Origin of the sequence: Sulfitobacter litoralis (assembly GCF_900103185.1) — a bacterium.
In the GTDB taxonomy this organism is placed as follows: domain Bacteria; phylum Pseudomonadota; class Alphaproteobacteria; order Rhodobacterales; family Rhodobacteraceae; genus Sulfitobacter; species Sulfitobacter litoralis.
The window spans coordinates 113,690-170,696 of the sequence record NZ_FNJD01000003.1 but is presented as its reverse complement, the minus strand read 5'-3'; the positions used below and the strand labels follow the sequence as shown (position 1 = coordinate 170,696).

54 protein-coding genes (2 of these 54 cut by a window edge) are annotated in these 57,007 nt (G+C 58.8%); 25 read left to right on the top strand and 29 right to left on the bottom strand.

Annotation, left to right across the window (positions count from 1 at the left end; genetic code table 11):
• The 8 genes in view from BLQ98_RS04220 to pcaF are tightly spaced (at most 53 nt apart) and all read right to left on the bottom strand, a layout consistent with a single transcriptional unit that may run on beyond the window.
• Positions 1-688 carry the 5' portion of a PaaX family transcriptional regulator C-terminal domain-containing protein gene (locus tag BLQ98_RS04220; RefSeq protein ID WP_093732094.1) on the bottom strand. It extends 83 nt beyond the left edge of the window, so 688 of the gene's 771 nt are visible here — the first part of the coding sequence; its start codon is at positions 686-688; the stop codon falls past the left edge of the window.
• Positions 678-2,702 carry a phenylacetic acid degradation bifunctional protein PaaZ gene (gene paaZ / locus BLQ98_RS04215; RefSeq protein WP_093732093.1) on the bottom strand — a complete coding sequence of 675 codons (2,025 nt, stop codon included), beginning with the start codon at positions 2,700-2,702 and terminating at the stop codon, positions 678-680. The genes BLQ98_RS04220 and paaZ overlap by 11 nt, the downstream gene beginning before the upstream one ends.
• A 10-nt stretch (positions 2,703-2,712) precedes the next feature.
• On the bottom strand, positions 2,713-3,777 hold the full coding sequence (locus BLQ98_RS04210) for a 2Fe-2S iron-sulfur cluster-binding protein (protein ID WP_093732092.1): 1,065 nt from the start codon (positions 3,775-3,777) through the stop codon (positions 2,713-2,715).
• Positions 3,778-3,780: 3 nt separating this feature from the next.
• Positions 3,781-4,248, bottom strand: a complete 468-nt coding sequence (paaD, locus tag BLQ98_RS04205; protein WP_093732091.1) for a 1,2-phenylacetyl-CoA epoxidase subunit PaaD — start codon at positions 4,246-4,248, stop codon at positions 3,781-3,783.
• On the bottom strand, positions 4,242-4,964 hold the full coding sequence (paaC, locus tag BLQ98_RS04200) for a 1,2-phenylacetyl-CoA epoxidase subunit PaaC (RefSeq protein WP_093732090.1): 723 nt from the start codon (positions 4,962-4,964) through the stop codon (positions 4,242-4,244). Before paaC ends, paaD begins: the two co-directional genes overlap by 7 nt.
• Positions 4,965-5,017: 53 nt before the next feature.
• On the bottom strand, positions 5,018-5,311 hold the full coding sequence (gene paaB, locus BLQ98_RS04195) for a 1,2-phenylacetyl-CoA epoxidase subunit PaaB (RefSeq protein ID WP_093732089.1): 294 nt from the start codon (positions 5,309-5,311) through the stop codon (positions 5,018-5,020).
• A gap of 5 nt (positions 5,312-5,316) precedes the next feature.
• Complete coding sequence (paaA, locus tag BLQ98_RS04190) at positions 5,317-6,309, bottom strand: 1,2-phenylacetyl-CoA epoxidase subunit PaaA (RefSeq protein ID WP_093732088.1); 993 nt, start codon at positions 6,307-6,309, stop codon at positions 5,317-5,319.
• A gap of 30 nt (positions 6,310-6,339) precedes the next feature.
• Positions 6,340-7,542, bottom strand: a complete 1,203-nt coding sequence (gene pcaF, locus BLQ98_RS04185) for a 3-oxoadipyl-CoA thiolase (RefSeq protein ID WP_093732087.1) — start codon at positions 7,540-7,542, stop codon at positions 6,340-6,342.
• A 239-nt stretch (positions 7,543-7,781) separates the two neighbouring features.
• On the opposite strand from pcaF, the gene serB reads away from it, so the two are divergent.
• Positions 7,782-8,657 carry a phosphoserine phosphatase SerB gene (gene serB, locus BLQ98_RS04180; protein WP_093732086.1) on the top strand — a complete coding sequence of 292 codons (876 nt, stop codon included), beginning with the start codon at positions 7,782-7,784 and terminating at the stop codon, positions 8,655-8,657.
• A 62-nt stretch (positions 8,658-8,719) separates the two neighbouring features.
• Here serB and BLQ98_RS04175 read toward each other — a convergent pair whose 3' ends face one another.
• Entirely contained in the window at positions 8,720-9,700 is a 981-nt protein-coding gene (locus BLQ98_RS04175) for an asparaginase (RefSeq protein ID WP_093732085.1), read from the bottom strand.
• Between the two features lie 178 nt (positions 9,701-9,878).
• On the opposite strand from BLQ98_RS04175, the gene BLQ98_RS04170 reads away from it, so the two are divergent.
• The 3 genes from BLQ98_RS04170 to BLQ98_RS04160 all read left to right on the top strand — a co-directional run bounded on the left by BLQ98_RS04170 (position 9,879) and on the right by BLQ98_RS04160 (position 12,178).
• Positions 9,879-10,409 (top strand): invasion associated locus B family protein, encoded by a 531-nt coding sequence (locus BLQ98_RS04170; RefSeq protein ID WP_093732084.1) that lies wholly within the window; start codon positions 9,879-9,881, stop codon positions 10,407-10,409.
• Between the two features lie 192 nt (positions 10,410-10,601).
• Positions 10,602-11,777: a dual-specificity RNA methyltransferase RlmN gene (gene rlmN / locus BLQ98_RS04165; protein ID WP_074636544.1), complete on the top strand. Its 1,176-nt coding sequence runs from the start codon at positions 10,602-10,604 to the stop codon at positions 11,775-11,777.
• A gap of 188 nt (positions 11,778-11,965) precedes the next feature.
• Entirely contained in the window at positions 11,966-12,178 is a 213-nt protein-coding gene (locus tag BLQ98_RS04160; protein ID WP_093732083.1) for a hypothetical protein, read from the top strand.
• Positions 12,179-12,192: 14 nt separating this feature from the next.
• On the opposite strand, the gene BLQ98_RS04155 is transcribed toward BLQ98_RS04160, so the two are convergent.
• Positions 12,193-13,044, bottom strand: a complete 852-nt coding sequence (locus BLQ98_RS04155; protein ID WP_093732082.1) for an LOG family protein — start codon at positions 13,042-13,044, stop codon at positions 12,193-12,195.
• Between the two features lie 152 nt (positions 13,045-13,196).
• On the opposite strand from BLQ98_RS04155, the gene dapD reads away from it, so the two are divergent.
• From dapD to BLQ98_RS04115, 8 genes are all read left to right on the top strand, one after another.
• The gene (gene dapD / locus BLQ98_RS04150) at positions 13,197-14,024 is read left to right on the top strand and encodes a 2,3,4,5-tetrahydropyridine-2,6-dicarboxylate N-succinyltransferase (protein WP_005850539.1); all 828 of its coding nucleotides are present in this window, start codon (positions 13,197-13,199) and stop codon (positions 14,022-14,024) included.
• A gap of 61 nt (positions 14,025-14,085) precedes the next feature.
• Positions 14,086-14,340 (top strand): GlsB/YeaQ/YmgE family stress response membrane protein, encoded by a 255-nt coding sequence (locus BLQ98_RS04145; RefSeq protein ID WP_005850538.1) that lies wholly within the window; start codon positions 14,086-14,088, stop codon positions 14,338-14,340.
• 61 nt (positions 14,341-14,401) lie between these two features.
• Complete coding sequence (locus tag BLQ98_RS04140; RefSeq protein ID WP_093732081.1) at positions 14,402-14,740, top strand: DUF8846 family protein; 339 nt, start codon at positions 14,402-14,404, stop codon at positions 14,738-14,740.
• Between the two features lie 84 nt (positions 14,741-14,824).
• The gene (gene dapE / locus BLQ98_RS04135; protein ID WP_093732080.1) at positions 14,825-15,970 is read left to right on the top strand and encodes a succinyl-diaminopimelate desuccinylase; all 1,146 of its coding nucleotides are present in this window, start codon (positions 14,825-14,827) and stop codon (positions 15,968-15,970) included.
• Positions 15,967-16,389, top strand: coding sequence for a GNAT family N-acetyltransferase (locus BLQ98_RS04130; protein ID WP_093732079.1), 423 nt, complete (start codon positions 15,967-15,969; stop codon positions 16,387-16,389). Before dapE ends, BLQ98_RS04130 begins: the two co-directional genes overlap by 4 nt.
• The gene (locus BLQ98_RS04125; RefSeq protein ID WP_093732078.1) at positions 16,386-16,988 is read left to right on the top strand and encodes a TIGR04282 family arsenosugar biosynthesis glycosyltransferase; all 603 of its coding nucleotides are present in this window, start codon (positions 16,386-16,388) and stop codon (positions 16,986-16,988) included. Before BLQ98_RS04130 ends, BLQ98_RS04125 begins: the two co-directional genes overlap by 4 nt.
• A 3-nt stretch (positions 16,989-16,991) precedes the next feature.
• Positions 16,992-19,271, top strand: coding sequence for a ribonuclease R (rnr, locus tag BLQ98_RS04120; RefSeq protein ID WP_093732077.1), 2,280 nt, complete (start codon positions 16,992-16,994; stop codon positions 19,269-19,271).
• A gap of 81 nt (positions 19,272-19,352) precedes the next feature.
• Positions 19,353-20,609 carry a lytic murein transglycosylase gene (locus BLQ98_RS04115; RefSeq protein WP_093732076.1) on the top strand — a complete coding sequence of 419 codons (1,257 nt, stop codon included), beginning with the start codon at positions 19,353-19,355 and terminating at the stop codon, positions 20,607-20,609.
• 79 nt (positions 20,610-20,688) lie between these two features.
• On the opposite strand, the gene BLQ98_RS04110 is transcribed toward BLQ98_RS04115, so the two are convergent.
• The 6 genes from BLQ98_RS04110 to BLQ98_RS04085 form a co-directional block, all read right to left on the bottom strand.
• Positions 20,689-21,867: an ABC transporter permease gene (locus tag BLQ98_RS04110; RefSeq protein WP_093732075.1), complete on the bottom strand. Its 1,179-nt coding sequence runs from the start codon at positions 21,865-21,867 to the stop codon at positions 20,689-20,691.
• Positions 21,868-21,871: 4 nt separating this feature from the next.
• Positions 21,872-23,539: an ABC transporter permease gene (locus tag BLQ98_RS04105; RefSeq protein WP_093732074.1), complete on the bottom strand. Its 1,668-nt coding sequence runs from the start codon at positions 23,537-23,539 to the stop codon at positions 21,872-21,874.
• Between the two features lie 102 nt (positions 23,540-23,641).
• Entirely contained in the window at positions 23,642-24,757 is a 1,116-nt protein-coding gene (locus tag BLQ98_RS04100; RefSeq protein ID WP_093732073.1) for an extracellular solute-binding protein, read from the bottom strand.
• Between the two features lie 111 nt (positions 24,758-24,868).
• On the bottom strand, positions 24,869-25,969 hold the full coding sequence (locus BLQ98_RS04095; protein ID WP_005850522.1) for an ABC transporter ATP-binding protein: 1,101 nt from the start codon (positions 25,967-25,969) through the stop codon (positions 24,869-24,871).
• A gap of 360 nt (positions 25,970-26,329) precedes the next feature.
• Entirely contained in the window at positions 26,330-27,760 is a 1,431-nt protein-coding gene (locus BLQ98_RS04090) for an aspartate aminotransferase family protein (RefSeq protein ID WP_093732072.1), read from the bottom strand.
• A 118-nt stretch (positions 27,761-27,878) separates the two neighbouring features.
• Positions 27,879-28,559, bottom strand: a complete 681-nt coding sequence (locus tag BLQ98_RS04085; RefSeq protein ID WP_093732071.1) for a GntR family transcriptional regulator — start codon at positions 28,557-28,559, stop codon at positions 27,879-27,881.
• Between the two features lie 146 nt (positions 28,560-28,705).
• On the opposite strand from BLQ98_RS04085, the gene BLQ98_RS04080 reads away from it, so the two are divergent.
• From BLQ98_RS04080 to BLQ98_RS04055, 6 genes are all read left to right on the top strand, one after another.
• Positions 28,706-29,791, top strand: a complete 1,086-nt coding sequence (locus BLQ98_RS04080; protein ID WP_093732070.1) for a polyamine ABC transporter substrate-binding protein — start codon at positions 28,706-28,708, stop codon at positions 29,789-29,791.
• A 91-nt stretch (positions 29,792-29,882) separates the two neighbouring features.
• The gene (locus BLQ98_RS04075; protein ID WP_093732069.1) at positions 29,883-31,010 is read left to right on the top strand and encodes an ABC transporter ATP-binding protein; all 1,128 of its coding nucleotides are present in this window, start codon (positions 29,883-29,885) and stop codon (positions 31,008-31,010) included.
• The gene (locus BLQ98_RS04070) at positions 31,007-31,888 is read left to right on the top strand and encodes an ABC transporter permease subunit (RefSeq protein WP_093732068.1); all 882 of its coding nucleotides are present in this window, start codon (positions 31,007-31,009) and stop codon (positions 31,886-31,888) included. Before BLQ98_RS04075 ends, BLQ98_RS04070 begins: the two co-directional genes overlap by 4 nt.
• Positions 31,885-32,706: an ABC transporter permease gene (locus BLQ98_RS04065; RefSeq protein WP_093732067.1), complete on the top strand. Its 822-nt coding sequence runs from the start codon at positions 31,885-31,887 to the stop codon at positions 32,704-32,706. Before BLQ98_RS04070 ends, BLQ98_RS04065 begins: the two co-directional genes overlap by 4 nt.
• A gap of 12 nt (positions 32,707-32,718) precedes the next feature.
• Positions 32,719-34,047, top strand: coding sequence for an NAD(P)/FAD-dependent oxidoreductase (locus tag BLQ98_RS04060; protein WP_093732066.1), 1,329 nt, complete (start codon positions 32,719-32,721; stop codon positions 34,045-34,047).
• A 60-nt stretch (positions 34,048-34,107) separates the two neighbouring features.
• On the top strand, positions 34,108-35,427 hold the full coding sequence (locus BLQ98_RS04055) for a UDP-glucose dehydrogenase family protein (protein ID WP_093732065.1): 1,320 nt from the start codon (positions 34,108-34,110) through the stop codon (positions 35,425-35,427).
• Positions 35,428-35,473: 46 nt separating this feature from the next.
• Here BLQ98_RS04055 and trhO read toward each other — a convergent pair whose 3' ends face one another.
• A complete protein-coding gene (trhO, locus tag BLQ98_RS04050; RefSeq protein WP_093732064.1) occupies positions 35,474-36,373 on the bottom strand; it encodes an oxygen-dependent tRNA uridine(34) hydroxylase TrhO in 900 nt (299 codons plus the stop codon).
• Between the two features lie 103 nt (positions 36,374-36,476).
• Between trhO and pncA the strand changes: the two genes are divergently transcribed.
• Entirely contained in the window at positions 36,477-37,073 is a 597-nt protein-coding gene (pncA, locus tag BLQ98_RS04045) for a bifunctional nicotinamidase/pyrazinamidase (protein WP_093732063.1), read from the top strand.
• On the opposite strand, the gene BLQ98_RS04040 is transcribed toward pncA, so the two are convergent.
• Entirely contained in the window at positions 37,060-37,719 is a 660-nt protein-coding gene (locus BLQ98_RS04040; RefSeq protein ID WP_093732062.1) for a MarC family protein, read from the bottom strand. The genes pncA and BLQ98_RS04040 overlap by 14 nt on opposite strands.
• 126 nt (positions 37,720-37,845) lie before the next feature.
• Between BLQ98_RS04040 and pncB the strand changes: the two genes are divergently transcribed.
• The gene (gene pncB, locus BLQ98_RS04035; protein ID WP_093732061.1) at positions 37,846-39,138 is read left to right on the top strand and encodes a nicotinate phosphoribosyltransferase; all 1,293 of its coding nucleotides are present in this window, start codon (positions 37,846-37,848) and stop codon (positions 39,136-39,138) included.
• A gap of 85 nt (positions 39,139-39,223) precedes the next feature.
• Here the strand turns inward: pncB and BLQ98_RS04030 are convergent, their stop codons facing one another.
• The 6 genes from BLQ98_RS04030 to BLQ98_RS04005 all read right to left on the bottom strand — a co-directional run bounded on the left by BLQ98_RS04030 (position 39,224) and on the right by BLQ98_RS04005 (position 44,602).
• Positions 39,224-39,757, bottom strand: coding sequence for a nicotinate phosphoribosyltransferase (locus tag BLQ98_RS04030; RefSeq protein ID WP_093732060.1), 534 nt, complete (start codon positions 39,755-39,757; stop codon positions 39,224-39,226).
• 197 nt (positions 39,758-39,954) lie between these two features.
• Positions 39,955-40,377, bottom strand: coding sequence for an alternative ribosome rescue aminoacyl-tRNA hydrolase ArfB (gene arfB, locus BLQ98_RS04025; RefSeq protein ID WP_093732059.1), 423 nt, complete (start codon positions 40,375-40,377; stop codon positions 39,955-39,957).
• 331 nt (positions 40,378-40,708) lie between these two features.
• Positions 40,709-41,329, bottom strand: coding sequence for a queuosine precursor transporter (locus tag BLQ98_RS04020; RefSeq protein ID WP_093732058.1), 621 nt, complete (start codon positions 41,327-41,329; stop codon positions 40,709-40,711).
• 92 nt (positions 41,330-41,421) lie between these two features.
• Positions 41,422-42,288, bottom strand: a complete 867-nt coding sequence (locus BLQ98_RS04015) for an esterase-like activity of phytase family protein (protein WP_093732057.1) — start codon at positions 42,286-42,288, stop codon at positions 41,422-41,424.
• A 2-nt stretch (positions 42,289-42,290) separates the two neighbouring features.
• The gene (gene mepA, locus BLQ98_RS04010) at positions 42,291-43,232 is read right to left on the bottom strand and encodes a penicillin-insensitive murein endopeptidase (RefSeq protein ID WP_093732056.1); all 942 of its coding nucleotides are present in this window, start codon (positions 43,230-43,232) and stop codon (positions 42,291-42,293) included.
• Entirely contained in the window at positions 43,229-44,602 is a 1,374-nt protein-coding gene (locus BLQ98_RS04005; RefSeq protein ID WP_093732055.1) for an MFS transporter, read from the bottom strand. Before BLQ98_RS04005 ends, mepA begins: the two co-directional genes overlap by 4 nt.
• A 195-nt stretch (positions 44,603-44,797) precedes the next feature.
• On the opposite strand from BLQ98_RS04005, the gene BLQ98_RS04000 reads away from it, so the two are divergent.
• From BLQ98_RS04000 to yaaA, 4 genes are all read left to right on the top strand, one after another.
• Positions 44,798-45,130 (top strand): BLUF domain-containing protein, encoded by a 333-nt coding sequence (locus BLQ98_RS04000; RefSeq protein WP_093732054.1) that lies wholly within the window; start codon positions 44,798-44,800, stop codon positions 45,128-45,130.
• A 104-nt stretch (positions 45,131-45,234) separates the two neighbouring features.
• Entirely contained in the window at positions 45,235-45,522 is a 288-nt protein-coding gene (locus BLQ98_RS03995) for a YggT family protein (protein WP_093732053.1), read from the top strand.
• 109 nt (positions 45,523-45,631) lie between these two features.
• Entirely contained in the window at positions 45,632-47,677 is a 2,046-nt protein-coding gene (gene recQ / locus BLQ98_RS03990) for a DNA helicase RecQ (protein WP_093732052.1), read from the top strand.
• Positions 47,678-47,706: 29 nt separating this feature from the next.
• A complete protein-coding gene (gene yaaA, locus BLQ98_RS03985) occupies positions 47,707-48,486 on the top strand; it encodes a peroxide stress protein YaaA (protein ID WP_093732051.1) in 780 nt (259 codons plus the stop codon).
• On the opposite strand, the gene BLQ98_RS03980 is transcribed toward yaaA, so the two are convergent.
• On the bottom strand, positions 48,471-50,309 hold the full coding sequence (locus tag BLQ98_RS03980) for a response regulator (protein ID WP_244148367.1): 1,839 nt from the start codon (positions 50,307-50,309) through the stop codon (positions 48,471-48,473). The two genes, yaaA and BLQ98_RS03980, sit on opposite strands and share 16 nt — an antisense overlap.
• A 39-nt stretch (positions 50,310-50,348) precedes the next feature.
• On the opposite strand from BLQ98_RS03980, the gene BLQ98_RS18425 reads away from it, so the two are divergent.
• Positions 50,349-50,606: a hypothetical protein gene (locus BLQ98_RS18425; RefSeq protein WP_244148366.1), complete on the top strand. Its 258-nt coding sequence runs from the start codon at positions 50,349-50,351 to the stop codon at positions 50,604-50,606.
• A gap of 114 nt (positions 50,607-50,720) precedes the next feature.
• Here the strand turns inward: BLQ98_RS18425 and BLQ98_RS03975 are convergent, their stop codons facing one another.
• The 4 genes in view from BLQ98_RS03975 to BLQ98_RS03960 are tightly spaced (each overlapping or abutting the next) and all read right to left on the bottom strand, a layout consistent with a single transcriptional unit that may run on beyond the window.
• Entirely contained in the window at positions 50,721-52,763 is a 2,043-nt protein-coding gene (locus tag BLQ98_RS03975; RefSeq protein ID WP_093732049.1) for a hypothetical protein, read from the bottom strand.
• Positions 52,760-55,522, bottom strand: a complete 2,763-nt coding sequence (locus BLQ98_RS03970) for a DUF4159 domain-containing protein (RefSeq protein WP_093732048.1) — start codon at positions 55,520-55,522, stop codon at positions 52,760-52,762. Before BLQ98_RS03970 ends, BLQ98_RS03975 begins: the two co-directional genes overlap by 4 nt.
• Entirely contained in the window at positions 55,519-56,403 is an 885-nt protein-coding gene (locus BLQ98_RS03965; protein WP_093732047.1) for a DUF58 domain-containing protein, read from the bottom strand. The genes BLQ98_RS03970 and BLQ98_RS03965 overlap by 4 nt, the downstream gene beginning before the upstream one ends.
• Positions 56,400-57,007 carry the 3' portion of an AAA family ATPase gene (locus BLQ98_RS03960; RefSeq protein WP_093732046.1) on the bottom strand. 400 nt of this gene lie beyond the right edge of the window, so only the last 608 of its 1,008 coding nucleotides appear in the window; the start codon falls outside the window, past its right edge; the stop codon is at positions 56,400-56,402. Before BLQ98_RS03960 ends, BLQ98_RS03965 begins: the two co-directional genes overlap by 4 nt.

Here is a 57,007-nt window from a genome sequence, read left to right as displayed (position 1 = left end):
CCCAATCGTCGCGGATTAAGGGGCGGGGCAACGCCGGATGTTTGAGAGCAAGACGGCGCCAATTATGCACAATCAGGCAGCGTAGGGTCGCAATTTGCAGCGGGGTCAACGTCTCGGCTGCACAGAGGTCGCGCGCCACCCTGTGCAGCGCGTCTGACAGTTGCGTATAGCTTTCGGCCAGCGATGCGGGCTCTAGCTGGCGTTTCATCCAGTCGGGCGCGTCTTGCCCGGGCAGGGCGGCGGCCCCTATTGGCACAGGCAGGGACGCATTGCCGACATACAGGCGCGGCATCAGGGCGGTGAACCCCGCCTTCTCATGTGCATCACTATCGGCATCGTCGGTCACGATCATCTGCCAGCGGTCCGGCAGCTCGGCAGGTGTCGCATAAATCCTGCCACTTGCCGCCTGACTTTGCGCGCGGCCTGCGGGCGTCAGGCTGTGGTGGCTGATCCGCCCGTGCTTTTCTGACGCGATCCATTTGTCTTTGCGCAAGCGGTGCAAGGCGACCCTAGCTGCTTCGGGGCGGACATCCATTGCCGTCATGATCGCCGACAACACCGGCCCGCCAATAATCTGCCCCTCTTGTCTGGCCATGTCGCCAAAGAGGCTGATCATCAGGGACCAGACGCGCTGCCCGCCAAGGTCTTTCAGAGGGGCGATCGCAAGGTCAAAGTCGTCAATAGGCATTCATCGTCAGCAATTCATATTCGGCCACGGCGGCATCATCCTGATTGGTCAGGGTCACGTGCCAGCGTACTTCACCGTAGTCATCATTGCGAGGCGTCTTTGCCTTGACGCTTAGGCGCACCTTGATGCTGTCGCCGGCCTGCACCGGTGCCATAAAGCGCAGGTTGTCCAGCCCGGTATTCGCCAGCACAGGACCGGGGTCAGGCTGCACGAACAGCCCTGCGGCAAAGCTGAGCAGCAGGTACCCATGAGCAACGCGTCCGGGAAAGAACGGGTTTGCCTTGGCCGCGGCGTCGTCCATATGGGCATAGAACGTATCGCCGGTGAAATGCGCAAAGGTTTCGATGTCTTCCAGCGACACGACACGGCTGGCCGAATTGAACGTCTCGCCCAGATCAAGCGCACCAAACTGGCGGGTGAACGGATGGCCACGGTCCGAAATCTCGGTCGCGCCGGGGGTCCATTGCTTGCTGATGGCGGTCAGAATGTCGGGGCTGCCCTGAATGGCGGTACGTTGCATGTAATGCATGACGCCGCGCACGCCGCCAAGCTCCTCGCCGCCGCCCGCACGTCCGGGCCCGCCGTGCACCATATGGGGCAGGGGGGCACCATGACCCGTCGCCTCGGCCATAGAGTCGCGGTTGTTGAAATAGAGCCGCCCGTGAAACGCGCCTGCTCCCATCACCATGTCGCGTGCGGTCTCGCCGTCGCGGGTGATGATGGATGCGACCAGCGACCCTTTGCCTTTGTTCAGCAGCGCGATGGCATGATCGGTGTCGCGGTAAGGCATGATGGTGGACACAGGGCCAAAAGCCTCGGTGTCCTGCACATGCGTGGCGGCATCGGGATCGGCACAGTGGAACAGCATCGGCGGGACAAAGGCACCTTTCTGCGCATCCGCACCCTCGACCGCAAAAGCATCGGGGTCGCCAAAGACACGCTCTGCCTCTGATCCGATCAGGGCGGCCTTTTCCAGCACGTCGCGGCGTTGCGAGTGCGAGACAAGCGCGCCCATCTTTGTACCCTCAAGGCGCGGATCGCCGATGGTGACTTGGGCCAGCCGGTCCGACAGCGCGGCGATGAGCGCATCCACATGGAGCTGCGGTACCATGATCCGGCGGATGGCGGTGCATTTCTGCCCCGCCTTGGCCGTCATCTCGCGCTGGACCTCTTTCACAAACAGATCAAATTCGGGCGTGCCGGGGCCCGCATCAGACCCTAACACAGAGGCATTGAGGCTATCTTGTTCAGAGGCGAACCGGACAGAGCGTTCGACCAACACAGGGTTGCTGCGCAGTTTCAAGGCCGTTTCGGCTGATCCGGTAAAGCTGACCACATCCTGACAATCGAGGTGGTCCAGCATATCGCCCAAGCCCCCCGTCACCAACTGGATTGCGCCGTCTGGCAGAATACCGGACTGGATCACCAGGCGGAAACAGGCCTCGGTCACCTGACAGGTGGCGGTGGCGGGTTTGACGATGGCGGGCACCCCGGCAAGCAGCGTCGGGGCGAGCTTTTCCAACATGCCCCAAACGGGGAAGTTGAAGGCGTTGATATGCACCGCGACGCCCTGCAGCGGTGTGCAGATGTGACGGCCCATGAACTGACCGGTGCGGCCCAACTGTTCCACGGGACCGTCCAGATAGATCTGGTCATCCGGCATCTCGCGACGGCCCTTGGCGGCGTAGACCTGCATCGTGCCGATCCCGCCATCCACGTCGATCAGGTGATCGGCCTGCGTGCCGCCTGTGTCGAACGACAGCTCGTATAGGCTCTGTTTATGGTCATTGAGGTAGAGCGCGACGGCCTTGAGCATCTTGGCGCGGTCATGAAACGTCAGCCTGCGCAGGGCAGGGCCGCCGATGTCACGGGCATAGGCCAGCATCGTCTGAACCTGCAGCGCGTCATTGCCTGCTTGGGCGATGATCTCGCCGGTGATCGCGCTTGCGATGCTACGTGCACCGGCACCGGGGTTGATCCATTGTCCGGCGGCAAAGCTTTGGATATCGCGCATGTCAGGCCCCTTAGTGATGGTCGTAGTCAATGAAAAGCGTGTCGCTCAGCGGATAGCTTTGGCAGCTCAGCCGGTAACCACGTTCGACCTCGTAATCTTCCAGCGCGTGGTTCGACAGCATCTCGACCTCACCTTCGGTGACCTTGCACATGCAGGTCGAGCAGACCCCCGCCTTGCAGGCAAAGGGCGCATCAAGGTTATTTTCCAGCGCGGCATCCAGCACCGACTGCCCCTTGGCCATGGTAAAGCTGTGCTGCGCGCCGTCGATTTTGACGGTCACCTGTGTTTGCGCCTGACCTTCGCTGCGCTTGGCCATTTCTTGTTTTGCCAGACGGCCCTGTTGGCTTTCGCTGAAGAGCTCAAACTTGATCTGATCAGGCTCTAACCCGTGGGTTTTTAGGGCGTCCGCGATGGCTAGCATCATCGGCTCCGGCCCGCAGATGAAGGCCATGTCCATGTCCGACACATCGATCCAAGTCTTGAACAGTTCGGCGCATTTATTCTGGTCTACGCGGCCGGTGAACAGGTCGATGTCCTGCCCGCTTTCCAGCATGTGAATGACGCTCAACCGGCCCATATAGCGGTTCTTAAGATCCTCCAGCTCTTCGCGGAACATGATCGTGTTCACGGCGCGGTTGGCATAGACCAGCGTAAAGGTTGATTTGGGCTCGCGTTTCAGAACGGTCTTGAGGATCGACAGCACCGGCGTGATCCCCGACCCGCCGGCAAATCCAAGGTAATTCTTCGCACGATCAGGCTCTAATCCGGCTGAAAACGTGCCTTGGGGAGGCATTGCGTGCAGCGTATCCCCGACCTGTAACATCTCGTTCGCAAAGCTAGAGAACGCGCCGCCATCAACCCGCTTGATCCCCACTTGCAGCACACCGTCGTCCAGACCGGCGCAAATGGAATAGTTGCGTCGCAGCTCGGTCCCGTTGAAATCCTGTTTGAAGGTCAGATACTGCCCCTGCTTGAAGGCGAATGCCTCTGGGTCTTCGGGTTGCAGGGTCAACACCACGGCGTCGCGGATCGTGCGGTGAATATCAGTTACTAATAACGGGAGAAATTGGCTCATAGGTCAGATACACTTAAAATAATCGAAGGGTTCCAGACAGTCGGTGCAGCGCCATTGCGCCTTGCAGGGGGTTGATCCGAACTGGCTAATTTTTTCCAGCTGTGTGGATTTGCAGCGGGGGCAGCGTTCGGGGCCACCTGCGGGTTGGGGCGGGGCAATGCCGTAGCTTTCCAGCTTGGCGCGGCCCGCGTCGGTCATCCAGTCAGAGGTCCAAGCCGGCGAAAGTTGCCGCTTTAGAGCCAGTTTTTCGATCCCGTGCCCGCGCAATGCCGTTTCGATATCAAGGTTAATGATCGTCGTTGCAGGGCAGCCGGAGTAGGTCGGCGTTACCGTGACCTCAAGCGTGTCATCCTGCCATTGCACATCACGGATGATCCCCAGATCAGTAAGCGAGATTACTGGAATCTCGGGGTCCGGCACGGCGTGGAGCCAGCCCCAAACAGTCTCTAACGAAGGCTTTTCGACTACCATGTCGCATCCGGATAGGCGCGTTGCAGCCACTGCATTTGCGTCAGCATATGCCCCAGATGTTCCGAATGGCGTTTACCCGATTTGCCGCCGCGATGGCCGAAATCATCTTGGGGCTTTGTCAGTGTGGCTGCGGTGAAGACATCATTCACCAAAGTATCATAGGCGGGGCGCAGAGACGCAGGATCAGGTGCGATGCCTGCTGCGACCATAGCCTCGTCCACGGCATCTGCGACGAACATTTCCCCGACATAGGGCCACAACAGGTCCAGCGCATTTTGCATTCTGCGGTGGCTTTCATCGGTCCCGTCGCCAAGGCCGATCACCGTGTCTGTCGCGCGCTCCAGATGGTAGGTCGCCTCTTTGCTCGACTTTTCCGCGATGGCGGCGATCTGTGCATCGCTGCTTTCCATCAGGGCGGTCAGCTGCGACAGGTGCCATGCGTCAAACAGGAACTGGCGCATGATCGTCTGACCGAAATCGCCGTTGGGTTGTTCGACCAACAACAGATTGCGGAAATCCCAAACGTCACGGTGAAAGGCCAGCCGATCCGCATCGCGACCCGCGTCTTCAACCTTGCCTGCCAGATCCAGCCACAGCGTGGTCTGGCCGATCAGGTCCAGGGCGGTATTCGCCAGCGCGATGTCTTCTTCTAGCACGGGGGCGTGGCCGCACCATTCCGAAACGCGGTGTCCGAGGACAAGGGTATTGTCCCCCATCCGGCAGAGAAATTCGAACAATTCGCCTTTGTTAGGCTCTGTTTGGGATGTGCTCACATCGCCCCCACTTCGTCTGGAATATCAAAGAAGGTGGGGTGGCGATAGACTTTGTCGTTGGCGGGCTCGTACAGCGGGCCTTTTTCCTCGGGGGAGGAGGCGGCGATCTGGGTCGCTTCGACGACCCAGATGCTCACGCCTTCGTTGCGACGGGTGTAAACATCACGAGCGTTCTTGATCGCCATTTCGGCATCTGCCGCGTGTAGCGAGCCGACATGCCGGTGGCTGAGCCCGTGCTGGCCGCGAATGAAAATCTCGAACAGGGGCCATTCATGTGTTGTGCTGCTCATCTTGCTTACTCCGCTGCCAGTTTCGCGGCGCGTTTCTTCGCCGCATGTGCCATCAGGCCGTCGCGTACCCATGCGCCGTCGTCCCACGCTTTGTTGTGCGCCGCGAGCCGTTCGGTATTGCAGGGACCGTTGCCCTTGAGCACGTCAAAGAATTCGTCCCAATCGGGCTGGGTAAAGTCATAATGCCCGCGCTCCTCGTTCCACTTCAGGTCGGGGTCGGGGACGGTCAGGCCCAGATATTCGGCCTGCGGGACACATTCATCGACGAACTTCTGACGCAGTTCGTCGTTGGAGTTCATCTTGATCTTCCAGGCCATCGATTGCGCCGAATGGACGGAATTTTCGTCCGACGGGCCGAACATCATCAACGCAGGTCCCCAGAACCTGTTTAACGCGTCCTGCGCCATCTTGCGCTGCGCGTCTGTGCCCTTCGCCATCTTCATCATGATGTCGTAGCCTTGGCGCTGGTGAAAGGATTCCTCCTTGCAGATACGCACCATCGCGCGGGCATAGGGGCCGTAGGATGTGCGTTGCAGGGGCACCTGGTTCATGATCGCGGCCCCATCCACGAGCCAGCCGACAGCCCCCATATCGGCCCATGTTAGGGTCGGATAATTGAAGATAGAGCTGTATTTCATCTTGCCCGACAGCAGGTCGCGGGTCAGCTGGTCACGGCTGACCCCCAGTGTTTCGGCGGCACAATAGAGATACAGACCGTGGCCTGCCTCGTCTTGCACCTTGGCGAGCAGGATCGCCTTACGTTCCAGCGTCGGGGCGCGGGTGATCCAGTTGCCTTCTGGCAACTGGCCCACGATTTCCGAATGCGCGTGCTGGCCGATTTGCCGGATCAGGTTCTTGCGATACCCGTCCGGCATCCAGTCTTTCGGCTCGATCTTACCGCCCGCATTTATCCGTTCCTGAAAGGCGCGTTCCTGCGGATCCATCTCTTCCAGAGATTTGACACCTTGGCCGGTGGATTTGATCATCTGTGCATACATTGTTCAGATCCTTTCAGGGGGATAATTGCGTTAAGCGCGTTCTAGGATGATGGCGACGCCTTGGCCGACGCCGACACACATGGTGCACAGCGCATAGCGGCCGCCTGTGCGTTTCAATTGCAGGGCTGCGGTCATGACCAGACGCGCGCCGGACATCCCCAGCGGGTGCCCGATGGCAATCGCGCCGCCGTTGGCGTTCACATGGGGGGCGTTATCGGCCACACCCAAAGCCCGCAATGTGGCGATCCCTTGCGAAGCGAATGCTTCGTTCAGTTCAATCACGTCCATTTGGTCGATGGTCAGGCCGGCGCGGGCCAGAACTTTCTGACTGGCAGGAACAGGGCCGATCCCCATGACGCGCGGTTCAACACCGGCGGCAGAGATCCCAACGACGCGCGCAATCGGGGTCAGCCCGTGCTGCGACGCTGCCGCTTCGGAGGCCATCAGCATCGCCGCCGCGCCGTCGTTCACGCCAGAGGCATTGCCCGCAGTGACGGTCAGGTCGGGGCCGTTGATCGGGCGCAGTTTGGTCAGCGCTTCGATCGTGGTGCCGGGCCGCGGGTGTTCGTCGCGGTCAAAGACAATCGGGTCGCCCTTGCGCTGCGGGATCGATACGGGGGTGATTTCATCGGCAAACACGCCCGCCTTGTCCGCTGCTTCCCAACGGTCCTGGCTGCGCTTGGCAAAAGCGTCCTGGTCGGCGCGGCTGATGTCATAATCCGTTGCCACGTTGTCGCCGGTTTCGGGCATGGATTCGACGCCGTATTGCGCCTTCATCTTAGGGTTCACAAAGCGCCAGCCGATGGTGGTGTCATAGACGGCGTTGTTGCGCGAAAATGCAGTTTCCGCCTTGGGCATCACGAAAGGCGCGCGGGTCATGCTTTCGACACCGCCAGCGATCGCCAGATCCATGTCGCCTGCCTTGATCGCGCGGGCAGCAGCACCGACGGCATCCATACCGGAGGCACAAAGGCGGTTGATCGTTGCACCAGGCACATCGACCGGCAAACCCGCCAGCAGTGCTGCCATACGTGCCACGTTGCGGTTGTCTTCGCCGGCCTGATTGGCGCAGCCAAAGATCACGTCATCAATTTTGGACCAATCCAGATCAGGATTGCGGGCCATCAGTGCGGCAATCGGTGCCGCTGCCAGATCATCGGCGCGGACCGATGACAATGCGCCGCCGAAGCGGCCGATGGGTGTGCGCTGTGCGTCACAAATGAAAGCGTCCATAAAAGTCTCCCTTGGTTGATGAGCCTAGGGATAGTCGCGATTCGACGCAACTTAAATGTTACCTGACATTTTTCAGTCTCGGTATTTTGTAACATGAAGCTGGGGTGTGAGCCGCGCTGCGGCGCGGACGGCCTCTTGGCCAACCTTCCCCCGCAGGAGCCCTGAAACAGGGGTGGAAACCTCGGTAAAACAATGCGCAGATGCGCCCCAGATTGAATTGACGCGAACGGACCTACCCCATGCATAGTGTGACCCTGTTAACCTCTCCTCAACGCCCGCAACTTGAGGCGTCTTTGGTCGATGCTGTTCGAAATGCATGGGGGGGCGGGGATGCCGTTTGGCTGGCGCCGGACGAAGCCGCGCGCTTTGACATGAAGCGAATGCCCGGCAATCGTTGGGATGTCTGGGCCGAATGTCAGGGGATGGGCGTTGATTTGGTGATCACCCCGTCTGAAGGGGCGCGCAAGAAGATGCTGCTGGCAGACATGGACAGCACTATGATCCAGCAAGAATGCATCGACGAATTGGCCGATGAGGCTGGTGTGGGCGACCGCGTAAAAGAGATCACCGCTCGCGCCATGAACGGCGAGCTGGATTTCGACGAGGCGCTGCGCGAACGCGTCGTCCTGCTGAAGGGGCTAGACGAAGCCGTTATCACGCGCGTTTTGGCAGAGCGGATCACCCATATGCCCGGCGGCAAGACCCTGCTTGCCACGATGAAAGCGAATGGTGCCTACGCGGCGCTTGTGTCGGGCGGGTTCACGGCGTTTACCGCGGCCGTAGCAAAAGCGCTTGGGTTTGACGAGAACCGCGCGAATACATTGCTGGCCTCAGACGGGGTACTGACCGGCGACGTGGGGGTGCCGATCCTTGGCAAGCAGGCCAAAGTCGATGCGCTGGAACAGATCACCGCGCGGCTGGGGCTGACCGAGGCCGATGTGATCGCTGTCGGCGACGGGGCCAATGATCTGGGTATGCTGGCCCGCGCCGGCATGGGGGTGGCGTTGCACGCCAAGCCTGCGGTCGCTGCCGAATGCGATGTCCGTATCAACTTTGGCGACCTGACGGCGCTGCTCTACGTGCAGGGGTACGCCAAACACGAATTCGTCAGCTAATTCCGAGAGGTGCATGGGGCGCTGCCCCATACCCCGGGATTTTGCACCATTTGGAAGCGGCTTTAGGCAAATCCCGCTGCGGGCTTGAGCATGCCGGTGATGATGCCGCGACGGTTTTCAATCGGGGCGTTGCGGTATTTCAGAGCCTCGGGGTGGTTCGGGTCAAGCGCACCCAGTTTGATCAGGATCGATGTAATCGCACATTCTGCGGCGCGTTTGGTGCCGCAGGCGGCCTTGAGTGCCACGCCGATTTTCTGATCCGGCAGGATCGCGATAAAGAAGCCTTCGGCACCGGTCTTAAGCGCGACTTTGCCGTTCGTCGCACGCATCAGGTTGGTGCAGGCGCGGGTTTCGCCAGCGACAAGGTCGGGATGCAAACGCATGGCTTGATGCAACCGCGCCTCGGCCGAACCATCAGGCGCGGCGGCAAAATGCGCCATCGCACGGGCCATGCCATGTAGGGATGTCGCAAAATTCGGGACAGAGCAGCCGTCGATGCCAAAGCCCGGAGACGTGGTGCCGGTCACCCGTTCAAATGCCTCAAGGCAGGCGCGCTGCACGGGGTGGTCCGGCTTTTCGTAATCGGCACCGCCGCCCGTATGTGTGTTGACCGACAGGAAGCCCGCGTGCTTGCCAGAGCATTCGTGGTGAATTTGGCACGGCTGCTTGTCTGCGCAGGCCAGTGCATTGCGCGCTGCCACGTCGCCCGGTTCGGCTGCTCCGCAGCGAAAGGCGTTGTCGTCCAGTCCCAAAGTATCAAGCCAGTCAGAGATTATGCCCACATGCAGATCCGCTGCCTGATGCGATGCGCACGCAAGGGCAAGATGTTGCGGGCCAAGGCCATAGGCATCCGCAGCGCCAGACTGGACCAGAGGCAGCGCCTGAATCATTTTGGCAGAGGACCGAGGCAGGATCACCGTGTCGGGATCCCCCCAGGCGTGCAGGATCTGACCGCTACTGTCACAGACCACCGCATGACCCGAATGCACGCTTTCGAGAAACGGACCACGCCAGATTTCGGCAAAGGGGGCTGCTTGGGCCATGATTTGTCCTTTTCGTTGGCGAATTCCTGCCAATCAGGGTTTCGTGTGTCGCCTGTTTGACGTTATTATGCTTGTTGACGAAAGAAATACAGTTCCTTTGACAAGAGCGCCTCCCGAAGGGCTGCCATTGGGGGATTGTAGTGATGTTGAGGTTAATGGCGGCTGGAGGCCCAGGTAGATGATGAACTTTAGGACGATTGGTTTAGCGGCGGCGTTGGCGGGCCTGAGCGCAGGCAGCGTATTCGCGCAAGCGCAAAGCACGAACCGCGTAGCGGCAGAGACGGACTGGAGCGTATTTGTCGAAGACAACCCGACCGAATGTTGGGGCGTGTCCACACCGAAGGAATCCGTGAACTCACGGGATGGCCGCGTTGTATCTGTGAGCAGAGGCCAGACTTTGTTGATGGTCTTCTACCGTCCAAGCGCGGGTGCCAAGGGTCAGGTGGCCTTTACCGGCGGCTACCCCTTTGCTTCTGGGTCGACCGTCAACATGAACATTGGCGGCACCACGTTTGAACTGTTCACCGAGGGCGAGTGGGCCTGGCCTGCAACCACCGAGGATGACAGCAAGATCATCGCCGCCATGAAGCGCGGTTCTGACGCCAAGCTGACGGGCCGTTCGGGCCGTGGCACCCAGACCGAAGACACGTTCTCGTTGCTGGGGTTCACAGCCGCGGTTGACGATGCTGCCAAACGCTGCGGCGGCTAAGGTTTTCCGCCTGATCTGAATGCAAAGCCCTGCCCTTGGCGGGGCTTTTTCTTGGGTCCTACACTGCCTGTAAGTGGCACCTGACGGTCCCAGCTATGCACTGAGGCTGCGTCAGCAATGCGGCGTTTCCTTTTGATTTAGGGAAAAATCCCTATATAGAGCGCTCAAACCCCTGCACACCGGAGAATCCCCATGTCTGCGACCGCGCCGATCACTCAAGATGTCATGACCATTCCGCGCAAGCAGGCGGAGGGGCCGATGAACCTTGTCGGGCTGACCCGTGACGCCATGCGCGCTGCGCTGATTGCCGAAGGTACGCCTGAAAAGCAGGCGAAGATGCGCGTCGGACAGATCTGGCAGTGGATCTATCAATGGGGCACCCGTGACTTTGCCGACATGACCAATCTGTCGAAAGCATTCCGCGCCGAGCTGGCCGAGAAGTTTGTGATCGAAGTGCCCGAGGTCGTGACCAAACAGGTGTCAGAGGATGGCACCCGCAAGTATCTGGTGCGCATCGCGGGCGGTCATGAGGTCGAGGTGGTGTATATCCCCGAAGAAGGCCGCGGCACGCTATGTGTCAGCTCGCAGGTTGGGTGTACCCTGACGTGTTCCTTCTGCCACACCGGTACGCAGAAACTTGTGCGCAACCTGACTGCGGCCGAGATCATCGGGCAAGTGATGGTGGCGCGGGATGATCTGGGTGAATGGCCCGTGCCCGGGACCATCTCAGAGGCACCGCGGTTGTTGTCCAACATCGTCCTGATGGGCATGGGCGAGCCGCTGTATAACTTTGAAAACGTGCGCGACGCGATGAAGATCGCAATGGACCCCGAGGGCATCCAGCTGTCACGCCGCCGGATCACCCTATCGACTTCGGGTGTAGTGCCAGAGATCGCACGCACAGCCGAGGAAATCGGCTGTCAGTTAGCTGTGTCGTTCCACGCGACCACGGATGAGGTGCGTAACAAGCTGGTGCCGATCAACAAACGCTGGAACATCGCAGAGCTGATAGAGGCGCTGCGGGCCTATCCCAAGGTCAGCAATTCTGAACGGATCACGTTTGAATATGTGATGCTGGATGGTGTGAACGATTCAGACGCAGATGCGCACCGTTTGATAGAGCTGATCCGAGGTATCCCTGCCAAGATTAACCTGATCCCGTTCAACGAATGGCCCGGCGCACCGTATAAGCGGTCGTCGAATAACCGTATCCGCGCGTTCTCCGAGATTGTGTATCAGGCCGGCTATGCCTCGCCTGTGCGTAAACCACGCGGCGAAGACATCATGGCCGCGTGTGGTCAGTTGAAATCGGCGACCGAGCGTGAACGCAAATCGCGCAAGCAGATCGAGGCAGACGCAGGGATGTAACCCCTTAGCGTCAAACGAATAGCATGATGCAGCCGTCCCGATCTGGGGCGGCTGTTTGTATTTTTAGCGGTCGATTGTGGCGCGCTCACCGTGAAATGACCTTGGGTGCGCCACATTTAAGCAGAAATTAAGTCATCATCGCCCAGAATATTGTTTCCATCGACAACACAATCAGGAGCGATACTGCAATGACTATCATTATTAAAAACGACGCCTTTATCACTGCCGATGTACTGGCGCTTGTCACGCGCGAACGCGAAAGCGCCTTGTCCTACCGCGAATGGAAACATCGTCTGGCCGGCTATGGCTATGGGGTACGTGATACGGACCACGGTTCCGTTCTGGAAACGCTGCCGCATCACGTAGAGGTCTGTGTGCTTCCAGCTGATCTGTGCGTGTGATCTGACCAGAACTTTTATTTGGAACGCCCGGGGACTTCCTCTCGGGCGGGGGCTGTATCCCAGTTTTCGATCAGTTTCATCGCCTCGTCGGCGGATTCGACAAATTGGAACAGGTCCAGATCTTGATCAGAGATCGTGCCCGCGTCGGCCAGCGCATCCCAGTTGATGATCTTTTCCCAGAAGGCACGACCGAACAGCAGGAACGGCACACGGCTCATCCGGCCTGTCTGGATCAGGGTCAGCGTCTCAAACATCTCGTCCAGGGTGCCGAAACCGCCCGGGAATACGCAGATCGCACGTGCACGCATCAGGAAGTGCATCTTGCGGATCGCGAAGTAGTGAAAGTTAAAGCACAGCTCGGGTGTGACATATTCATTCGGGGCCTGTTCAAACGGAAGCACGATATTCAGCCCGATGGATTGCCCGCCTGCGTCGATGGCACCGCGGTTGCCTGCTTCCATTACGCCGGGGCCACCGCCTGTGACGATGACATTATCCTGACCGTCGCTCTCCATCGATTTCAGCGTCATCAGCCGCGCGAATTCGCGGGCTTCATCATAGAAATGCGACAGGTCGGCCAGCGTTTTTGTACGCGCCTTGTCTTTGTGTGCGGGGGCCGGAATACGCGCGCCGCCGAACAGCACGATGGTGGATTTGACGCCATGCGCATCCAACGCCATCTCTGGCTTCAGCAGTTCAAGTTGCAGCCGGACGGGGCGTAATTCCTGACGGCACATAAAATCATCATCGGTAAAGGCCAGCCGGTAGGCCGGGGCCCGCGTCTGCGGCGTGTCGGGAACATCCTGTGCTGTGGCGCGGTCGTCGCCGGCCTGCCGCAGGGGGTGGCGTTTTGAATCGGTCATCATACTCTCCGGTCTATCCGAGCGGTTTGCGCCCTTTATCGCAACATGCCCGCCTTTGGCGCAAATGACCACGCCATCCGACGTCATTGCACGACGGGCCTGACGACTGTATAGCCAGTCGCAACATTTGACCCTCATTCGCCGGAGCTACACCCATGTCGAACGCCCAACTTGAAACTGCCATCGAAGCCGCTTGGGATGCCCGTGACACGATCACATCGGCCACCACCGGCGAAACACGTGACGCGATCGAAGACACGCTGGCCGCGCTGGACAGCGGCAAGCTGCGCGTTGCCGAAAAGATGGAGAACGGCGACTGGCATGTGAACCAATGGGCCAAGAAAGCGGTCCTGCTGGGCTTCCGCATCAAGGATATGGAACAGCAAGACGGCGGCCCGCAGGGCAGCGGCTGGTGGGACAAGGTCGATAGCAAGTTCAAAGGCTGGAACGATGCCGACTGGAAAGAGGCAGGCTTTCGCGCCGTGCCCAACTGTGTCGTGCGCAAATCGGCCTATATCGCGCCCGGCGTTGTGCTGATGCCGTCCTTTGTGAACATTGGTGCCTATGTCGACAGCGGCACAATGGTTGACACATGGGCGACCGTCGGGTCCTGCGCGCAGATTGGCAAGAACGTCCACCTGTCGGGTGGCGTTGGCATCGGTGGCGTGCTCGAGCCCATGCAGGCTGGCCCGACAATCATCGAAGACAACTGCTTTATCGGTGCGCGTTCCGAGGTGGTCGAAGGCTGTATCGTCCGCGAAGGCTCTGTTCTGGGGATGGGGGTCTACATCGGCCAGTCGACCAAAATCCTCGACCGTGAAACCGGCGAAGTCTTCTATGGCGAAGTGCCAGCGGGGTCGGTCGTTGTGGCGGGGTCCATGCCGTCGAAGAACGGTGTGCACCTTTATTGCGCCGTGATCGTGAAGCGCGTCGACGAAAAGACCCGCTCCAAAACCTCGATCAACGAGCTGCTGCGCGACTAAGGGAACCTTTTCACAGACCTGTGAGTTCACTCTATGAAACAAGATTTATGGAGAATTTGAAATGACAGGTCTGGGTTGGTTCGCAGCAATAATCGTCGGTGGTCTGGCCGGTTGGATCGCGGAAAAGATCATGAAGTCCGATATGGGGCTGATCATGAACATTATTCTGGGGATCATTGGCGCGATCGTCGCCAACTTCCTGCTGATGACAATCGTCGGTGCGACCTTGGGTGGCTGGATTGGTCAGCTGGTCGTCGGCGTCATCGGGGCCTGCCTGTTGATTTGGGTCACACGTTTGGTACGCGGACGTAGCTGACCCTTTTCAGACGTCACAGAACACGATAGGGCTGCCGCATCTTAATGCGGTGGCCCTTTTTATGTCTGACCAGAAGAAACCCAAGAAACCGTCGCGCCAGCAGGTTTATACCTTGTTGGTCGAAATCGGGCGCAAGGACGGTGACGGCTTGCCGGATAAGGCGACCGGTGCCGCGTTGATGTGCTTTGCGTCTGGTATCGACGAGGCAGAAGCGGTACGCGAAACGGTTGCCATTCTCAAACAGGCAGACACGAACCCACTGGACGTGACCGGATACGGCACCCTTGCCGAGCGCGAAGAAGAAGGCCACGAAATCGACGAGGATGAACGCGCGCTGATGGCGCGGGCGCTGGATGAAAACTCGGTCATCATTGCGCAAATGACGCCGTTTTTCGACTAGGGCATACCCTCGCCCCCTTGGCTTCCGCGTGTTTTCCTCACAAATGTAGGGCAACACTGCGAAACATGCCGAAGGAGCCCTGACATGACCAGCATCGACCCAGTAGACCTAACCGCCAAACTGGTGCGTTGCCCGTCGGTCACCCCCGCAGATGGGGGGGCACAACAGGTGTTGTACGATCTATTGACCGATGCGGGGTTTGACTGTGCGTGGGCCGACCGTGGCGGGATCAAGAACCTTTTTGCGCGTTGGGGCAAGCAGGGAAACACCCGTAGCTTTGGCTTTAACGGTCACACCGATGTCGTGCCCATCGGGAACGAGGCCGATTGGACGATGCCGCCCTTTGGCGCAGAGATCAAAGACGGCATTATGTACGGGCGCGGCACCACCGATATGAAATCCGGTGTGGCCGCCTTTACTGCGGCGGCCATCGACTTTGTCCGCGACACGCCCCCCGACGGATCGATTGTGCTGGCGATCACCGGAGACGAGGAAGCCGAAGGCATCGACGGCACCCGCGCCTTGCTGGATTACATGAAAGACGCGGGCGAGCGGATGGACGTTTGTCTGGTGGGTGAGCCGACCTGTCCCAATTCGATGGGCGAGATGATTAAAATCGGGCGGCGCGGGTCCCTGAACGCGCATTTCCGCGTGATCGGCAAACAAGGTCACGCGGCCTATCCCCACCGCGCCAACAATCCGATGCCCGCGATGATGCGGCTGATGGACCAGCTTGCCTCGCATACCCTTGACGAAGGGACTGATCATTTCGACCCGTCTACGTTGGCGATCGTCACGGTCGATACCGGTAATCCCGCGACCAATGTGATCCCCGCTGAAACCCGCGCGACGGTGAACATCCGCTTTAACGACATGCATTCGGGCGACAGCCTGACCACATGGCTGGAAGAGCAGGCCGCCGCGATCCGCGACAGCTTTGGCGTGCAGATCGAACTGAAGGTCAAGATATCGGGCGAAAGCTTTATCACGCCCCCCGGTGATCTGTCCGATCTGGTCTCCAAGGCGGTGCAGGCAGAGACGGGGGTGACGCCTGAACTGTCTACCTCTGGCGGGACGTCGGATGCGCGGTTCATGAAGCACCACTGCCCTGTGGTCGAATTTGGGCTGGTCGGTCAATCCATGCATGAGGTCGACGAGAACGTCGAGGTGGCGCAGATTCACCAGCTGAAATCAATTTATACCCGCATCCTGAAGGACTATTTTGCATGACCGCCCATATCGCCGTGACCGAAGACCTTGCCAGTTGCCACCTGCTGCGGCGCATTGTCTTTATCGAAGAACAGAACGTATCTGAGGCGGAAGAGCTGGACGACCGCGACGGCGATGCGACCCATTTCCTTGCGACTGAAGAAGAGCTCCCCATCGGGTCGGCGCGGATGCATATCAAAGGAGACACAGCCAAAATCGGGCGGGTGTGTGTAATCAAATCCCATCGCGGTACCGGCCTTGGCGCGGCGCTGATCCGTGCGGCCGTCGAAGAGGCGCGCAAGGAGTCTGCCGTGCGCTTCGTGAAGCTCGGCGCGCAGCTGCATGCTTTGGGGTTCTACGAAAAGCTGGGGTTCGTGGCGCAGGGGCCGGTCTTTGATGACGCCGGCATTGATCATCGCGAGATGGTGCTGTCGCTTTGAACCGCACGCTTGTCATCATGGTGAAAGAGCCGCTGCCGGGGCGGGTCAAGACGCGGCTTGGCCGTGATCTGGGCATGACCGCCGCTGCGTGGTGGTTCCGGCATCAGACCCGCGCTTTGATCCGTCGTGTGCAAGACCCGCGCTGGCAGGTGGTGCTGGCTGTCGCACCGGATCGGGCAGGGCTGTCCAGCCGCGTTTGGCCCGCGCATCTGCCGCGCTGGCCGCAAGGGCGCGGCGATCTGGGCGACCGCATGGGCCGCATGCTGCGCGGTGCGCCTGCGGGGCCGGTCTGTGTCATCGGGGCGGATATTCCGGGTGTGACCGCCGCGCGGGTGGTAGAGGCGTTTCGCGCGCTCGGGTCGCAAGATGCGGTGTTCGGGCCTGCACCGGACGGGGGCTATTGGCTGATCGGCTTGAAACGCGCCCGCCCCGTGCCGCCGCGCCTGTTTGAAAACGTCCGCTGGTCGACGGAACATGCGCTGGCCGATACCATCGCCACGCTGCCTGATCACCGCATTGCACGGGTCGCGACATTGACAGACGTGGATACAATCGACGATTTGCCCATGACGAAGCGGGGTGCGCGTGCTACCTCGTGAAGCATGAGCAAAATACCTTCAAAGCCCGAGATCCTTGAATGGATCGCCGAAAACCCCACTCTGACCGCCAAGCGTGACATCGCCAAGGCGTTCGGCATCAAGGGAGCGGCCCGGATTGACCTGAAACGCGTGCTGAAAGAGCTTGAGGCCGAAGACCATCTGGAAAAGCGCAAGCGCAGCTATCAAGATCCCGACCGGTTGCCGCCAGTGTCCGTGTTGCAGATTACCGGCCCCGATAAGGACGGCGACCTGTTTGCCAAACCGATGGAATGGCAGGGCGAAGGCGTAGAGCCGATCGTGCTCGTGATACCGCGGGCCTCCGACCCTGCCTTGGGTGCAGGGGACCGCATCCTCGCGCGTCTGACCTTGGTTCAGGGCGAGGATTTTCACTATGAGGCGCGGCTGATCCGTCGCATCGGCGCGAACCCGCAGCGGGTGCTGGGTATTTTCCGCAAGACAACCGAAGGTGGGCGCATTGTGCCCATCGATAAAGGGTCGGACAAGGAATGGTGGGTGCCCGGTGACGCAACCCACGGTGCCAAAGACGGCGAACTGGTCGAGGCCGAACAATCGGGGCCAAAGGCCCGCATGGGGTCGCCGCGGGCGCGTATCGTTGAACGCCTTGGCGATCCGTCCGCCCCCAAGGCCGTGTCCCTGATCGCGATCCACCAGCACGGTATCCCCGACGATTTCCCTGATGATGTGATGGCGCAAGCCGATGCGGCGAAACCCGAGGGCCTGAAAGGGCGCGAGGATCTGCGTGATTTGCCGTTGATCACCATCGACCCCTCTGACGCGCGCGACCATGATGACGCGTGCTATGCCCATGCTGACGAAGACCCCAAGAATGAGGGTGGCCATGTCGTCTGGGTCGCAATCGCGGATGTCGCCGCCTATGTCACCCCCGGCTCTGCGCTGGACCGCGAGGCGCGCAAACGGGGCAATTCGACTTACTTCCCCGACCGCGTTGTGCCGATGCTGCCTGATCGTCTGTCGGGCGACCTGTGTTCGCTGCACGAAGGCGTGCCGCGTGCCTGTATCGCGGTGCGTATGGTGTTGGATGCCGAGGGTAACAAGATCGGCCATACGTTCCATCGCGGGCTGATGCGGTCGCCTGCTTCGTTGCACTACGAAGAGGTGCAAGACGCGATAGACGGCAATCCGAATGACCGCACGGGCCCGTTGCAAGAGCCTGTTCTGAAGCCGATCTATGCCGCCTACGCTGCGCTGAAAGCTGCACGTGCCGAACGCCAGCCGCTGGACCTTAACCTGCCTGAGCGGCGGATCGAACTGGACGCGGACGGCACCGTAAAGTCGGTGAACTTTAAAGACCGTCTGGATGCGCACCGCCTGATCGAAGAGTTCATGGTGCTGGCCAATGTCGCGGCGGCCGAGACGCTGCTGGCGAAGAAAACGCCGCTGCTTTATCGCATTCACGAAGAACCCTCGCCGGCCAAGCTGGACGCCCTGCGCGAAACGGCGCAGGCGGCGGGCTATACGTTGGCCAAAGGGCAGGTGCTGCACACGCGCCATCTGAACAAACTGCTGAATGACGCGGCGGGCACCGATGATGCCGAGCTGATCAACCTGTCGACCCTGCGGTCGATGACGCAGGCCTATTACGGGCCTGCGCATATCGGACACTTTGGTCTGGCGCTGCGGTCCTATGCGCATTTCACGTCTCCGATCCGCCGCTATGCGGATTTGATCGTGCACCGTGCGCTGATCACTGCACATGGTTGGGGCAACGACGGGCTGAGCCAGCTTGATATCGAGGATATCGAACAGACCGGCGCGCATATCTCGGACACCGAACGCCGGTCTATGGTGGCAGAGCGGGACACCACCGACCGGTATCTGGCGTCTTATCTGTCTGAACGTGTCGGCAATGAGTTCTCGGGCCGGATCAGCGGCATCGCGCGGTTCGGAGCCTTCGTGAAGCTGGACGAAACCGGTGCCGACGGGCTGCTGCCCATGCGGTCGCTGGGGCGCGAGTATTTCCATTTCGATCAGGATGCAGGCACGCTGATGGGGTCGGACACAGGGATGATGATCTCTGTCGGGCAACGGGTCACGGTGCGCCTGTCCGAGGCCGTGCCGGTTACAGGTGGCATCGCGCTGGAGCTGCTGACGCTTGAAGGTGACGCGATTTCACAGGGCGGCAAAGGCGGCAAGCGCGGGCGCGGTGGCTCTGCTGGGCGCACCAATCCAAAGCGCAAAGCGGTCAAAGCGAAGCGCAAGTCCGACAAGGTCAAACGCAAGGTCAAACGCACCCGGCAATAACACGCACAGCGGGCATATCATTCTTTCTGGCCCCTGCATTTGCCGCTACGCTTTGGGCATGATGCTGGGAAGGGTCTGTTTATGAAACTGCTAACGATTGCTGTATTGGCCACCGGGGTGACATTGACTGTTGGCCCCGTGACAGGGCTGTTGGCCCAGACGGACAGCGCGGCGCGCCCTGCTGTCGCCGCGCAAGAGACCGGAAGCGACGCGGGGCTGCAAGACTGGCTGACCGCGTTCCGCGCCCGTGCGTTGGCGGCAGGGATCGATGGCGCAGTGTTTGACCGCGCGATGCAAACAGTGCGTTATGACACAGAGGTCATTCGCCGTGATCGAAACCAGTCAGAATTCACCAAAACCATCTGGGACTATCTGGAAACCGCGACCTCTGACCTGCGGATTGCCAACGGTAAAAAGGCGCTCGCTGAACAGGCAGATGCGCTGGCGCAGATTGAAAAACGCTATGGCGTTGAAAAAGAGATCATCACCGCGATTTGGGGACTGGAAAGCGCCTATGGCACGTTCAGGGGCAGCGATCCGGTGCTGACCTCGCTCGCGACGCTGGCCTATGACGGGCGGCGGCGGGCGTTCTTCGAAGGCGAGCTGCTGGACGCGCTGCGGATTTTGCAGGCAGGCGATACCACACCGTCGCAGATGCAGGGCAGTTGGGCAGGGGCGATGGGGCATACTCAGTTTATGCCGTCGTCCTTCCAACTTTATGCCGAAGATTTCACCGCAGACGGCAAGCGTGACATTTGGGGCGACGATCCGCGTGATGCGCTGGCCTCGACCGCGGCGTATCTCAAGCATTTCGGCTGGGTCTCGGGCCAGCCTTGGGGCGTTGAAGTGCAACTGCCCGACGGGTTCGACTATCTGTTGGCGGGCCGCGATATTCTGAAGACCGCGGAGGAGTGGACAGCCCTCGGAGTGGCCCCCGTGACAGGGGTGCTGGAGGATCACGGGCCTGCGTCTTTGCTGTTGCCCGGCGGCGCAGAGGGCGCGGCGTTTCTGATATATACCAATTTCGCGGTGATCGAACGCTATAACTCGGCAGATGCGTATGTGATCGGGGTCGGACATTTGGCTGACCGCATCGCCGGGGGCGGGCCGATCGAGGCCAGCTGGCCGGTGCAGGATCGGGCGCTCAGCTACGACGAGCGGATCGAGCTGCAAACACGCCTTACGGCACAGGGATTCGATACGGTAAAGATCGATGCCAAGATCGGCCCGCTGACAATCAGCGCGGTGCGCGCGTTCCAATTGTCGCAGGAACTGTTGCCTGACGGCTATGCCTCGCTGCGTTTGTTGGAAGCCTTACGTTCTGCCGCGGGCGAATAGTCTGCCGCAAAAGAAATGAGCCGGACCTTGGGGTCCGGCTCATGCCTTCGGCGAGGATTTTTTACCATTTGGAAGCGGCTTAGCCGGGTGACATGCCGCGTAGGCGTTCCGAACGGCGGCGCAGCAGTTCGACCACGGTCAGCAGGCAGATCGAGATCACCACGAGGATTGTTGCCACGGCAAGGATCGTGGGGCTGATCTGTTCGCGCAGGCCGGTGAACATTTGCCACGGCAGGGTTTTCTGACCGGCAGAGCCGACAAAAAGGACCACGACGACTTCGTCAAACGAGGTGATGAAGGCAAACAGCCCGCCCGAAATGACGCCCGGCAAGATTAGCGGCATTTGTACCCGAAAGAAGGTCGTGACCGGATTGGCACCCATGTTCGCCGCCGCGCGGGTCAGGGATCGATCAAAGCCCACCAGCGTCGCCGTGACGGTGATGATGACGAACGGGATGCCTAAGGCCGCGTGTGCCAGCACGACACCGACATAGGTTCCTTGCAGGCCAACGCGGCTGTAGAAGAAGTACATCCCAGCGGCCGAGATGATCAGCGGGACGATCATCGGCGAAATCAGGATCGCCATGATCGCGCGGCGAAACGGCACGTGCTGCTGGCTGAGGCCGATGGCGGCGAGCGTCCCGAAGCTGACCGAGAGCAATGTCGCGGCGGGGGCGATCTTGACCGAGTTCCAGACGGCACCTTGCCATGCAGAGCTGTTGAAGAAGTCCTTGTAGTGGCGCAGCGAATAGCCTTCGGGATCAAAGCGCAGCATTTCAGGCGTGAAGGTAAAGAAGTTTTCGGCGTTGAAACTGAGTGGCATGACCACGAGGATCGGTGTGATCAGGAAGACAAGGATCGCGCCACAGATGATGCGGAAGGCAAAGTGCCAAAGCACCTGACCGGGGGTCAGATAGGGGGCGACCTTGGCGCGGTAGCGTCCCTCGTAAAGCCAGAAGCTGAACCAGCCGAAGAACCAGCCGAAGATGACCCCGAGCACCAGCATGGGGACACCGCCAAGGATAAACCCGATGACGGCGAGTAGGATCACAGAGCCCCAACGGGCAATGGTTTCGTTCTTGATCAGTTGCGTCAGGATGAACGCCAGCGCGCCCATCGTGAGCGCGCCGATCACGATACCCAGTAGACCGCTGCCTTGCGCAGTGCCGACGAACAGGCCGGCAAAGGCACCTGCGGCGGCGACGACCGGTACATAGAAACCGACGGGTTTGCGGGAGATAGGTGTGAGTGCGACCATTATATCAGCCTCCCAATTTCACGTTATCGATGCCGACGATCTTGTCGTAGGTCCAGTATAGCCCGAGCACCACGGCCAGCAAGATCGCCCCGAGTGCGGCCGCGAGGCCCCAGTTCAGCGAGCTTGAGATGTGGTAGGCAATCCGGTTCGAGATGAATGTCCCCGTGGTGCCGCCGACGATTTCCGGCGTGATATAGTAACCGATCGACAGGATGAACACGAGGATCGACCCCGCGCCGATGCCGGGCACCGATTGCGGGAAGTACACGCGCCAGAAGGCGGTCCAGTTGGTTGCCCCCAGCGACTTCGCCGCGCGCAGATAGCTAGGTGGTACCGTTTGCATCACGGAATAGAGCGGCAGGATCATGAACGGCAGCAGGATATGCGTCATCGCGATGATCGTGCCGGTTTGGTTGTTGATCAACGCCAGACGGCTGTCATCGGCCACGATGCCTAGCCAGACCAGCGTATCGTTAATGACACCTTGCTGCTGCAGCATCACTTTCCATGCAGAGGTGCGCACCAGAAGCGATGTCCAGAACGGCAGCAGCACGAGGATCATCAGCAGGTTGGCAGTGCGGGCGGGCAGGTTGGCGAGGATCCAGGCCACCGGATAGCCTAGCAAGATGCAGCTGACCGTAATGCAGATCGACATAAAGAGCGTGCGCAGGAACAGCGTGCCATAGATGCGTTCATTGTCAGGGCGGAATTCAGGGCCGTCCGGAGACTTCTGCATGTCGACTGCGTTCAGGAAATACCCGTTGGTGAGCGCCGGGCTGTAGGCGCGGATCGTGCCCCAGATGGGTGTTTTGCCCCAGTCTTTGTCAATTTCGCTGAAAGCTGCTTTGTAATCGACAGTTTCAAAGGCAGGGGCCGCGGCAGCGGCTTCGCCCAATTCAGCAGAGGCAGGGCCGGTGTAGCTTGCGATCTGTGCCGCAGTCGGGCCGGTGAGATCGTCATAGAACGCGGAATAAATCAGCGCCCATGGGTCTTCTTTATACAGGTTGTCTTCGTCGTCGTTCTGAACGAAGTCGGCGAAAATCGCGTAGTATTCGGCGGTCTCGGGCAGAAGCTCTGCCATGCCTTCGCGCATTTCGAATGGGGGCTGCACATCGCCTGTGGATTTCTTCCAGCCGGAAATCTCGGTCAACCAAGCGTCGGAGCCAAGAAGGGCGTTCCAGTTCTCGCCCTTTTTCCAAAAATCATTCAGGTCTTCGAATTGGTCCTGATACACTTCGCCGATGTCATCGACGCCACGGCCCGACTTGCGAAACAGGGACGACGCTCCCGTCAGTTCGTAGTTGAGCCGCGAGCCCAAGCGAGTGTGCAGCTTGCGTTCTTGCGCAATAAACAGGTCTTCATAGAGTGCTTTGTAAACGGGCGCACCGGGCGTTTCGCCGCTTTCACTGTCCCATTCCGCGAGGGTTTGCGTGGTACGGGGCAGCGTGTCTTGCACGATCTGGTTCTCGACAGAGCGGAACAACATATCGGCAATCGGTGCGATAAAGGTGACTAGGATAAAGATCAGCAGGGGGGCGATCAGTAGAAGTGCGCTGAGCTTTTGACGACGCAGTGCCCGGTTCAGGCTGCGCTTTAGCGGCGTGCCGTCGGCCGCAAGCACGGGGCCGGCCTGTTCAGATGTGTCGTTCGTCGCGTCGGCTGTGTCGCTCATATCGGCCCCATGGGGTTAGGTCGCTGGAAAATCGGAAAATGGCATAACAAATACCGAGGGGTGGAGGAGGCCAGCGTGGCCTCCTCCGATCGGGCTAAGCGCTTATTGCGCCAACCATGCTTGGAATTTCGCGTCGATGTCGTCGCGGTAGTCAGCCCAGAACTCGTAGTTGTACAGGAACGTGTTCTTTGCGTTGGCCGGATCGGTTGGCATGTGTGGTGCCATATCGATGCCCAGTTCTGCGTGCTTGCCAACCATAGGGGCGGAGGACAAACGGGCAGGGCCGTAGCTGATGTACTGCGATTGATCCGCCAGACGCTGTGTGTCTGTCGCGAATTTCACAAAGTCTTTGACGCGGGCTAGGCGGTCGTCAGGCAGGCCTGCAGGGATGATCCAACCGTCAAGGTCGAACACCTGAGCGTCCCAAAGCATTGCAACGGGCTGGTCCTGTTCTTCGATGACGCTGAACAGACGGCCGTTGTAGGTGGAACCCATGACGACTTCGCCGTCGGCCAGCAGCTGTGGCGTGTCGGCACCGGCGGACCACCAGATTACGTCGTCCTTGATGGTGTCGAGCTTGGCCAGAGCCTTCTCTTGACCTTCGGGGGTTGCCAGAACGTCATAGACTTCGTCTTTGGCAACGCCGTCACAGAGCAGCGCCCATTCCATGTTGTTGATCGGACGCTTTTCCAGCGCACGCTTGCCTGGGTAGGCTTCGGTGTCGAAAACGTCGCAGATTTTGGTCGGAGGCGTGTCGCCAACCATGTCTGTGCGGTAGCCGAATGTGGTCGAATAAACGATCTGCGGGATAAAGCAGTCGCTGACCAGCAGGTCGCCAAAGTCGTCTTCGGCAGATGTCCCGTCGGGGGCTTCTGCCAGCATTTCCTCGGCGTCGATTTCCATCGCCAGACCTTCGTCGCACAGGCGGATGGCGTCAGCGGCAACCACGTCGACCAGATCCCAGGTCACATTGCCGGCTTCGTTCATCGCGCGCAGCTTGGCCACGGCTTCGTTGGAACTTTCGTCCCAAACGGCAGAAATTTCAGGGTGCATTTCCAGATAGGGTTGCAGATATGCTTTGTCCTGGCTGGCTTGGTATGCGCCACCCCAGGAAACAAGCGTCATCTCTTTGGCCATGTCCGCATGCGCATCGGCGAATGCCAATGTGCCAGCGCCAATGATCGCGGAGGATGCGAGTAGCGTTGTCGTAAACTTCATTCGTAAGTCTCCCATTATATGCCCGTTAGGGTCTTGAGGATGTGATATCGGGCTTAACCACACCCTCGTACGACGCCGTCGATCGTTGGACGGCCGACCGCGACCTGACGCTTACGCGTCGAGGGCGCGGCAATCCTCTGCCAGCCAACCGATTTCGATCTGCTGGCCTGGCTTCAAACGAACCTGATCGGGTGCGTTTCGTGTCTTGATGATGAAGTTGTCGGTCCCGGCAACCCGCAGGCGGGTGCGGAAGATGTCGCCCATATAGACAAATTCAAGCACTTCGGCTTTCAGGGTATGCGCCCCTTCCTGCATCCGGTCCTTGTTGAATTCAACGCGCTCGGGGCGGATCGATACGCGGGTGCGTTCGCCGGCGCGTGTGACGTTGATCGGCTTTGCCTCGATCAGGCCGCCGCCGTCCAGCTGCACAAGGCAAGTGCCGCCCTTGATCTCGGTCACGACCCCTTCGAGGGTGTTATTCTCGCCGATGAACTGCGCAACAAAGCTGTTTTCGGGCTCTTCATACAACAGATCGGGCGGGGCCAACTGTTGGATGCGGCCGTTTTCAAACACGGCCACGCGGTCGGACATTGTCAGCGCTTCGGTCTGGTCGTGGGTCACGTAGACCACGGTGATGCCCAGTTCATGCGCCAGATGCGTGATCTCGAACTGCAGTGTTTCGCGCAGCTGTTTGTCCAACGCCCCCAGCGGTTCGTCCATCAACACCAGTTCGGGTTCGAAGACCAAAGCACGGGCCAAGGCAACACGTTGCTGCTGACCACCGGAAAGCTGTGCCGGACGGCGGCCGCCGAAGTCGCCCATCTGAACACGGTCCAGCGCGATCTTTACTTTCTCTTCACGCTCGGACTTGCCGATCTTGCGCACCTCAAGCGGGAAGGCGAGGTTTTCGGCAACGGTCATATGCGGGAAAAGCGCGTAGTTCTGGAATACCATTCCAATGCCGCGTTTGTGCGGGGGGATGTTGTTGATCGATTTGCCGTCAAGGCGGATGTCGCCATGGGTGGCGGTTTCAAATCCGGCCAGCATCATCAGGCAAGTGGTCTTGCCGGACCCCGATGGCCCAAGCATCGTCAAAAACTCGCCTTTCGGCATCGACAGGTTAAGATCTTTTACGACGAGATTTTCGCCGTCATAGCTTTTCTGCACGCGTTCAAATTCTACAAACGCATTTGTTGCTGAAGTATCTGCCAAAGTTGGCTCCCCGTTTATTGTGACGTTCAAGCGCCCTTGTTGACAGAAAGTTAAAGCGGGGTGGTTTCTAGTTTGCAACCAATTAACGACAGTTTTGGGCAGAAAGCGTCAATTGCGGGAAGATTAGCGGTTATTTGGCGAGAAACAGTTCTTTTACCTGCCGAATTACTATGCAGATGGCTTGAATTAAGGGGAATTCGTTAATAACTGGCGCAGGTTAAGCGGCCCTTCGCACCCTCGGAGCGGGTGGTTCTGCAGCCAATTCAGGCGGTGCAGATGTCGCAAACGGACAAGTTTATGCAGCCCTAGGTGCAAAGGGAGGGGCGACAATTGCCGCCCCGACCCGATGTAAGTCGCGGCTTAGCCAAGCGGCGATTCAGCGTCATGTGCATGGTCTTCTGCAGCCTTCAACAGGTTGCCTTCCTTGACCGCGGCATAGGTTTCATCCAGCGCTTTCGTGGCGCGTGACATAAAGATTTTGATCTCTTCGGGAGTGATGACCAGCGGCGGAGAGATGATCATCCGATCGCCAACATGGCGCATTACCAGGTTATTCGCAAAGCAGCGTTCCCGGCACATAAAACCGACGGTGCCGGCATCGCCTGCGAACTTTGATCGGGTTTCCTTGCGCGGGGACAGCGGCAGCGACGCCATCAGGCCGGCAACGTTTACCGTACCCACCAAAGGGTGCTCTGCCAGTTTGGCCAGACCTTCTTGAAGCGCGGGCGCTGCGACGTTGTTCACGTGATCCAGAATCTTTTCGTCCTGCATGATCCGCAGGTTTTCCAGCGCCACGGCAGAGCAGACAGGGTGGCCTGAATAGGTATACCCGTGGTTAAACTCACCCGATCCGATGGTTTGCGCGATCTCGTCACAGACAATGGACCCGCCAATCGGCTGGTAGCCAGAGCTAAGGCCTTTGGCGATCGTCATGATATGCGGCTTGATCCCCATGGTTTCAGACCCGAACCAGTTGCCGGTGCGGCCAAAGCCACAAATAACCTCATCCGCGATGATCAATACGTTGTATTTGTCACAAATCCGCTGGATTTCAGGCCAGTATGTGCTTGGCGGAACAATGACGCCGCCGGCACCTTGAATAGGCTCGCCGATAAAGGCGGCAACCTTATCGGCTCCTAGTTCGAGGATTTTGGCTTCAAGCTCTTGCGCACGCGCTAGCCCGAATGCCTCGGGTGTAAGGTCCCCGCCTTCAACCCACCAGTCCGGCTGGTTGATGTGGTGAATGCCGGGGATAGGCATGCCACCCTGTGCGTGCATATAGCTCATGCCGCCAAGCGACCCGGATCCAATCGACGACCCGTGATAGGCATTCTTACGGCTGATAATGTGGGATTTCTCGGGCTTTCCCTTCATGTCCCAATAGGTGCGGACCATGCGAATGTTTGTATCGTTCGCTTCGGACCCTGATCCGGCAAAAAACACATGGTTCAGATCGCCAGGGGCCAGTGCTGCGATCTCTTTAGCCAGCGCGATGGCAGGCACATGGGAGGTCATGAAGAATGTGTTATAGTAGTTCAACTCGAGCATTTGACGCGCTGCGACATCGGCCATTTCCTGACGGCCATACCCGATGTTGACGCACCAAAGACCGGCCATCCCATCAAGGATCTCGTTCCCGTCGCTGTCGGTGAGGTAAACGCCTTTGGCCCGCGTGATGATCCGCGCACCTTTTTCGGCAAGCTCGTCATTCGTGGTAAACGGGTGCATGTGGTGCGCGGCGTCAAGCGCTTGCAGCTCGGCGGTGGGCATGTGGTTGGTGATGTGGGTCATAAGGGGCGCCTCTGGGAATGGGAGTAGATTAGCCTCAGGATATGATCAAATTGTGCGGAGTCAATCGAATCACTCTGCAGCAGTGCTGATAAGTGGGGATAAGCTGGCCAGCTTTTAATCAAAGTGATGCCTGAATCTGTAACATGCCCTGCAAAACATCCTCGGTCATTGCCAGCCCCGCCCTTTCTGCATCGCCATCACGAAAGGCCGCGAGCAGGTCAGCGTGTTTATCGGGCAGGTTCGAGGTGCCGAACCGACCGCAAACCACGCGCAAAGATGGCCCGAACATTAGCCACAAGCGATCGACCGTTGCGGCTAGAATGGGCGCGTCGGCGCAAGTGTTGATAATGGTGTGAAAGCGGTAGTTCTGGGTTAAATAGTCGCCGATATCCCCGCGGTTGATGGCGCTGTTTAACAGGTCGTCGACACGGGTAAGGTCGGCTAAAACAGTCTCTGACATGCGAGCGGTGGCGCGCTCCGCAAGTTCTGGCTCAAGCTTTCTCCTCATAAATTCAAGCTCTTGTATCCCTTCGAGGTCCAGTATTGGAACCGACACGCGCCGGTTGCCCTGATGCACCAAAGCGCCCTCGGCGATCAATCGACGCAGGGCTTCGCGTATTGGGGTCATGCCGGCACCCAACGTCTCCGCAAGCCCCTGGATTGTCACGGCTTGACCGGGGGCGAAATCGCCGAACAAGATCAGCTTGCGTACACGTTCATAGACGTGCTGATGGGCCGGCACTTTGGCTGGGCTGTCCGTGGACTGTTGTGGCGCGAGGTCTGCGGGGTCTACGTTCATTAAATTCGCCTAAATTGTACTCGATCGTATTTTAAACCCCGGCCCGCATCTGCGTAAAATTATAAATGATCTTGCCGCATGGTGCAAAACTTGATCAAATTGACGAAAGGTCCGGATCAACCGAGCCTACACAACGGGAGATGACAATGAAATACAGCTTGCTTAGCGGAATTGCAGCAACGGCATTGATCGCCACCAGCGCAATGGGTGAAGAGGTGCGGGTCTATAACTGGTCCGACTATATCGATGAAACCTTGTTGCAGAAATTTGAAAAAGAAACCGGCATCGAACTGATCTATGATGTCTTTGACAGCAACGAAGTGCTTGAAACCAAAATGCTTGCCGGTGGCTCTGGCTATGATGTTGTCGTTCCGACAGGCACGTTCCTAGAGCGTCAGATATCGGCTGGTGTTTTTCAGAAACTCGATAAAGACAAGCTGCCTAACATTGTTAACATGTGGGACGTCATCGAAGAGCGTGTTTCAAAGTACGACCCTGACAACCAGTATGCTGTGAACTACATGTGGGGCACGACGGGTCTGGGTGTAAACGTCGGCAAGGTGAAAGAGGTTTTGGGTGAGGATGCGCCCGTTGATTCACTCGAGCTTGTTTTTAACCCCGAAAACATGGAAAAGCTCGCTGAATGTGGGGTGCATTTCTTGGATGCACCAACAGAAATGATCCCGGCCGCGCTTAAGTATGTTGGCGAAGCACCTCAATCACAAGACCCCGACGTGATCGCCAAGGCAGAGCCGATTTTGACAGCGGTCGCCCCCTATGTACAAAAATTCCATAGTTCAGAATACATCAACGCACTGGCCAACGGGGACATTTGTGTCGCCTTTGGTTGGTCAGGCGACATCCTTCAATCACGTGATCGTGCAGCCGAAGCGGACAATGGTGTGGAAATTGCCTATTACGCACCGAAGGAAGGCGCGTTGATGTGGTTCGACAATATGGCTATTCCGGCTGATGCGCCTAACCCGGATGGGGCGCATAAGTTCTTGAACTTCATCATGGACCCCGAGAACATGGCCGCCGCATCAAACTATGTTTATTATGCAAATGGCAACAAGGCGAGCCAAGAGTTCTTGGCCGAAGATGTCTTTGGGGACACTGCAATCTATCCTGACGAAGCCACCTTGGAAAACCTGTATACCATCTCTTCATATCCACCCAAACTGCAGCGTGTCATCACGCGTATGTGGACCAAAATAAAATCTGGTATCTAAAATCTGTTTCAGGTCAGAACCCTAGAGTTTTGACCTGATCCATCCCCCCTTTCGCCAAAGGGGTAAATCGCTGTGCAAAGGATAGACCAAAGTGAGCCAACCCGTTTTCGCCCCATGGGATGACCCGAACGAAAAGCCGCTTATCCGATTTGATGATGTGACCAAACGTTTCGGTGATTTTGTCGCGATCGATAACCTTTCGCTTAGTATCTACGAAAGCGAATTCTTTGCGCTTCTTGGTCCATCCGGCTGTGGCAAAACGACAATGATGCGTATGCTCGCAGGGTTCGAAAACCCAAGTGCGGGAAAAATTGAATTAGCCGGCAAAAATATTGCGGGCGTTCCGCCGAACAAGCGGGCCGTGAACATGATGTTTCAGTCTTACGCCCTGTTCCCCCACCTATCGATCTGGGAAAATATCGCCTTTGGTTTGAAGCGCGGCGATATGACCAAAGCGGACATCGCCGTGCGCGTGGAAGAGATGCTTAAACTAACGCGCCTCACCAAATTTGCCAAACGCAAGCCCCATCAGATATCTGGTGGGCAGCGGCAACGTGTTGCCCTTGCGCGTGCCCTTGCCAAAGCGCCGAAGCTTTTATTGTTAGATGAACCTCTTGGCGCGTTGGACAAGAAGTTGCGACAGGATACCCAGTTTGAACTAATGGATATTCAAGAAAGCACGGGCACAACTTTCGTTATCGTCACCCACGACCAAGAAGAAGCAATGACTGTTGCCAGCCGCGTGGCGGTGATGGATGAGGGGCAGATCATCCAGGTGGCAACGCCCGACAGGATATATGAAGCACCTAATTCCGTTTATGTTGCCGACTTTATTGGTGATGTGAACATCATTTCCGGCACTGTGAAGGCCGCCGGTGACGAGATGTACCATCTTGATTGGGTGGCCAACGAAGCCCCGTTGCTTGCAGCATCAGATCGCACTTTCAGTGAAAGCCAGCCAGCCCATCTCGCAATCAGGCCGGAGAAGATCGCCATTTCAGTCGATAAGCCAACGGAGATGAAAAACGCTGTTCAGGGCACCGTTCTTGACATCGCATATCTCGGCAACCTCAGCACCTACCACGTTCAACTTGGCGGAGGGCAAGTGATCAAGGCCCAGACAGCGAATACGCGACGGTTGTCACGCCGCACGATTACGTGGGAAGACAGCGTCTGGATTTCCTGGAGCGCCACCGCCGGCGTCCTGTTAGAGCGATGAATATACGCCGCTTCATCCTTATTGCAGTGCCCTATGCGTGGCTGCTTGCCCTGTTTTTGATCCCCTTCATTATTGTCTTCAAAATTTCGCTTTCTGATTTGGCGTTGTCTATTCCTCCTTATTCTCCGACTGCAAAAGACGGAATCTCGGCGATGTTTAAGGCATTTGACCTGGAAAACTTTATTTTTCTCGCTTCAGACGATCTGTACTGGAGGGCTTACCTGAGCAGTTTGAAGATTGCGTTAATATCTACGATTTTAGCTGTCTTAGTTGGCTACCCAATGGCCTACGGCATGGCGCGCGCGCCTGAAGAGTGGCGTCCAACCTTGATGATGCTGGTAATTTTGCCGTTTTGGACAAGCTTTCTAATCCGCGTCTACGCGTGGGTTGGCATTCTGAGCAATGAGGGGCTGCTGAACCAATTCCTTCTTTGGCTGGGTATCATTGATGCGCCTTTGACGATCATGAACACGACCACCGCTGTTTATATAGGAATTGTTTACACGTATCTGCCATTTATGATTCTACCGATCTATGCCGCACTGGATCGGCTAGACGAATCCCTGATCGAGGCCGCCGAAGATTTGGGGTGTTCACGGCTAAAGGCGTTTTGGTTGGTTACTATACCCTTGTCACGCAACGGGATTATTGCGGGGTGCTTCCTTGTGTTTATCCCTGCGCTGGGCGAATTTGTGATCCCGTCCCTGCTAGGGGGATCGGGGACGCTTATGATTGGTAAGGTCCTGTTTGAGGAGTTTTTTAACAATCGCGATTGGCCCGTGGCGAGTGCGGTTGCGGTGATCCTGCTTTTGATCCTGATTGTTCCGATTGTCCTGTTTCAGCGCAATCAGCAACGTCAGGCCGAGGTGGAGTCATGAGACGCGCGAGCTGGTTCAATATTACGTCGCTCACCTTGGGGTTTGCGTTTCTTTATCTCCCGATGGTCTTGCTGGTCATCTACAGTTTCAACAGCTCAAAGCTTGTCACCGTGTGGGCGGGTTTTTCAACAAAATGGTATGGAGAGCTGCTGCAGAACGATGCGTTCCTGAATGCTGCATTGGTAACGCTTAAGGTTGCGGTTGTGTCTTCGACGCTAGCGACGGTGTTGGGGACGATGGCGGCCTATATCCTGGTGCGGGGGGGGCGGTTTGCAGGGCGCACGCTGTTCTCGGGTATGATTTACGCGCCGCTTGTCATGCCAGAGGTAATTACTGGGCTATCCCTGCTTCTGCTCTTTATCGGGATCGGATTGGACAGGGGAACGCTGACGATTGTACTGGCACATACGACCTTTTCGATGTGCTATGTGTCTGTTGTCGTTTCCTCGCGGTTGGTGACGTTCGACCGGTCGCTGGAGGAAGCTGCGCTGGATCTCGGATGCTCGCCCTTTGATGCTTTCCGTTTGGTGACCCTGCCAATCATTGCGCCGGCGGTTATTTCAGGGTGGCTTCTGGCCTTCACCCTGTCGCTGGATGACCTAGTGATCGCTTCGTTTACCACCGGCCCGTCCTCGACAACTCTACCGATCAAGATCTGGAGCGCTGTGCGTCTTGGAGTTTCGCCCGAGATCAACGCGCTCTCGACCATTATGATTGGTATCGTGACCTTCGGGGTTATCGCCGCTTCCCTGATTTCTAAACGCAAAGCGGTCAAAGCCCAACGAGATGTTCGGGCGGCTGAGCGGGCGGTGACGTGAAATGATGACCCCATGAAACGAATATTTAACGGTTTCGCCTATACAGATGAGCCGAGGAAGAACTGTTGGTGGGATCAAACCAGCGATATTGTGGATCGCCTAGCCTTGAACGGTGACGTTTCGTGCGATGTTGCAGTCGTGGGTGGTGGGTTTACGGGCCTTTCTGCGGCGCTGCGCTTGGCAGAGGCGGGGTATTCGGTTGTCGTACTGGAACATAGATACGTCGGCTGGGGGGCATCGGGTCGCAACGGTGGCTTTTGTTGTCTCGGTGGGGGGCGGCTTGATGATGTGGCGCTCGACAAGCTTGCGGGGCGGGAAGATCGGCTGAACTTTCGCGCAGCGGAGCTTGCGGCAATTAATTTCGTCGACGACCTGATCAGTCGCCATAATATCGACGTGGACCGCCACTCTGATGGCGAGATCGAATTGGCCCACCGGCCCAAAGATATGGATGGTTTCGCCGCGCGTGTCGACGCGGTGCGCGAAAACTACGGGCTGTCCGCGCGGCTGATCGAGAGGAAGGATTTTGCCTCGAACGGGCTGTCCGGCCCGTTTCATGGGGCATTGCATATCCCGGCCGGCTTTGCGCTAAACCCGCGGAAATACGCGACCGGGCTTGCTGCCGCGGCGGAAAAGGCTGGCGCGGTGATCTATCATGATACCGCGGCGATCAAGATACGGCAATCGACCAAGGGGCATGAAATCCAGACGCCGCAAGGTCGACTGACGGCGGAAAAAGTCATTATCGCGACGAATGGCTATTCATCTGAAAATGTGGTGCCAAGTCTAACGGCGCGATATATGCCCGCGCAATCGACTGTTCTTGTGACACGCCCCCTGAGCGAGACTGAGCTGGAAGAGGCGGGGTGGACGACAGATTTCATGGCTTCGGATACGCGCAATTTGCTACATTATTTCCGGCTCATGCCGGATCGTAGGATGTTGTTCGGGATGCGCGGTGGCCTTTTGACTGGCAAAAGCGCCGAGGCGCGCGCCGTCGCACGGGTGCGGCGTGATTTCGAAAAGTTTTTTCCGGCTTGGAAACATGTGGAAACGCCCCATCATTGGTCCGGCATGGTATGCCTTTCGCGCGCCCAAACGCCCTTTGTCGGGAAGCTGCCCGACCCCGGAGGCTTGTATGCAAGTCTTTGTTATCATGGGAATGGTGTGGCCATGGGGAGCTATTCTGGCGGATTGATTGCGGATCTGGTTATGGACAAACCCATCGACCGGCCCTACCCACAGATCATGCAAAACCCGTTGCGAAAGTTCGAACTGGGGCGGATGCGCAGAATGCTGATGCCATTGGCCTATCTTGGTTTTGCGCTTTCAGACTACTAGATGTGGGTGCACCGGCTGGCGTGGCTTGCTGACTGTCTAATAGATTTAGGATAGATTTTTATGAAGATTGCGATGATTGGCACCGGCTATGTCGGCTTGGTTTCGGGTGTTTGTTTTTCTGATTTCGGTCACGACGTGATTTGCGTCGATAAAGATCCGGCCAAGATTGAAAAGCTGGAACAGGGCATCGTCCCAATCTATGAGCCCGGCCTTGATGATCTGATGGCCAAGAATGTCGCCGCAGGGCGATTGTCTTTCACCGGCGACCTGAAAAAAGCTGTGGATGGCGCGGATGCTGTGTTTATCGCCGTCGGCACACCGACGCGCCGCGGGGACGGTCATGCCGATCTGACCTATGTCATGGCGGCCGCTGAAGAAATCGCAGCCGAGCTTACCGGTTACGCCGTGATCGTCACCAAATCGACCGTCCCTGTGGGCACCAACCGCCAGGTCAAACAGGTTGTGTCCAAAGCCAACCCGAAGGCAGAGTTCGATGTCGCGTCCAACCCCGAATTCTTGCGCGAAGGGGCCGCGATCGATGATTTCATGCGGCCCGACCGCGTGGTTGTAGGCACGCAGAATGAACGCGCCGAACAGGTGATGAAGGACATCTACCGCCCGCTCTCGCTGCGCGAGTTTTCGATCATGTCTACCGATCTCGAAAGCGCCGAGATGATCAAATATGCCGCCAATGCATTTCTGGCGACCAAGATTACCTTTATTAACGAAATCGCCGCGCTCTGTGAGCGTACAGGCGCTGACGTGAAAATGGTGTCAAAGGGCATGGGGCTCGACAACCGGATCGGGTCCAAGTTTCTGCATGCGGGGCCTGGCTATGGTGGCAGCTGTTTCCCGAAAGACACGCAGGCTTTGGCGCGGATGGGTCAGGATCATTCCGTCCCCATGCAGCTGACAGAGACCGTGATCAAGGTAAACGACGAGGTCAAACGCCGGATGATCGACAAGGTCGTCGATATTTGTGGCGGCTCGGTGAACGGCAAGACAATCGCTGTTTTGGGGGTGACGTTCAAACCGAACACGGACGATATGCGGGATTCCCCGAGCTTGACCATCGTGCCATCGCTGGTCGGCAATGGTGCCAAGGTGCGTGTGGTTGATCCGCAGGGTAAACGCGAGGGCGAGGCTTTGTTGCCGGGCGTGTCTTGGATGGATGACGCCTATAAGGCCGCGCAAAACGCCGATGCATTGGTTATTCTGACCGAATGGAACGAGTTTCGCGCACTGGACCTTACGCGTATGGCCAAACGGATGGCGACGCCGGTATTGGCGGACTTGCGCAATATCTACAGTCCCAAAGACGCGAAACGCGCCGGGTTTACGGCCTATGTTTCCATCGGGCGCGAAGGGTTCGGCGTTTAACCCAACATCACAGGCCCGTGCTTGGAAAAGAGCGGGCCGCGCGCGATCAGCTACGGTGGGTTTCGCCGCGTGACTTAGCGAGGCTCATCTGGCGTTGGCGTTCACGGAACCGCGCCTTATCGGCGTCAGAGGTTTGATCGACGCAGTGCAGACAACTGACGCCTGCCTCGTACCCCGCTTTGGTTGTGTCCTCGGGCAGGATCGGGCGGCGGCAGCCGTGGCACAGCATATGCGGCCCTTCTTTCAGCCCGTGGCCAACGCTGACGCGGTTATCGAACACAAAGCAATCGCCCTGCCAGCTGCTTTGTTCTTGCGGGACGTCTTCAAGGTATTTGAGGATCCCGCCCTTGAGGTGGAACACGTCCTCGACACCCTGACCGATCAGGTAGTTGGTTGATTTCTCGCAGCGGATGCCGCCGGTGCAGAACATCGCGATTTTCTTGTTGTGAAACCGGTCTTTGTTCGCCTCCCACCAGGCGGGGAATTCGCCAAAGCTTTGGGTCTCGGGGTCGATGGCCCCGTTGAACGTTCCGATCGCGACCTCATAGTCGTTGCGGGTATCGATCACCGCAACATCGTCCCGCCCGATCAGATCGTTCCACTCGGCAGGATTGACATAGTGCCCGACCTTAGCAAGCGGATCGACGTCGGGTTGCCCCATCGTCACGATCTCGCGTTTCAGGCGGACCTTCATCTTACCGAAAGGGGGCTCGGTGGCGGTGCTTTCCTTCCACTCCAGATCGGCGCAACCGGGTAGGGCACGGATATGCGCAATCACCGCGTCGATGCCCGCACGTGGGCCGGCAATCGTGCCATTGATGCCTTCGGCGGCGACAAGCAACGTGCCTTTGACCTCATGCTGAGCACAAAGGGCAATCAGCGGCGGGCGCAGGGCGTCAGGCGCGTCAAAGCGGCTGAAGTGATAAAGGGCGGCAATGGTATACATGCGCGCTGAGATACGCCCATGTGTCGGTTCAGGCAAGGGGGGTGCCGTGCCACCTGCACCGTGCTATGTTCGTTAGCGCAAGTTGGCCCATGAGGAACCTGATATGACCCACGCCGTGATCGTGATTGATGTGCAAAATGATTTCTGCCCCGGCGGGGCGCTTGCTGTGTCGGATGGCGACGCGATCATAGGCGGTATCAACGCGCTGATGCAGCAGGCGGATGCTGTGGTTTTGACACAGGACTGGCATCCCGCGGGGCATTCCTCGTTCGCGTCGTCGCACGCGGGGCAGGCTCCGTTTGACGTGACGCAGATGCCCTACGGCCCGCAGGTGCTTTGGCCCGACCACTGTATTCAGGGCTGCGCTGGTGCTGCGCTTCACCCCAAGCTGGACCAAACCCGCGCGGATATGATCATTCGCAAAGGGTACAACCCCGCTATCGACAGCTATTCCGCCTTCTTCGAGAATGACCAAAAGACGCCCACCGGATTAGAGGGATACCTGCGCACACGCGGCATTACCCAGTTGACGATGGTGGGCTTGGCGCTTGATTTCTGCGTGCAGTTTTCGGCTGTGGATGCGGCCAAACTAGGCTTTGACGTCGAGGTCCGGCTGGATCTGTGCCGTGCTATTGATCTGGACGGATCGCTGGCTGCCGCGCAGGATGCGATGATGGCGGCGGGGGTTACTCTGCGCTAAGAGGGGCATCCTCGACGGGGGCGATGTTCAGGATGTCCAGCGCATCCAGCCCGCCTAGCGTCGCATCGACAGCGACGGTCGCCAGAATGATCCCCATGACGCGGCTGATCACGCTGGCACCTGTCGTGCCCATCAGATGGCCAATACGACCGGCCAGCAACAGCAATACAAGGGTGAACAGCAACACCACCAGCAGCAATCCGGCTGTCACCAGCTGGTCGGATATCTGGTTGGTGTGATTGTCCGTCAGAATGACGATCGCCAGCATTGCACCCGGTGATGCGATAGAGGGCATGGCCAGCGGAAATACGGCACCCGCAAGATGATCCCGCTCTGCGGCTTCGATTTCCTGCGTGGGTTTCGGGTCTCCGAAAATCATGCTCAGCGCGAACAGGAAAAGGATAATCCCGCCCGCGACCTGAAACGACCCCAGCCGCAGTCCAAGGTTCTCCAGCAGATATTGCCCGCCCACGAGGAATCCAAGCAAGACCAGACCGGCCACCAGCACGGCCCGCAGGGCAAAGCTTTTGTGCAGGCGTTGCGGGACATTTGCTGTTGCGAAAAGAAAGACCGGAAGGCTGCCAATAGGGTCGATCACGACAAACAGTGTGATCAACTCTCGCAAGAGATTGGGCCATTCCAGCATCTAGCAGCGCTCCTTTCGGGGGTTAAGTCGGTGGATTACCACAGGTTTTGCACTGTGTCAGCGGCAATTCCCTTGCCCGTCCAAGATGGATGGGCCACAAACACACCGCCTAAGGGAGCTTTAACCATGGTCGACATTGCAAGCCGCGTCTGGAACCACAAGTGGAAGATCGACCCGATTGTGCGGTCCCTGATCGATACGGATTTCTATAAGCTATTGATGTGTCAGTCGGTTTTCCGCAACAAGCCGGAAACGCAGGTCACCTTTAGCCTGATCAACCGGTCCAAACACATCCCGCTGGCAGATTTGATCGACGAAGGCGAGCTGCGCGAACAGCTGGATCACATCCGGTCCCTTTCGCTTAGCCGCGGTGAAAGCACATGGCTGCGGGGCAATACCTTTTACGGCAAACGCCAGATGTTCCGCCCCGATTTCATGGAATGGTTCGAAGGGTTGCGCCTGCCGCCCTACCACCTTGAACGCAAGGGCGACCAGTACGAGCTGACATTCGAAGGGTCGTGGCCCGAGGTGATGCTATGGGAAATTCCCGCCCTCGCGGTATTGATGGAACTGCGCAGCCGCGCCGTGCTGGATCGCATGGGCCGGTTCGAGCTGCAGGTGCTCTATGCGCGCGGCATGACCCGTGTCTGGGAAAAGATCGAAGCTTTGCGGGATATACCCAACCTGTCGATCGCTGATTTCGGCACCCGTCGCCGTCATTCATTCCTGTGGCAAGACTGGTGCGTGCAGGCCATGCAAGAAGGCTTGGGCAGTGCCTTCACCGGCACATCGAACTGCAAAATCGCCATGAGCCGCGAGGTCGAAGCGATCGGCACGAACGCGCATGAGCTGCCGATGGTCTATGCCGCATTGGCAAAGGACGATGCCGCGCTGGCCCAAGCGCCCTATGATGTTCTGCAAGACTGGCACGAGGAACACGAAGGCAATCTGCGCATCATTCTGCCCGACACCTATGGCACCAAAGGGTTCTTGGACAACGCCCCTGACTGGCTCGCGGGTTGGACAGGCATCCGTGTGGATAGCGGCGATCCGGCGGTCGCGGCGCAAACGGCGATTGATTGGTGGAAGTCCCGTGGCGAAGACCCCAGCGAAAAGCGTGTGATTTTCAGCGATGGTCTGGATGTTGCCAAGATCAAGGAACTGCACCGCCAGTTTGAGGGCAAGGTCAAAGCCTCGTTTGGCTGGGGCACCTTGCTGACCAATGATTTTCGCGGGCTTGTGCCGGATGACGCGCTCGCCCCGTTCTCTCTGGTATGCAAAGCGGTCGAGGCGAACGGGAACCCTACGGTCAAACTGTCGGACAACCCGAACAAGGCCATGGGTCCGCAATCAGAGATCGACCGCTACAAACGTGTCTTTGGCGTCGGTGATCAGACCGCGCAAAAAGTCATCGTCTGATCCACACGCGAAAGGGGCCGGTGGTTTCCCACCGGCCCCTCTGCCTTATGCCTCCCGCAGAATGCGGGGCATATCGTCGGTCGGGTTAGCTCCGGTCGTCAACGATCAGTGTCAGCCCACCCATGCCATTACCGCGCACGGCGACAACGTCTTCGGACGCAAAACCTTCGGCTTCCAGGTCTGCGCTCAGGTCAGTGTTGGCAGCGACAGAGGCGCGCATATCGTCAACAGCCTCGGCCTGTGCATCCAGCGCTTCGTCGAGGGCGGTGGTGGTGCCTTGCTTGGATGCCTTCAGTTCTGACACGGTCACGACATCCAGTTTGGCATCGGTATCAAACGCGTCAATTTCGGCTTTGGTTTGCGTGTCGGTCTCTGCACCAGCGCGCAGTTCCTGGATCAACTGACCATAATTTTCTTTTGCCGTTTTACCGGTCTTGGCGACAGTATCTTTAGCATCATTCATGGTGGAACCAGTGGATAGTGAACCTGATGCACCAACATCTGCATTAACACCCGAGCTTACATCAGCAGCGCTGCCTACGGAAGTTTGAGCCATCGCCGCAGTAGAAACGCCAGTGGCCATCAGGGTCGCGATAAGTGTCGTTGTTGTAAGTTTCATCTGAGTTCTCCTTAGATTTACTAACGACATTGCTTGAATGTCTGTCAGGGGAACACGGGCCAAAGCTGATCCGTTCCAATGGCTGATCTGCCCTGTGGCGGCGATCTGCCGACACAGGGTTGATACCGGCAAGAACCGGCGAAATGGTATATCTGTTTAAAAGTTGATGGAACGTCTGCAGCCATGGGCAGACAAAGTTATTCTGGCGGATCAACCCGTCCGCGCAGCGATTTAACTTCGCCTCGGGTCTTTTTTGCCTTTAACCGGCGCTTTTTCGATCCCAGCGTGGGCCGTGTCGCAATGCGCCTCTTTGGCGGTTTCAGCGCAGCGGTAATCAGGTCCTTTAGCCGTTCCCGAACAATTTCGCGGTTGCGCACCTGACTGCGGGTTTCGTCGCATTGCAGCACCAACGCGCCTTCGGTTTTCCAACGCCTGCCTGCCAATCGCCGTAAACGGTTCTTAACAGGGGGCGGTATGGACGGGGACGTCGCGGCCTCGAACCGAAGCTCCACCGCGCTGGATACTTTGTTCACATTCTGGCCGCCTGGCCCCGAGGCCCGCATAAAGCTTTCTGATAGCTCCCAGTCCTGAATGGAAATGTCGTCGTTGATCCGCAGCATCACGCTCTCCTTCGTGGCAACTATCGCATCGCCTGCACCCGAGGGAAAGACCCGCACCCGCATGCGAAAAGGGCCGCCCCGGTGAGGAGCGGCCCAATCGAATGGTTTACGGAGGTGGGATCGGTTAGATCAGCGATCCACCTAGGCTGTTTCAACCGCCAGGGGCTGCCCTAACGGGATACCTCCCAAGCTGTTCCGACACCTCGCTCCAATACCGTTCTTGACACTGGATCACCTCCTTTACATTTGTTGAACTCACTTGAAGACTGGCACAGTAAATCGAAAACACAAAATGTTTTTTACGCCAGTCGGGGTCCGAGAGGTGTGGCCTTTAGCTGCGGGGCAGCAATTGGGCGGTGATAATGCGGAACGGGATCAGCGCGATCAGCGCGATGCCCAGCTTCACAGACCAATCCGCAACTGCCAGCGACACCCACAGAGGTGCCACCGGGCCACTGCCGAGCAAAGGCAGCATTTCCGAGGCCCAAGAGACGTCGGTCGCGGGGTGTAGGAATGTTAGGACGCCGGAAAACGAGATCGAGAAAAACAGCATGGTATCAAGCGTGCTGCTAACCAAAGTGCTGGCCAAAGGTGCGCGCCACCATTTGCCATCACGCAGCGCAGAGAAGATCGCCACATCGACCAATTGCGCCACAAGAAACGCCACCCCGGACCCGATCGCGATGCGCAAGGTCACTAGTGGCCCGAATTCGCCCATGATCTGCGTCCCGATCAAAGAGCAAGCGAGACCAACGACAAAGCCAACCAGCACCACCCGCCGCGCAGCGTCTTTTCCGTAAACGCGGTTCATCACATCGGTGACCAGAAACGCCAGCGGATAGGTGAACGCGCCCCATGTCAGCCATTGGCCAAACAGGAATTGAACAAGGATATTGGAGGCCACAACAATGGCGGCCATAGCAAGAATGCCGGGAAGATAGGTGCGTGTCATATTTGAACCGTTTTGTGCAAGGGTGCGGCGACTTGGCCTGCGGGGATCGCAGACAGTCATGCGTTGTAGGGATCGCATGCCATTCGCGCAAGCTATTGTGTGATCGTCAGCTCGATAACCTGGGTTTGCTGCACTGATAGGAAATTATCGTCTGAAATCATCGTCACACGCGTACGCCCGACACCATCGCGCCAAACGGTCAGCGCCTCGAGGTTGTCATACCGTGCAGGCAAGGTTTGCAACAAGGTCACGGCGGAGGTCTGGTCGCCCGCCAGTTCGATCCGCCGCAATCGGGTGCGAAACCCCAGCGGGGTAACCGTTCGCTCAAGTAAATATAGCCGACCTTCATCGTCGAAATCGGCACCGACAGGCACGAACGGGCTGTCTTTTTCAAGGTAGGCGGCAATGCTCCACGCGTCGTTTTGATACTTATACAGCGGTATTTGATTGCTGCGCGTATCCTCCGGCAGTGCGTACAGCGACCCTTCGGCATCCACTGCCAGTGCCTCGAAGCCAGCATTCTCCCTTAGCAATGCACCTTGGGGCGGGGCAATTATTTGCTCGGTCGTACCATCGGCTAGATTTGTGCGCGCGATACGGTGCTGCCCCTCGTAGCTGATAAAGATGCTACCATCGGGCGCAATCGCCAGCCCTTCGGCATCAGCATGGGGTTTGTCCATTACCGCACCTTTTTGATCACGCAGGGCAACCGAATGTATCACCTCTAAGCCCGTCAACGTGCCAAGCGCATCCCGCGCCAGGTCGGCCACCATGATACGCCCGCGGTCGCTGATGACAGTCATTTGTTTGCCGTCCGCGCGCATTTCGACACCCGACAGACCGCCGAACCAGGGGGCGTCGTTATCCCAATCCAGCTGCGTGTGATGCACGATCGGGCCATTTGCGCCCGCTGCAAGCGCAGCGGAGGCAAAGCCAAGGGCAAAGAGGATCTGTAGCAAGTTTAGTTCGAATCCAGCACAGATTGGCACTGCGCAGGCAGATCCGCGAGCAACAGTTCACGCTTTGGTTTTGCCTTGGTCTTTGGCGCGTTAGGGGTCGGCGCGGGCGGGTTCAGGATATTCGCCTGCCATTGACGTGCATCCGCGCAGCCGTCGCCTGCGGGGGGCGGATCCTGGTTAACGCAACCAGTTGCGCCTTTCGGGCAGCTCAGCCGGACGTGGAAGTGATAGTGGTGCCCGTACCAAGGGCGAATTTTGCGCAGCCAGCTCCGGTCCCCCTTTTCATCGGCGCACATCTGCACCTTGGCACCGGGGAACACAAAGATACGCGCAACACGCGGATCGGATGCGGCGGCCTTGAGCACCTGATGGTGCTGCGGCGTCCAGCTGCTGTTCACATAGGCACCGCTGGCCCGGCGCATCGAGATGGACGAAATGTTTTCGCGCTGCGACCGGCTAAGCGACAGCGAATTAGGGGGGAGCATCCAAATATCCGCGTCCAAACCCATCTGGTGACTGGCGTGCCCGGTCAGCATCGGCCCGCCACGCGGCTGGCTGATATCGCCGACATAGATTCCTTCCCAACCGGGTTGCTGCGCTGCCTTTGCACTAAGCTGTTTGATGTAATCGATCATCTCTGGGTGGCCCCAGTTGCGGTTGCGCGACAGGCGCATTGCTTGCCAGGTTGGCCCGGTTTCGGCCAGCTGCTGTCCCCCTGCGACGCAGCCCTTGGCATAGCTGCCGTAGGCGGCGGAAGACTGCCGAGAGCCATCGGATTTCGCGCCGAAAAGCTTCTTTGCTTGAATGTTGCTGCGCGCACCACCCGACGATCCGATGGTTGGCAGGACTTTGGATGCCTCTGCATTCGGCTTGGACGAAGACCCGCCGCAGGCCGCCAGGGCAAGGGCCAGCACGGTACAAGTGAGGAATCGGGACAGGATCATTTGGCGAAATCTCCGTTGGGTTTTACCCAGATTAACAGAACCAGACCGATGATGAACAGCCCCACAACGGGGGCGATCCCGATCCGCTGGTTGCCCGACAGGTCGCTGGCGACAGCGATCAAAGCCGGTGCCAAAAACGATGTAGCTTTGCCCGACAATGCGTAAAGGCCAAATGCCTCGGTCATGCGATCGGGGTTGCCCTGACGGGTCAACATATTGCGCGACGAGGCCTGCAACGCCCCCCCCGCTGCCCCGATCAGCGCACCGGCGATGTAGAAGGCGATGTCGGGCACAGCAGACCCTTCGGCCAGCGCGACTCCCATAATCGAGCTAGGGGTCAGCGAGATAATCAGCACAGCCGTGGCGATTAGGATCAGACAGCAGGTCACGATAACGGGCATCGGCCCAATCGCGCGATCCACACGCCCCCCGACCCAAGAGAACACCGCGCCGGAAATCGCCGCGAGTATCCCAAAGACCCCGATATCAATAATGCTCCAGTTCAAGACACCAAGCGCATATATCCCACCGAACGTGTACATTCCGTTAAGGGCATCGCGATAAAACATCGATGACCCCAGATAGGCCAGAAGCGAAGGATGGCGCGGCAGGTTCTTGAGCGTGACCCAAAGATCCGCCAACCCTTTGCCCACCCGGTAGCGCGCGGCATCTTTGACGGGTGTATCGCGCACATATAAAAAGAAAGGGATCATGAAAACGGCGTACCAGATCGCTGTTAACGGGCCGACAATGCGGGTGTCAGCCTTGGTCGCCGGATCAAGCCCGAACAGCGGGCTTAGCCCTGCCATCGTGCGCCCCGTGCTACCCGCCTGAAAAAGCGCGATCATCACGATCAGCGCCAGAACACCGCCGACATAGCCAAACGCCCAGCCCGACCCCGACAGCCGCCCGCGTTCGCCGGGGTCAGGGTGCAGCTCGGGCAGGTAAGAGTTGGTAAATATTGTCGCGAACTCCATCCCGATCAAGCCGATACCGAAAAAGAACAACGCCCAAATAACTGAGAAATCCTGCGGTGCCGTCCACCAAAGCGCGCCAGATCCCACGACATACAGTGCAGAAAATAGCCATATCCACGGCATCCGCTTGCCTGTTGAATCCGCAACCGCCCCAAGCGTGGGTGCCAGGATCGCAATAAGGATGCCCGCAGCCGTCAGGCCATACCCCCAATAGGCTTGCGCCTGCGCCTTGGCGGCCTCGAGCGCCATACCACCCTCGACCAGATTTGCCGTCGCCGTTTGGGCGAAATAGGGGCCGAAAATGAACGTCAAAAGGAGCGTGTTGTAGGGCTGGCTGGCCCAGTCAAAGAAGTACCAGCCCCAGATCTTCTTTCGCGCTGATGTGGCTGCCATGACTGCTCTCTCCTGTTTCAAGCGACGGTAGTGCAGCAACAGGGCGCGACGCAAGTCTGCGAATGGCTCTCCCGCGTAGCGGGAAGGGCGTTTTGATATGTCCTATGACATTCGAACAGGGTCGCTTTTCAAAAGCCTTTTGATTAAAGAAGATCAAGAACAATGCCCCGTTAAGATATTTTTAGGAGACCCTATATGGCGATGATCCGGCTTCTCTATTTCAGCACCGCAGTTCCATCCGTTTCCAAAGCCGATGTCGCAGAAATATTTACCATCGCGGTGCGTGAAAACGAAAAGCACAGCGTCACGGGGGCCTTGGCATATAACGGGCGCAACTTCTGTCAGGTGCTGGAAGGCGAAGAAGCTGACGTACATCGGCTGATCGAAAATATCCGCAATGACGCGCGGCACAGCGGCTTTAAAATCCTCGATGAAAAACAGATCGAAACCCGGCATTTCGCCGATTGGTCGATGCTGAAAGTCGATAGTCTGGATTTCTCTGTCGTCATCAACGCGATGCAAGCGTAAAATAATGCGAATTCGACAAGGGCGAAGGGGCCAAGGCCATGCCGCTCTTGTTCTTTGACGCGGGCGCACCTACGTTCGCGCTGTGCAATGAAAGGCCCCCCCCTATGACATCCCTGTTTCAGATCTTGATGCTCTTGCTGAACATCGTTTGGTTCATCATTATCGCGCATGTCATCATGAGTTGGCTGATTAATTTTCAGGTTTTAAACCTTCGTCAACCTTTGGTGGCGCAAGTTTGGGATGGGCTCAATCGCTTGCTGGAGCCCGTCTACGGTCGCGTTCGTAGCATTCTGCCCCAGATGGGCGGGCTTGACCTTGCGCCGTTGGTTGTGCTGATCGCGGTCGCTGTTCTACGGATTCTGCTGATCAACAACGCTGCAATGTTCTACTAATCGGGCATCTGCTGGGGTCTTGGCCCTGCCGGACGCACGGGCAGGGATTGTCCCCTGCCCGCGACTATGAGATTCTGCATGCTGCAGGTTAGATACGGTTGGGTTTTTCATGTCAGGCGCTGCCACGCTACTTCGTGATGTCTTTGGGTTCGATGGCTTCCGTCCCGGTCAGCAAGAGATCGTAGAGGCGGTGACCGCCGGTGAAAATACACTGGCGATTATGCCGACCGGCGGTGGTAAATCCCTGTGTTTCCAGATGCCTGCGTTGCTGCGGGATGGGGTGACAGTCGTTATATCTCCGCTCATTGCGTTGATGCGTGATCAGGTACGCGCCTTGCAAGAGCTTGGCGTTGGGGCCGGGGCGCTGACCTCGGGTAACACGCCCGAAGAAACCGATGCGGTGTGGGAAGGGCTCGAAGCGGGGACGCTCAAGCTGTTGTATATGGCACCCGAACGGCTCGCCGCGGGGTCAGTCACCGGCATGTTAAAGCGTGTCGGCGTGTCATTGATCGCTGTGGACGAGGCGCATTGCGTCAGCCAGTGGGGCCATGATTTTCGTCCCGACTATCTGCGCATTGGTGAATTGCGACGTACGCTGGATGTGCCGCTGGCCGCCTTTACCGCGACGGCGGATGCCGAAACCCAAGCCGAGATCATCCAGAAGCTTTTTGACGGCACCCCGCCACGCGCTTTCCTGCGCGGATTTGACCGCCCTAATATCCACCTGGCCTTTGCTGCCAAGAATGGACCGCGCGCGCAGATTTTGAACTTTGCCAGCGCGCGTAAAGGGCAGTCGGGCATCGTCTATTGCGGCACTCGTGCAAAAACCGAAGGGCTTGCCAAGGCGCTGCGCGACGACGGGCATCTGTCTTTGCATTATCACGGCGGGATGGAAGCAGACGACCGCCGCACGGCAGAACGCCGCTTTCAACAAGAGGACGGGCTGATCGTCGTGGCGACCGTGGCCTTTGGCATGGGGATCGACAAACCGGACATTCGGTGGGTCGCCCATGCCGATCTGCCCAAATCCATTGAAGCTTACTATCAAGAGATTGGTCGCGCGGGTCGCGACGGTGCCCCGGCTGAAACGCTTACGCTGTTTGGTCCCGATGACATCCGTTTGCGGCGCAGTCAGATTGACGAAGGGCTGGCCCCACCCGAACGGCGCGCTGCGGATCATGCCCGATTGAACGCCCTATTGGGGCTTGCGGAAGCGCTGGAATGTCGTCGCCTGAACCTGCTGAAATATTTCGACGAAAGCGACGTGACTTGCGAAAATTGTGACCTCTGCGACTCTCCTGTGGACGTGTTCGACGGCACCACGGCGGTCCGCAAGGCGCTGTCGGCGATGCTGCGCACCGAGGAATGGTTCGGCGCCGGTCATTTGATCGACATTCTGCTTGGCAATGAAACGGACAAAATCCGCGAGCGCGGGCATAGCGATTTGCCGACCTATGGGGTGGGCAAGGAATATGACAAACGCGAATGGCAGGCCGTGTTCAGACAAATGATGGGCCACGATCTCGTGCGCCCTGACGCGGCGCGCCACGGTGCGTTGCGGATGACCGATGCCGCGCTGCCCATTCTACGCGGCGAGGCGTCTATTTCTCTGCGCCGCGACAGTATTCGTGCCGCCGCAGCGCAGCGCCGCCCTGCGGTCAAAGCAATGGTCAGCGACGAAGATGCGCCACTGCTGTCGGCGCTCAAGGCGAAACGTCGGGGGCTCGCAGAGGCCGCGAAAGTGCCCGCATACATCATTTTTAATGACCGCACGCTGATCGAGATGGCCGAGAAACGGCCAGCGACATTGGACGCGATGGCGCGTATCGGCGGTGTTGGGGCGAAAAAGCTCGAGAACTTCGGCGGTGCGTTTCTAGAGGTAATCAACGGCGCTGCGGCCGAAATGCACCCGTCGCGCCGCAAGCTGGCAGGGCGGGCCGCGGGGTCCGTCTTTGATCAGCTGCAAGAAGTCCAAACCACGCTGTCACGGGGCGCGAACGGCGGCGAAAAACCCCTGAGCTGCTCGACGTCGTTACTGGCGAAAGTGGCGCAACTTCACGCGCCGAACCTCGATGCAATAGCGCGTATTCTGGGCGAGAAGCGAACTGAAAGGTTTGGCCCCGCATTTCTGGACGTCCTGCAGCAAGCGGGCTAGCTCTTGCCGCGACCAAATAAGGAAGACCTATGCTGACCGTCATATCTCCTGCCAAAAAAATGGACTGGACCCCCCGCACCGTCAAGATGACGACGCCCGATTTGCACGATGATGCCGTGGCTTTGGTCAAGGTGGCCCGCGCGCTGAGCGTTGGTGATCTGCAATCATTGATGCACCTGAGCGAAAAACTGGCCCAGCTGAATAGCGATCGGTTCGCCTCGTTCGAAGAAAACCCTACCCCTGATACTGTGCGCCCCGCCGCATTTGCCTTTGCCGGCGACACCTACCAAGGGCTCGAGGCGACCAGTTTGGACTCCGATGAAGTGAGCTATGCGCAGGATCATCTGCGAATACTGTCGGGGCTTTATGGCGTACTGCGCCCCTTGGATGCAATTCAGGCCTACCGGCTTGAAATGGGCAGCCGGTTGAAGACGCCGCAGGGTAAATCGCTGTACGATTACTGGGGCGCGCGTTTGTCCGATGCGTTGAACCAGCAGGCAGAGCGGACCAACAGCAGGTTTCTGGTGAACTGCGCCAGTCAGGAATATTTTGGCGCGGTCGACCTGAAGGCGCTGGCCCCCGCTGTCGTGACGCCACAGTTCATGGAAGATAAATCTGACGGCAAAGGTCCAAAAATTGTCAGCTTCTACGCCAAGAAAGCGCGTGGTGCGATGGCGAGGTTCATTGTACAGAACCGGCTTTGCGACGCGGATGCGATCAAGGATTTTGATATCGGCGGGTATGCGTGGCAACCAGATATGTCCACGCTGGAAAAACCCATTTTTGTGCGTCCCTATCCCACCAACTGACCCTCCAGCGGGAAGGCCGAGGGGGGGCAGTACCGTTCCAATAGTGTCACGATCTCCGCCTTGCGTAACGGTTTCGTAAGGAAATGATCCAGACCGGCGGCTAGGATATTGTCCTTCTCGTCCTGAATGACATGAGCGGTCAGGGCGACAATAGGACAGCTGTCGCACGCCCCATTCTCTAACGCGCGAATGGCTGAGGCGGCCTCTTTTCCGTTCATTTTCGGCATGGATATATCCATGAAGACCAGATCAGGCTGGAAGGATTCAAACAGGTTAACTGCATCCTCTCCATCGACGGCGAGCTGTAAGTCAATGTTCAGCCGTTGAAGCATCTTGCGCAGCACGAGCCGGTTGGTTTTATTATCTTCCGCGGCGAGAACCCGCATCGGGCGGGTGCCGGTCGTCGAGGGTGAGGCTTTCGATAGCTCCGCCAGCAGATCGGTGATGTTGATCGGATTTTTCATAATCCGGCGCAAACGCACGCCGCCCGCATTTTCCCGGATTGAATCTGGAGTTTCGCTGTATAAAATCACCTCTGTCGCGGAGAGACGCGCCTGAACGGCGCGCGCAAATTCAAGCCCGTCCATATCAGGCAAGATCTGATCAACAAGAACCAGATCCACACTGTCATCCAAGGTTGCCAATCCGCCTGCGCCGGTGGTGCATGTGGTGACCCGTACCCCAATATGTTCCAGGTTGCGCTGAAGAATGGACCGGCAGATCGTTTCCGTTTCGACGATCAGAATGTGTCGGAGAAACGCAGGCGGCATCAGGGTCGGCATCGCCGCGTCCACTTGCACTTTTAGGGGAAGTTCGAACCCGAAGCAGGACCCCACCTCCGGCTCGGACGTGACCCATATCTCGCCGTTCATTAACTGCACCAACCGTTGGCAAATCGCCAGCCCCAGACCGGCCCCTTCTGCAGTCGGGCTCGGCTCGCTGCTGGCCTGGGTGAATTCCCCCATGATATGACCGATGATATCAGGGGAGATTCCGATGCCTGTATCCTCGATAGAGACTTTTATCAGCACGTTGTCAGAGTCACGGTCCGGCAGACCCGTGGCCCGAATAAGAATATGCCCGTTTCGCGTAAACTTCACCGCATTTCCCACGAGATTTGTCAGCACCTGTCGAATGCGCCCGGCATCCCCGATCAATTTTCGTGGCAGGAAGAGGTCAAAATCCAAAGCGAGGTCCAGTCCCTTCTGAACTGCCAGCGGTTGCAGCAGCAGCAATACCTCTTGGAAAACGTGTTCTAGATCAAAGGGGGCGGGGTGGATGCTGAGCTGGTCTGCTTCGATCCGGGAAAAGTCCAACACGTCGTTGATAATCACCAATAGTGCTTCGCCAGAGGTTTTAATTGTGTCGACATACAACCGCTGGTCCTGCGTCAGCACGGTGTCGCCAAGCACATCTGTCATTCCGACGATCCCGTTCATCGGAGTGCGTATTTCATGGCTCATCTTGGCTAGAAACAAGGATTTAGCACTGTTGGCAGCCTCAGCCGTGGCACGGGCGTCGACCAACTGCCGCTGATGCGCGACGCTGTCGGTAATATCGCGGGCGAGTGAAACGGTGTCACCACCTTTGCCGCGTTGATCGACGATTTTGATGTAAGCGCCGTTCCAGAGCTTTACGATGATCGGTTCCGGTGCTCTTTGCTGTGACCGCAGTATCATCTTGGCGCGCCATTCCTCAGGCGTGTTTCGACCGATGTTAATGATCCCCTCTTCGGTGAGGATGCGCAGGATGGTCGAATAGCTGACGCCGGGCCGGATAACGTCGACACCGTCAAACACCGCGAGATAGGATCGGTTCGCCATAATCATTTCGCTGTGCTTATTAAAAAAGGCAAAGCCGTCATGGATGGTTTCAATCGAATGCCACAGGCGTCTCTCTGTCAGTTCAACCTGTTCCCGCGCTGCGCAAAGATCGGACATGACGCGTTGGTTTTTATATCGAATATTTTCGACCTCCGCCCGTGTCTCGGAGATTTCTTCACTTACGCGTTGGGCGTGCTGATCAAGTTTTCTTTGGGCGGCACAAAGCTCCGCCTGCTTTCTTTCAAGCCTTGCTTCCGCCTGTTCACGGCGGCGGCGTTCTTGCACAAGCCTATCTGACGTTTTCATCCAACGCTCCGAATCCTCCTTGTCTGCACAGGAGAATGAAGCATTGCAGGTGAATAACTGCTTAACCGGTTCAGCGTTTTACACGCAATATGCGCGGTTTCGTGGTTAACGTTGTCCTTCGCGCAGCCATGCCGCAAGGATCAGCGCACTGCCAAGCAAAAGAACAAGCCACGCCGGAAGGATCGGCATCTGGCGCACGTCCCGCGTTTCATAGGCATTCCGAGGTGTGAGCCCAATCCATCCACGACCCGCAGCGGGGCGACCGACACGTACCTCTCGGATACGGGGCAGACCCTCTTCGATCCGCGCGACGCCGCCGCGTGCGGGGGCCAGTACGGGGGCCAGCGTTTCATCGCTCGCGATCGTTTCGACAAACTCTTTCGGGGCGGCAGGGCCCAAGCCGATCACGGCACTTTGGTCACCATTTTCAAGCCGATATAGCCCAATCTCCGGCCCATCGTACTCGCCTTCGAATACGCCGGGAGATGTGGGTGACAGTGCAAGCTGCGCGGTGCTGCCATCGGGATTGGTGATGGTGACAGATGGAATTTCATCGCCAAGGGTACGGCGGGTGATGCGCATGGTCTGGCCATCGGCGTTCGCGGTCAGCGCCTCTTCTTCCAGCTCTGGTTCCTTCATCATCCAGTGGGCTAGACGTCGCAACAGTTCAAGCTGCGGCCCCCCACCTTCATAGCCGCGGTTCCAAAGCCACGCATGATCCGATGCCATCAGCGCAACGCGCCCTTCTTCGACACGGTTCAGGATCAACAGCGGTCGGTCGCCTTCGCCCGTCATCACGACATCTCCCAAGGGGTCCGTCACGTCGATCTGCCGCAGCCAGCGGCCCCATGTGTCCTGTTCGGGCAAGCCGCTGGTGACCGGATGGCGGTGGCCCAGTTCAGAGACCAAAGGGCGGTACGGCTGTTCGATCACCCGCGCGGTAGGCGTGGCGGGCAGCACGTCTCCCAATGGGGACCGATAGATGCTGTCGGCACTGGCGAAATCCGCGCCGGCTGCGACCAGTACGGCCCCGCCGCCGCGCACATAATTCGCGACGTTTTCCAGATACAGCGACGGTAGGATGCCGCGTCGTTTATAGCGGTCAAAGATAATCAGATCGAAATCCTCGATCTTTTCCATGAACAATTCGCGGGTGGGAAAGGCGATCAGGGACAGTTCGTCCACCGGCACGCCATCCTGTTTTTCGGGCGGACGCAGGATCGTGAAATGCACCAGATCGACAGAACTGTCGGATTTCAGTAGGTTGCGCCATGTGCGCCCGCCCTGGTGCGGTTCGCCGCTGACCAGCAGAACGCGCAGCCGGTCCCGCACGCCGTTGATCTGGATCAGCGCAGCGTTGTTACGGTCGGTCAGCTCTCCTTTGGCTTCGGGCAGCGAAAACCGGATGACGTTGCGGCCGCCGTGGGGCAGGGTCACGGGCAGTTCGAGATCTTGCCCCACGGGTACGCGGAAGGTTTGCGGCGGCTCCCCGTCGACCGAGATTTCAAGCGGGGCCAGCGCGTCTTTTTGCGGGGCGGCACCAAGGTCGTCGATGCGCAGGGTCAGGATTACCGGTTCGCCGATGATGGCAAAGGCAGGGGCGTTGCGTACGGACAGGCGGCGATCCCAATCGCTTTGCTTTCCGGTCATCAGCAGGTGCATCGGCGCGGGCAGATCCACAGGTAGATCAGCGTCATGGATACGTCCGTCGCTCAGTGCCAGAATCCCAGCGATACGGGCGCGCGGTTCTTCAGCCAGCACCTCTGATAGCGCAGTCATCAGCTGCGTACCGCTGTCCCCTTCGCTGTCCGGCACGGTCACGCGGCGCAGTTCGGTGTTGTCGCGGGTCGCGATCTGGGCGGCCAGCGTATCCGCGGCAGTGCTGGTTTGTGCAGGGCGATCCGCGAGTTTCTGACTGGCGCTTGCGTCTTCCAGCATCACGACAATATCCGTGAGCGGCGCACGATCTTCTTGTTGGACAGAGGGGCCGGCGAGGGCCGCAAGAATAACGACCATCGCCGCCCCGCGTAGCGCCCAACCCTGCAACCCGCGCAGCACTGCCAAGGCCACGGCGGCCAGCGCCAGCGCTGCAACCACCGCCAATAATGGCAAAGGGATGAGCGGATCGAATATAATGCTCGACGTCATTGGCCCAACCTGTCCAGCAGCGCAGGCACATGGACCTGATCGGATTTATAGTTACCGGTCAGCACATGCATGACCAGATTGACGCCAAACCGATATGCCAATTCGCGTTGACGTTCCCCCGCAAAGCCGCGCCCGATGGGTACCATCGGGGCACCGTTCGGCGACACGGCCCAAGCCGCGGCCCAATCGTTGCCGCCAATCACAACCGGGCTGACGCCATCGTTGAGATTGCGAAATGGCATTCCTTCTACCTGCTCAGCATCGGGGGCCGATGCCTCTACCCACAGATCGCGCCCGCTGTGCCGTCCGGGGAAGTCCTGCAGCAGATAGAACGTGCGGGTCAGAACGTGATCCGCAGGCAGGGGCTCTAGCGGCGGGATGTCCAGCGGGGCGGCGAGGTCTTGCAGCTTGCGGCCATTGGGGCTGGCGGCTCCGAATCCCGCGATATTCGCATCACGCGTGTCAAACAGGATCATCCCGCCGGACCGCAAATAGGTGTTCAGCTTGGTATAGGCCGCATCCGAAGGGCGGGGCTGCTCTGGCGTGATGGGCCAATAAAGCATGGGGAAGAACGCAAGCTCGTCCCGTTCGAGATTGACGCCGATGGGATTGGCGGGTTCAACCGACGTGCGGAAATAGAGCGTATCCGACAGCCCACGCAATCCGGCATCTGACATCTCGTCGACCGACGCGTTGCCGGTGACTACATAGGCCAGCGTCATCTCTGCCGTGGCGTTGAGGGCAAAGCTGTCGTCTGCCTGCGCATCAGCCTGCGTCGGCCCATAGATCAGCGCGGCAAGGATCAGACCTGCGGCATTGCTGTGTTTCAGAAGCCGCCCAGACAGGGACAGCGACGCGACAACATCGGCCAGCAACAGCAGAATCGACAGCGACAACAGCCATCCGGCAAGCGGCCGTTCATCCACGACATCAAGCCCGCGCACTGGCACGTCCGCAGGCCACGTTGCAGGCCCAAGCGTGGTATCAGCCACCACCACGTTGCGCGCAATACGCCTTTCGCCAGAGGCATAGACCCCCGGCTGCAAATTCGGCCCCGCAGGGGCATCCGCCAGATCAGCGCCATCCACACCCGGCAGCGTGCCCGCGTCGGACAACGTGCCGAACCCGTCCATTACCCGCAGGGGTGTCCACGTCGTCCCTTGCAGCTCCGAGGCCTCGATACCGGCTGAAGATGAAGAAATCGCTAACCGTTCCATCATCTGCACAAATAGCCCCGACAGCGGCAGCGTTGACCATTCGGCTGTAGCGGTTACGTGAAACAAGATGATCTGCCCCTGACCCAGTTGCTTGCGTGTGACGAGCGGCGTGCCATCGCTGAGCGCCGCGATCACGCGGTCCGACAGGGTGGGATCGGGCTGTGCGACGACCTGCGCGGATACAGTCACATCCTCCGGTATTTCCAATCCGAAAAACGGAGAGGTTTCGCGGAAAGCATCGAGTGTTTTAGGGGCTCCCCAGCTCATCGCGCCGCCAACGCTTCGGCCGCCAGACCGCAGGCGCACGGGCATCAGCGGGTCTTCGGTGTCGCGGCTGATATCGCTGGCGGCAATGCGTGGCCCAGCAAAACGGACCAACATCCCGCCCGCTTCGATCCAGTCGAGCAGCGGTGCCTGTTCTGCCTCGGACAGGGTCGCGATATCGGCCAGCACGATCACATCGGGGTTGGCGGGCAGCACATCGCCAAGCGCGCCGTCAATCAGATCGGCGGCGGGGGCCAAGGCTTGCTCGATATAATGTAGCGGCGACAGCAGCTCTAGCCCCTCGCGGTTCTCGCGCCCGGCAATCAGCCCGACCTCGCGCCGCCGCAACGCATCGTCCACAAGCGTTGTCGCCCCGGCCGAGCGTTGGCCTGCAATGTCAAACCGGGTGATCCGGGCGCGCAGTTCAGCGGGGAGCGACAGGGCGGCGGTGGCCTGCGTCGATCCCGCTTCGAATGTGGCGGGCACACTGGCGAGGGTGCGCATATTCCCCGCCGGATCGCGGCCCTGTGCATTGATTGTCACGGCACGTTCGGCAGTGGGCAGGGCGCGTTTGACGGTAAGGGTGATCGCCCCGTCCTCATAGGTTGCGGGCGCCATCGCCAGCACATCGGCGCCGGTCTGGTACACCTCTACGCTGCCCTGATTCTGTAACGCCTCAAGCATCGCATCGCGCCCGTCATAGGCGAGCCCGTCACTGAACCAAACCGTATCGAACCCGCCCAGTGTGTTGGTAATCTCAATCGCGCGGTCGATATCGGTGGGGGCGGGTTGCCATGGTGCGGGCTTGAACCCGGCCAGCCGGCTGCGCCCTGCGTCGGCAGACTGAAAGGCGGGTGCCTCTGGTCGGGTGAGGGTCAGGAAGCCAACGGTGCGTCCGGCGCGCGCCGCACGGGTCAGCTGCGCCTCGAGCGCTTCGGTTTGTTGCGGCCAACGGGTAGCACCCGCCCACGACCCGTCAAGTACGATCAGCAGCGGGCCGGTGCCTTGGGTCTGTTCCTCTTGCGGGTTCAGGATAGGTCCAGCCAGCCCGATAATCAGCGCCGCCACGGCAAGCATGCGCAAAAACAGCAGCCACCACGGCGTGCGGTCCGACACGCTTTCGGCATCGCTGAGGCCGAGTAAAAGCGCCACGCCGGGAAAACGGCGGCGGATCGGCGCAGGTGGCACAGCCCGCAAGATCAGCCACAGGATCGGCAGCGCCAGAAGCGCAAGCAGCATCCAAGGCGCGGTAAAACCGATACCCCCGAACACGGTCATGCCGCCCCCCCGCTGCGCGTATCCAGCGCACCATACAGCCACAGCAGTGCCGATTGCGCCGTGCTGTCAGTGTGGTGCAGCCCGTACTGCCAGCCGGTCAGGGCGCAAAGTTGCTGCAGCTCTGCCTTACGTTCGGCGAGCCGTTCAAGATAGCGGTGTTTCAGGTCGTTCGCCTTCAACGTTTCATGACGCAAGGTGCCGCCGACGCTTTCAAAGATGGTGCGGCCGGTAAACGGGAAGGCCTCTTCCGAGGGGTCAAGCACATGGAGCAACACGCCCCGCACGCCGCGGTCGGCGGCCTTGGTCAGGGCCGTGGCGACCCCCGCAAGATCGCCCATGAAGTCAGAGATAAATACAGCCCGCGCTTGGGGGATCATGGCACGGTGCTCGGGCGGCGCATAATCCGCGGCGTCGTCCTGACACAGCGCTTCGGCAAGTCGCAAAATCTGGGGCCTGCCCGACCGCGGAGGCAGGGCGCTGCCGGTCAGGCCGACGCGTTCACCGCCCCGTCGCAGCAAAACCGCCAGCGCCAGTCCCAGCAGCCGTGCGCGGTCAGCTTTCTGGTCCAGCGCGGCGGTCGAGGCAAAGCGCATCGAGGCCCCCTGATCGACCCAGAGCATGACGGACTGCGCGATCTGCCATTCGCGTTCGCGCACAAATTCGTGGTCCCCCATCGCCGAACGCCGGTGGTCAATGCTGCGCCGACTGTCGCCGACCTGCGCCGGCCGGTATTGCCAGAAGTCATCCCCCACCCCTGCGCGACGACGTCCATGCGCGCCCAGCAGAACCGCGCCGGCCAGATGCTCTGCACGGGCCAGCAGCGCGGGCAAACGGGCCGCTTGCTCCTCGGATCGGATGCGAAGGGTTTCGGGGCTGTTCACGCCGCGGCCTTTTTCCCGATCAGGCTGGCCGTGGTTGTGTCGATCAACGTGTTCAGGCTGTCACCCCGTGCGCGCGCGGCAAAGTTCAGTGCCATTCGGTGCATCAAAACGGGGCGGGCCATATCAATCACATCCTCGGCCGAAGGGGCCAACCGCCCTTGCAGCAAGGCGCGCGCCCGCACGGTCAACATCAACGCCTGCGCAGCACGGGGGCCGGGGCCCCACGCCACGGTATCGCGCACGTGTCGGCTGGCGTCGGGACCGTCAGGGCGGAAGGCGCGGACCAGATCAAGGATCAGCTCGACCACGGATTCACCGACCGGCATCTGCCGCAGCAGCGTTTGCGCGGCCAGCAGCTCTGACGTGGTAAACACAGCCGTGGCCTGCGCATCGGTATCGCCCGTGGTCGCCATTAGGATATCGCGTTCTGTATCGCGGTCGGGATAGGCGACGTCGATCTGCACGAGGAAACGATCAAGCTGGGCCTCGGGCAGCGGGTAGGTGCCCTCTTGTTCAATCGGATTCTGGGTGGCGAGCACGTGAAACGGATGCCCCAAGGCGCGGTCCTGTCCAGCGACGGTCACAGTTTTTTCCTGCATCGCCT

Bases quoted from the DNA above. Each gene is read 5' to 3' on its own strand.
- BLQ98_RS04040 (WP_093732062.1), bottom strand. From the start codon at position 37,719: ATGCTGGAATGGCCCAATCTCTTGCGAGAGTTGATCACACTGTTTGTC.
- pcaF (WP_093732087.1), bottom strand. From the start codon at position 7,542: ATGGACGCTTTCATTTGTGACGCACAGCGCACACCCATCGGCCGCTTC.
- mepA (WP_093732056.1), bottom strand. From the start codon at position 43,232: ATGATCCTGTCCCGATTCCTCACTTGTACCGTGCTGGCCCTTGCCCTG.
- BLQ98_RS04130 (WP_093732079.1), top strand. From the start codon at position 15,967: ATGACCGCCCATATCGCCGTGACCGAAGACCTTGCCAGTTGCCACCTG.
- BLQ98_RS04080 (WP_093732070.1), top strand. From the start codon at position 28,706: ATGAAATACAGCTTGCTTAGCGGAATTGCAGCAACGGCATTGATCGCC.
- BLQ98_RS04085 (WP_093732071.1), bottom strand. From the start codon at position 28,559: ATGAACGTAGACCCCGCAGACCTCGCGCCACAACAGTCCACGGACAGC.
- trhO (WP_093732064.1), bottom strand. From the start codon at position 36,373: ATGTATACCATTGCCGCCCTTTATCACTTCAGCCGCTTTGACGCGCCT.
- paaA (WP_093732088.1), bottom strand. From the start codon at position 6,309: ATGTATGCACAGATGATCAAATCCACCGGCCAAGGTGTCAAATCTCTG.
- rlmN (WP_074636544.1), top strand. From the start codon at position 10,602: ATGTCTGCGACCGCGCCGATCACTCAAGATGTCATGACCATTCCGCGC.
- BLQ98_RS04000 (WP_093732054.1), top strand. From the start codon at position 44,798: ATGGCGATGATCCGGCTTCTCTATTTCAGCACCGCAGTTCCATCCGTT.
- BLQ98_RS04020 (WP_093732058.1), bottom strand. From the start codon at position 41,329: ATGACACGCACCTATCTTCCCGGCATTCTTGCTATGGCCGCCATTGTT.
- BLQ98_RS18425 (WP_244148366.1), top strand. From the start codon at position 50,349: ATGGATGGTTTCAATCGAATGCCACAGGCGTCTCTCTGTCAGTTCAAC.
- yaaA (WP_093732051.1), top strand. From the start codon at position 47,707: ATGCTGACCGTCATATCTCCTGCCAAAAAAATGGACTGGACCCCCCGC.
- paaD (WP_093732091.1), bottom strand. From the start codon at position 4,248: ATGGTAGTCGAAAAGCCTTCGTTAGAGACTGTTTGGGGCTGGCTCCAC.
- BLQ98_RS04060 (WP_093732066.1), top strand. From the start codon at position 32,719: ATGAAACGAATATTTAACGGTTTCGCCTATACAGATGAGCCGAGGAAG.
- BLQ98_RS04070 (WP_093732068.1), top strand. From the start codon at position 31,007: ATGAATATACGCCGCTTCATCCTTATTGCAGTGCCCTATGCGTGGCTG.
- BLQ98_RS04055 (WP_093732065.1), top strand. From the start codon at position 34,108: ATGAAGATTGCGATGATTGGCACCGGCTATGTCGGCTTGGTTTCGGGT.
- BLQ98_RS03975 (WP_093732049.1), bottom strand. From the start codon at position 52,763: ATGACGTCGAGCATTATATTCGATCCGCTCATCCCTTTGCCATTATTG.
- paaB (WP_093732089.1), bottom strand. From the start codon at position 5,311: ATGAGCAGCACAACACATGAATGGCCCCTGTTCGAGATTTTCATTCGC.
- pncA (WP_093732063.1), top strand. From the start codon at position 36,477: ATGACCCACGCCGTGATCGTGATTGATGTGCAAAATGATTTCTGCCCC.
- BLQ98_RS03995 (WP_093732053.1), top strand. From the start codon at position 45,235: ATGACATCCCTGTTTCAGATCTTGATGCTCTTGCTGAACATCGTTTGG.
- BLQ98_RS04115 (WP_093732076.1), top strand. From the start codon at position 19,353: ATGAAACTGCTAACGATTGCTGTATTGGCCACCGGGGTGACATTGACT.
- recQ (WP_093732052.1), top strand. From the start codon at position 45,632: ATGTCAGGCGCTGCCACGCTACTTCGTGATGTCTTTGGGTTCGATGGC.
- dapD (WP_005850539.1), top strand. From the start codon at position 13,197: ATGTCGAACGCCCAACTTGAAACTGCCATCGAAGCCGCTTGGGATGCC.
- arfB (WP_093732059.1), bottom strand. From the start codon at position 40,377: ATGCTGCGGATCAACGACGACATTTCCATTCAGGACTGGGAGCTATCA.
- rnr (WP_093732077.1), top strand. From the start codon at position 16,992: ATGAGCAAAATACCTTCAAAGCCCGAGATCCTTGAATGGATCGCCGAA.
- BLQ98_RS04160 (WP_093732083.1), top strand. From the start codon at position 11,966: ATGACTATCATTATTAAAAACGACGCCTTTATCACTGCCGATGTACTG.
- BLQ98_RS04145 (WP_005850538.1), top strand. From the start codon at position 14,086: ATGACAGGTCTGGGTTGGTTCGCAGCAATAATCGTCGGTGGTCTGGCC.
- BLQ98_RS04030 (WP_093732060.1), bottom strand. From the start codon at position 39,757: ATGAAACTTACAACAACGACACTTATCGCGACCCTGATGGCCACTGGC.
- BLQ98_RS04110 (WP_093732075.1), bottom strand. From the start codon at position 21,867: ATGGTCGCACTCACACCTATCTCCCGCAAACCCGTCGGTTTCTATGTA.
- BLQ98_RS04090 (WP_093732072.1), bottom strand. From the start codon at position 27,760: ATGACCCACATCACCAACCACATGCCCACCGCCGAGCTGCAAGCGCTT.
- BLQ98_RS04175 (WP_093732085.1), bottom strand. From the start codon at position 9,700: ATGGCCCAAGCAGCCCCCTTTGCCGAAATCTGGCGTGGTCCGTTTCTC.
- BLQ98_RS04170 (WP_093732084.1), top strand. From the start codon at position 9,879: ATGATGAACTTTAGGACGATTGGTTTAGCGGCGGCGTTGGCGGGCCTG.
- paaC (WP_093732090.1), bottom strand. From the start codon at position 4,964: ATGGGGGACAATACCCTTGTCCTCGGACACCGCGTTTCGGAATGGTGC.
- BLQ98_RS04105 (WP_093732074.1), bottom strand. From the start codon at position 23,539: ATGAGCGACACAGCCGACGCGACGAACGACACATCTGAACAGGCCGGC.
- BLQ98_RS04065 (WP_093732067.1), top strand. From the start codon at position 31,885: ATGAGACGCGCGAGCTGGTTCAATATTACGTCGCTCACCTTGGGGTTT.
- BLQ98_RS04155 (WP_093732082.1), bottom strand. From the start codon at position 13,044: ATGATGACCGATTCAAAACGCCACCCCCTGCGGCAGGCCGGCGACGAC.
- paaZ (WP_093732093.1), bottom strand. From the start codon at position 2,702: ATGCGCGATATCCAAAGCTTTGCCGCCGGACAATGGATCAACCCCGGT.
- BLQ98_RS04210 (WP_093732092.1), bottom strand. From the start codon at position 3,777: ATGAGCCAATTTCTCCCGTTATTAGTAACTGATATTCACCGCACGATC.
- BLQ98_RS04005 (WP_093732055.1), bottom strand. From the start codon at position 44,602: ATGGCAGCCACATCAGCGCGAAAGAAGATCTGGGGCTGGTACTTCTTT.
- BLQ98_RS03970 (WP_093732048.1), bottom strand. From the start codon at position 55,522: ATGACCGTGTTCGGGGGTATCGGTTTTACCGCGCCTTGGATGCTGCTT.
- BLQ98_RS03980 (WP_244148367.1), bottom strand. From the start codon at position 50,309: ATGGCGAACCGATCCTATCTCGCGGTGTTTGACGGTGTCGACGTTATC.
- BLQ98_RS04140 (WP_093732081.1), top strand. From the start codon at position 14,402: ATGTCTGACCAGAAGAAACCCAAGAAACCGTCGCGCCAGCAGGTTTAT.
- pncB (WP_093732061.1), top strand. From the start codon at position 37,846: ATGGTCGACATTGCAAGCCGCGTCTGGAACCACAAGTGGAAGATCGAC.
- BLQ98_RS04100 (WP_093732073.1), bottom strand. From the start codon at position 24,757: ATGAAGTTTACGACAACGCTACTCGCATCCTCCGCGATCATTGGCGCT.
- serB (WP_093732086.1), top strand. From the start codon at position 7,782: ATGCATAGTGTGACCCTGTTAACCTCTCCTCAACGCCCGCAACTTGAG.
- dapE (WP_093732080.1), top strand. From the start codon at position 14,825: ATGACCAGCATCGACCCAGTAGACCTAACCGCCAAACTGGTGCGTTGC.